Annotated in this window: 31 protein-coding genes (1 of these 31 running past the window's edge); 6 read left to right on the plus strand and 25 right to left on the minus strand. The window is 42.5% G+C overall.

Annotation, left to right across the window (positions count from 1 at the left end; translation table 11 throughout):
- Positions 1-168, minus strand: a 168-nt coding sequence (locus BN161_RS28555; protein WP_244436456.1) for a helix-turn-helix domain-containing protein, incomplete at its 3' end; no start/stop codon positions are given.
- A gap of 74 nt (positions 169-242) precedes the next feature.
- On the opposite strand from BN161_RS28555, the gene BN161_RS09050 reads away from it, so the two are divergent.
- A complete protein-coding gene (locus BN161_RS09050) occupies positions 243-1,313 on the plus strand; it encodes a M20 family metallo-hydrolase (RefSeq protein WP_044265120.1) in 1,071 nt (356 codons plus the stop codon).
- Between the two features lie 464 nt (positions 1,314-1,777).
- Here the strand turns inward: BN161_RS09050 and BN161_RS09055 are convergent, their stop codons facing one another.
- The 11 genes from BN161_RS09055 to dut form a co-directional block, all read right to left on the minus strand.
- Complete coding sequence (locus BN161_RS09055; RefSeq protein WP_044265121.1) at positions 1,778-3,220, minus strand: arylsulfatase; 1,443 nt, start codon at positions 3,218-3,220, stop codon at positions 1,778-1,780.
- 26 nt (positions 3,221-3,246) lie between these two features.
- Positions 3,247-4,845 carry a glycoside hydrolase family 28 protein gene (locus BN161_RS09060; protein ID WP_074435109.1) on the minus strand — a complete coding sequence of 533 codons (1,599 nt, stop codon included), beginning with the start codon at positions 4,843-4,845 and terminating at the stop codon, positions 3,247-3,249.
- A gap of 91 nt (positions 4,846-4,936) precedes the next feature.
- A complete protein-coding gene (locus tag BN161_RS09065) occupies positions 4,937-9,322 on the minus strand; it encodes a two-component regulator propeller domain-containing protein (RefSeq protein ID WP_044265123.1) in 4,386 nt (1,461 codons plus the stop codon).
- A gap of 31 nt (positions 9,323-9,353) precedes the next feature.
- Positions 9,354-10,349 (minus strand): pectinesterase family protein, encoded by a 996-nt coding sequence (locus tag BN161_RS09070; RefSeq protein WP_044265124.1) that lies wholly within the window; start codon positions 10,347-10,349, stop codon positions 9,354-9,356.
- A 6-nt stretch (positions 10,350-10,355) separates the two neighbouring features.
- Positions 10,356-11,939, minus strand: coding sequence for a glycoside hydrolase family 28 protein (locus tag BN161_RS09075; RefSeq protein ID WP_244436450.1), 1,584 nt, complete (start codon positions 11,937-11,939; stop codon positions 10,356-10,358).
- An 89-nt stretch (positions 11,940-12,028) separates the two neighbouring features.
- Positions 12,029-13,681, minus strand: coding sequence for a RagB/SusD family nutrient uptake outer membrane protein (locus tag BN161_RS09080; RefSeq protein ID WP_044265129.1), 1,653 nt, complete (start codon positions 13,679-13,681; stop codon positions 12,029-12,031).
- Positions 13,682-13,697: 16 nt separating this feature from the next.
- Positions 13,698-16,949, minus strand: a complete 3,252-nt coding sequence (locus BN161_RS09085) for a SusC/RagA family TonB-linked outer membrane protein (protein WP_007216931.1) — start codon at positions 16,947-16,949, stop codon at positions 13,698-13,700.
- Positions 16,950-17,249: 300 nt separating this feature from the next.
- Positions 17,250-18,563 carry a murein hydrolase activator EnvC family protein gene (locus BN161_RS09090; RefSeq protein ID WP_044265131.1) on the minus strand — a complete coding sequence of 438 codons (1,314 nt, stop codon included), beginning with the start codon at positions 18,561-18,563 and terminating at the stop codon, positions 17,250-17,252.
- Positions 18,560-19,156: a DUF4292 domain-containing protein gene (locus tag BN161_RS09095; RefSeq protein ID WP_044265133.1), complete on the minus strand. Its 597-nt coding sequence runs from the start codon at positions 19,154-19,156 to the stop codon at positions 18,560-18,562. The genes BN161_RS09090 and BN161_RS09095 overlap by 4 nt, the downstream gene beginning before the upstream one ends.
- Complete coding sequence (locus BN161_RS09100) at positions 19,153-20,904, minus strand: tetratricopeptide repeat protein (RefSeq protein ID WP_081743665.1); 1,752 nt, start codon at positions 20,902-20,904, stop codon at positions 19,153-19,155. The genes BN161_RS09095 and BN161_RS09100 overlap by 4 nt, the downstream gene beginning before the upstream one ends.
- A 63-nt stretch (positions 20,905-20,967) precedes the next feature.
- A complete protein-coding gene (gene dut, locus BN161_RS09105) occupies positions 20,968-21,402 on the minus strand; it encodes a dUTP diphosphatase (protein ID WP_044265137.1) in 435 nt (144 codons plus the stop codon).
- 202 nt (positions 21,403-21,604) lie between these two features.
- Here dut and BN161_RS09110 point away from each other — a divergent pair, with 202 nt between their 5' ends.
- On the plus strand, positions 21,605-22,930 hold the full coding sequence (locus BN161_RS09110) for a deoxyguanosinetriphosphate triphosphohydrolase (RefSeq protein ID WP_044265139.1): 1,326 nt from the start codon (positions 21,605-21,607) through the stop codon (positions 22,928-22,930).
- A gap of 21 nt (positions 22,931-22,951) precedes the next feature.
- Here the strand turns inward: BN161_RS09110 and BN161_RS09115 are convergent, their stop codons facing one another.
- Both BN161_RS09115 and BN161_RS09120 read right to left on the minus strand, forming a co-directional pair.
- The gene (locus BN161_RS09115) at positions 22,952-23,938 is read right to left on the minus strand and encodes a GNAT family N-acetyltransferase (RefSeq protein ID WP_007210815.1); all 987 of its coding nucleotides are present in this window, start codon (positions 23,936-23,938) and stop codon (positions 22,952-22,954) included.
- Positions 23,939-23,992: 54 nt separating this feature from the next.
- The gene (locus BN161_RS09120; RefSeq protein WP_044265142.1) at positions 23,993-24,811 is read right to left on the minus strand and encodes a 1-acyl-sn-glycerol-3-phosphate acyltransferase; all 819 of its coding nucleotides are present in this window, start codon (positions 24,809-24,811) and stop codon (positions 23,993-23,995) included.
- A 231-nt stretch (positions 24,812-25,042) separates the two neighbouring features.
- Here BN161_RS09120 and BN161_RS09125 point away from each other — a divergent pair, with 231 nt between their 5' ends.
- From BN161_RS09125 to BN161_RS29400, 3 genes are all read left to right on the plus strand, one after another.
- Positions 25,043-25,546 carry an RNA polymerase sigma factor gene (locus tag BN161_RS09125; RefSeq protein ID WP_044265144.1) on the plus strand — a complete coding sequence of 168 codons (504 nt, stop codon included), beginning with the start codon at positions 25,043-25,045 and terminating at the stop codon, positions 25,544-25,546.
- A 273-nt stretch (positions 25,547-25,819) separates the two neighbouring features.
- Entirely contained in the window at positions 25,820-26,326 is a 507-nt protein-coding gene (locus BN161_RS09130) for an RNA polymerase sigma factor (protein WP_044265240.1), read from the plus strand.
- A gap of 50 nt (positions 26,327-26,376) precedes the next feature.
- Complete coding sequence (locus BN161_RS29400; protein WP_125910785.1) at positions 26,377-26,559, plus strand: hypothetical protein; 183 nt, start codon at positions 26,377-26,379, stop codon at positions 26,557-26,559.
- A 12-nt stretch (positions 26,560-26,571) separates the two neighbouring features.
- Here BN161_RS29400 and BN161_RS09135 read toward each other — a convergent pair whose 3' ends face one another.
- The 7 genes from BN161_RS09135 to BN161_RS09165 form a co-directional block, all read right to left on the minus strand.
- On the minus strand, positions 26,572-28,992 hold the full coding sequence (locus BN161_RS09135) for a sulfatase-like hydrolase/transferase (RefSeq protein ID WP_044265146.1): 2,421 nt from the start codon (positions 28,990-28,992) through the stop codon (positions 26,572-26,574).
- A gap of 4 nt (positions 28,993-28,996) precedes the next feature.
- On the minus strand, positions 28,997-30,868 hold the full coding sequence (locus tag BN161_RS09140) for an alpha-L-fucosidase (RefSeq protein ID WP_044265148.1): 1,872 nt from the start codon (positions 30,866-30,868) through the stop codon (positions 28,997-28,999).
- A 25-nt stretch (positions 30,869-30,893) separates the two neighbouring features.
- Positions 30,894-33,956, minus strand: coding sequence for a glycoside hydrolase family 2 TIM barrel-domain containing protein (locus BN161_RS09145; protein ID WP_044265150.1), 3,063 nt, complete (start codon positions 33,954-33,956; stop codon positions 30,894-30,896).
- Between the two features lie 27 nt (positions 33,957-33,983).
- Positions 33,984-36,299 (minus strand): glycoside hydrolase family 20 protein, encoded by a 2,316-nt coding sequence (locus BN161_RS09150; protein WP_044265153.1) that lies wholly within the window; start codon positions 36,297-36,299, stop codon positions 33,984-33,986.
- Positions 36,300-36,325: 26 nt separating this feature from the next.
- Positions 36,326-37,909, minus strand: coding sequence for a sulfatase family protein (locus BN161_RS09155; RefSeq protein ID WP_044265154.1), 1,584 nt, complete (start codon positions 37,907-37,909; stop codon positions 36,326-36,328).
- A 238-nt stretch (positions 37,910-38,147) separates the two neighbouring features.
- Positions 38,148-39,959, minus strand: a complete 1,812-nt coding sequence (locus BN161_RS09160; protein ID WP_044265156.1) for a RagB/SusD family nutrient uptake outer membrane protein — start codon at positions 39,957-39,959, stop codon at positions 38,148-38,150.
- Between the two features lie 19 nt (positions 39,960-39,978).
- Entirely contained in the window at positions 39,979-43,197 is a 3,219-nt protein-coding gene (locus BN161_RS09165) for a SusC/RagA family TonB-linked outer membrane protein (RefSeq protein ID WP_044265158.1), read from the minus strand.
- Between the two features lie 270 nt (positions 43,198-43,467).
- On the opposite strand from BN161_RS09165, the gene BN161_RS09170 reads away from it, so the two are divergent.
- Positions 43,468-47,364, plus strand: coding sequence for a hybrid sensor histidine kinase/response regulator transcription factor (locus BN161_RS09170; RefSeq protein WP_044265160.1), 3,897 nt, complete (start codon positions 43,468-43,470; stop codon positions 47,362-47,364).
- A gap of 696 nt (positions 47,365-48,060) precedes the next feature.
- Here the strand turns inward: BN161_RS09170 and BN161_RS09175 are convergent.
- From BN161_RS09175 to BN161_RS09190, 4 genes are all read right to left on the minus strand, one after another.
- Positions 48,061-49,629: an arylsulfatase gene (locus BN161_RS09175; protein ID WP_044265242.1), complete on the minus strand. Its 1,569-nt coding sequence runs from the start codon at positions 49,627-49,629 to the stop codon at positions 48,061-48,063.
- 156 nt (positions 49,630-49,785) lie between these two features.
- A complete protein-coding gene (locus BN161_RS09180) occupies positions 49,786-52,464 on the minus strand; it encodes a glycoside hydrolase family 2 protein (protein WP_044265162.1) in 2,679 nt (892 codons plus the stop codon).
- A gap of 216 nt (positions 52,465-52,680) precedes the next feature.
- The gene (locus BN161_RS09185) at positions 52,681-53,523 is read right to left on the minus strand and encodes a hypothetical protein (protein WP_244436451.1); all 843 of its coding nucleotides are present in this window, start codon (positions 53,521-53,523) and stop codon (positions 52,681-52,683) included.
- A 10-nt stretch (positions 53,524-53,533) separates the two neighbouring features.
- Positions 53,534-57,671 carry the 3' portion of an RHS repeat-associated core domain-containing protein gene (locus BN161_RS09190; RefSeq protein ID WP_244436452.1) on the minus strand. Its footprint extends 2,186 nt past the window's final position, so the window shows 4,138 of its 6,324 coding nt (coding positions 2,187-6,324); the start codon falls outside the window, past its right edge — the gene reads right to left on this strand; the stop codon is at positions 53,534-53,536.

Here is a 57,671-nt window from a genome sequence, read left to right on the forward strand (position 1 = left end):
TAAATATTCGGAAAAAAGTCGGTGGAAATGTTGGCGCGAGTCGATGCCGCACATTTTGGCAATGGCATCCACAGAATAATCCGGCTGTTCCTGCAGAAGTTTGGCGGCATATTCCAGCTTCAGCTTGTTGATGTATTGAGGAAATTTCAGTCCGGTGTTCTGCTGCAAAATCCTGCAAATACGACCTTAAATTTCAGGATTTATCCGTAAGTTTGCATCCCAACAATTTAACTGATTGAGATATGACTTACGATATACCCACAATGGTTTCTGAAGCAACCGGAGTTCTTAAGTCTCTGATTGCTATCCCTTCTCTTAGCCGTGACGAAGAAAAAGCGGCAGATTATCTGCAGAATTACATCGAACTGCAAGGCATGACCACCGGCCGGAAAGGCAACAACGTGTGGTGCCTCAGTCCAATGTTCGATTTGAATAAGCCCACCCTGTTGCTGAACTCACACATTGATACCGTGAAAGCCGTAAACGGCTGGCGGAAAGATCCGTTTACACCCACCATGGAAAGTAACGGGAAATTATATGGATTAGGTAGTAATGATGCCGGTGCAAGCGTTGTCAGCCTATCGCAAGCCTTTCTGCATCTTTGCCGCACCACACAGAAGTACAATCTCATTTTTCTTGCTTCTTGTGAAGAAGAAGTTTCCGGAAAAGGTGGCATCGAGTGTGTATTACCGGAACTTCCCCCGATCCACTTTGCCATTGTAGGCGAACCTACCGAGATGCAGCCCGCCATTGCAGAAAAAGGATTAATGGTGCTGGATGTAACCGCTTACGGCAAAGCCGGACATGCCGCACGAAACGAAGGAGATAATGCCATATATAAGGTATTGGAAGATATCGCCTGGTTTCGCGACTATCGCTTTGAAAAAGTCTCTCCACTGTTAGGACCTGTAAAGATGAGTGTAACACAAATAAATGCAGGTACACAGCACAATGTCATTCCCGACCGCTGCACTTTTGTGGTAGATATCCGCAGTAACGAATGTTATAGCAATCAGGAACTATTTACCGAAATACAAAAACATATTTCTTGCGAAGCCAAAGCACGTTCGTTCCGCTTAAGTTCTTCCCACGTAGAAGAACAACATCCGATAGTACAGCGTGCCGTGGCAATGGGGCGCGTTCCTTTTGGTTCTCCTACCCTCTCCGACCAGGCACTGATGTCATTCCCTTCTCTGAAAATGGGACCGGGAAAGAGCAGCCGTTCCCATACGGCAGATGAGTTTATCTTCATTCAGGAAATAGAAGAAGCGATAGGGTTATATCTGGAACTACTGGATGGAACCACTTTATAGTCTTTAATCCACTGCATACTAACAGTTTTATTAGTTTACTAATAATCAACGCATTGCATTTACCGACTATTTACCAAATAATGTAAAAGCATTTACCGCCGCATGTAACAACCTTTACCACTTATCGTAAAGCTCTTTACCTCCTATTGTAACGACCTTTACCTCGGCATGTAAACAGAGTTACCGTGTGGGGTAAAAAGAGTTACCTTGTAGAGTAACGGAAGTTATGCTACAAGGTAATGTCTTTTCCTGATTTAGCTAGACGCTTTTTCTGTTTATAAACGATATCAGTAGACGGTTCTTTAGATTATTGTACTGTTTCAGTAGTCACTTCTTCCTGAGTCATGCTGATATAGTGGACACCTCTCACAGAGTTGTTCTGATTCTGTTGACAGTCGTCTTGCTGGACTTGCAGAGCCCGTGCTTGCTTGTTCGGCAAGACACAGTGTCATCAATACCATGACTTACATACGACTAAAATCAAACAATTCAGATTCTGTACGCGCACCTTGCATCAATGTTTCTATTTTCTTTGCCATCTCCGGATATTGCCCTGCAACATTATTATCCTCATGTACATCCTTGGATAAGTCATAAAGTTCAAATGTTGTTTTCTCCGGACAACCAACAAACAGTCGCACGCCTTTCCAATTGCCATAACGTAGAGCTTGTCTACCTCCTTTTTCATGAAACTCCCAATAAAGATATTCGTGTTCCTTCTGCTTACCTTTTCCTAACAAAGTCGGCAAGAACGAAATGCCGTCAGTTTGAATATCACGTGTAGTGCCTGTTAACTCGGCAAAAGTTGGCATCATATCCCAGAAAGCCATAATATGGTTATTCGTAACTCCACCCTCGATATGATTCGGGCAACGGATAATCATCGGCATACGAATGCCTCCCTCATAAAGATCACGCTTCACTCCGCGATAAGGTCCGTAACTTTTAAAATAATCAGGGTTTGCCCCGCCTTCTCTATGAGGTCCATTATCAGAAGTAAATACGACAATAGTGTTATCATCAATTCCCAATTCAGCTAACAGTTCCATTATCTCACCCACATATTTGTCCAGACGAGTTACCATTGAAGCAAATGCAGCCAAAGGACGTTCTGCCGCACCATAAGCTCCCCGGCGGTTCGGGTTTTGCTCTGCCCAAGCCTCATCATCTTTTGCCGGAATGAGATTACAATAAGATTGATATACCGAATCTTTCGGCAAAACCAACTCTGCATGGGGAAGAGTATATGATAAATAGGCAAAGAATTTTTCTCCCGCATGGCTGCGAATATACTGTAAAGCCCGATTATGGATTAAATCCGCTGAATACGTACCCTCAGCCTGATTGTAATTCTCGGGAAATTCTACACGTTTTGTACCGTCCCACAGATGATCGGGATAATAATCATGAGCCAATGTTTGGCAATTATACCCCAAGAACTCATCGAAGCCCACTTTGGTCGGATCTGATTCGGAACCCGGATATCCCAAGCCCCATTTTCCAAAACATCCGGTTGCATAGCCAGCCTCATGGAACAGTTCTGCAATAGTATATGTACCGGCAGGCATTGCTACTTGTCCTTCAGGATCCATACGCATGTTGCCGCGAATATATGTATGTCCCGTATGTTGCCCTGTCATCAGTGATGCACGCGAAGGCGCCGAAACGGAAGTACCGGAATAGCACTGCGTAAACCGCATACCTTCATCAGACATCCGTTGCAAATTAGGAGTCTTTATTAAATTCTGCCCATACGGTGAAATATCACCTATACCAAGGTCGTCTGCCAAAATATAAATGACATTGGGACTTTGTTTCCATTCCGCTTCCGGCTGCTGCGCACAGCTACAAGCAACCATAGCTCCTGCGATTCCACAAGAGATGCTAAATAATTTTTGTTTTTCCATCTGAAATCAATTTAGTATTAAATTTATCAATCTATCGTTATTGCCTTTTTAGCTTTCGGAGTAAATAATACATCGTCGATGCAAAGCTTTCCTCCCTTTATCTTAATATTCCGGTTACGGCTACCGGACACCCGAACTTTTTGCTCTCCGTTTCCGGCATAAACTAAATCTTTGACCTCAATGTCTTTTGAGTTATTGAATGAAAGTACCGGCCCTTCCGCAACATCCAAATGTATATTTTCCATCCGTAATCCACATGTTTCATCAACCTGCGCTCCGGTAACAGAATGTATCATACAGTCAGTAAGAGATACATTACTTACATTCATTTCCGGAAGGCCATTGAGAAACATCGCCCTACCAGCATCACGGCATGTGATGTTTGAAATATGTATGTCTTGGAAACACGGAGTGTCATCAGTTACCGGCATAAAGGGAACATCAGTCATTTCACCTCCTTCCGGAATACCATCCGGTTCAGGAGTTTTCTCTTGATAGTAAGAGTCAAACCAAATAGCATAGTTCGCTATATCATTCATCATGATATTGTCTACGTATACATTAGACACAACTCCACCACGACCTCGCTTGCTTTTGAATCGAAGTCCAGTATCAGTATCAATGAAACGGCAGTTCCTCACAGAGACCCTGTCGATACCGCCTCCCGTATCACTTCCGATGACAAATCCGCCATGCCCATGAAACACGGTACAATTATCTATAACAATGTTGGCACAAGGTCCTCTCCTACGTCCCACATCACCAATTCCACTTTTCAGACAGATGGCGTCATCTCCCGCGTCTACCGCACAATTCACTATCAGTGCATTTGTACATGAACTCAAATCAATGCCATCACCATTCTGAGCATTCCAGGGACAACGAACCATAATTCCATCAACCACAATATTATCGCTTAAAATAAAGTTTACATGAAAACTCGGAGAATTCTGGAACACGACACCTTGCAACAGTACTCTCTCGCAACGGACAAAGCGTACCATACGTGGACGTTTCTTGGCTAACTTCTCAGATGATGTTTCAGGATACCATATTGCTCCATCCTGTTGTACAGTCCCACCTGTTTTTATAAAACTATTCCATTCTGCATTGCTAACCTTAAAACGCTTGACCGGACGCCATAATTCTCCGTTACCATCAAATACACCTTCACCGGTAATTGAAAAATTACTTTCATGATAAGCACTGATAGGAGATTGGCAACGGCTTCCAGAAGTGCCCTCATCCGGTGATAATAAAGGATATTGCGTTTTATCAGGTGTAAATAAAACAATTGCATTTTTCAAAACATGCAAGTCGATATTACTTTTCAAAACGATAGGACCAGTAAGCCATATCCCCTCCGGAACAATTAAATGCCCTCCGCCACGTTCCGACAAGTCTGCTATAGCCGCCGCAAATGCCTGAGTATTCAATGTCATGCCATTACCGATACCACCATACTCAGCCAGAGAAACTTCCAGTTCAGGAATGGCAGGAGTAACCGCTTTTGGAATATCAAAAGGCAAACCTTGATAGTATTTACCGTATCCTTCCGCTTTACAGGGAAAAACAACAAACAATATTACGAACACAAGCATAATAAGTTTAACTAGCTTTCTCATATTACGTATTCTTTTAAAATTTGATGTTACAAAAGTAAGCAATCTATAAAGTGGAGATTTGTAAAAATCATCAGTTATCATTCACTTTTTATCAAATACTATTTATTTCATCTTCTTTATTCTTGAATTTATGCAGTTGAATATATTCCTTGGGCGACACCTTATATTGTTCCTTGAAACAACGACTAAAATAACCCGGATCTGAGAATCCCAACTGATAGGCAACTTCTGATATGGAGAACTGTCCGGTTCTGATAAGCAATTCGGCTTTTATCACACGATACTCTTTGATAAGCTCTATAGGAGATTTGCCGGTCAAAGATTTTATTTTATTATACATAGTAGTTCTTCCCAACTTGAGATGAACAGCCAGATCATTGACCGTCAATTCCGTATCATGTATATTAGTATCTATCCATTCCATAAGTTCCTTCATGAACTCTTGATCACGATTGGTCACCACCACATCCTCCTGTGACACAAACTCTTCAATGCGATGATTGGCAGACTGAGATGAGAAATGTTCAAAAAGCAATCTGCGCCGTGTAAGGAGATTGTCTATGCAAACCAGCAAAAATTCCACACTAAATGGTTTGGTAATATAGCTATCTGCCCCATACTTTATAGCTTTAAATTTATCTTCCGAAGTTTGTTTTGCCGTAAGCATAATAATAGGAACATGACTGGTCTCAAAGTTATGGCGAAGCTTATCCACCAATTCGATTCCATCCATCCGTGGCATGATTAAATCTGTCACAATAACGTCCGGCTGATGGACAGCGATTTTGTCCAATGCATCCACCCCATCCACAGCTTCAATCACTCTATAACTCTCCATCAAGTTATTAAAGATAAATTTACGTATCTCTGCATTATCGTCAACAAGCAAAATTGTTGGCGCATCCTTTGGAAGAGCCTGTTCTGAATAAGTCGCTGATATATTTTTCATGTCAGTCGACACCGAATAATTATTTTCATCCGCTACAGTATCAAAATCAATCTGCTCCATACTGAAATGTTGATTACCCTGCAAGAGTTTTATTGTGAAGGTACTGCCTTTTCCCACCGTACTTTCCACATTAATGGTACCATGATGTAATTCCACAATCTCCCGACACAAAGCTAAGCCTATTCCACTTCCATGTATATCTCTCCTTATCGCTTTCCGAAATTGTGAGAAACGGGCAAATATCTGTTTCTGGTGTTCTTTGGAGATTCCCACTCCGGAATCATCTACAGATATATAAACACAGTCCTTTTCATCTTCTGCCTCCTTACATGTTATAGACAGAGAAACCCTCCCATTATCCGGAGTAAATTTAAAAGCATTGGAAAGTAAATTGTATAACACACTCTCCATTCGCTCCGTATCAATCCATAACATAATACAACTATGAGAAACTGTCAATAAGAGAGTGATTTTTCGTTCATCAGCCATATCCCTGAAGTCTTTAAGTACATTCTGAGCTATGGGTATAATATCAGCATTCTGTACTTTAAGTTCCAATTTGTCTTTAACTATTTTACGGAAGTCGAGTAATTGGTTTATTAAAGATAGCATCCGTTTGGAATTCTTGTATGACATTCCTAAACTGTCTTGTCCTCTTTTTGACAATGTTTCCCGTTTTTGCAAATCCTCCAATCCTCCAATAATAAGGGTCAAAGGAGTGCGCAATTCATGTGAAATATTAGTAAAGAATCTTATCTTCATTTCCGACATGTGTTGTTCCATCCTTGTTTCTGCACGAAGCTTTGTCATTATATAAAGTGTGCGCATTACAAGCCATAATACAGCTAAAAACAGAATACTATATATACAATAAGCATACCAGCTGAGCCATGGAGGAGTAGCAATGTGAATCTTCATCGTAATCTCCGGACTGTTCATCAACTCATTGCCAACAAAAGCTTTGACATGAAAAGTATAATGCCCATGAGGAACTTTTGAATAATAGGCACTGTTTACTTTTCGCGAAATAGTCCAAGTATTATCATACCCTTCCAAATAATACATATAATTTACTTTGTCTTGCAATCGGAAATTAAGTGATGCAAACTCTACCCGGAAGAGTAAATAATTATATGGTAATTCTATCTCATTCTTTGTTATATCAGTCTCCCAAAAAGGATTTGCGATCTTCTGATCCTGTATTTCCAGATCCGTGAATGACAGACGATATTCATATTGAGAGAACTGCACTTTATGAGTATTTATCATCTGTAGTTTATTTAGCCCTCCAAAAAGGATAGTGCCTTTAGCGTCAGTGGCAACGGATGCTTCATTATAAGATATCGGAGTAGAGTTGCTCCATAGAGAATAATCAGTGAATATTTTCTGCTGAGGTTCAAAACGCATGATTCCTTTCTCGGTCGAAATCCAAATATTCTTGTCACTATCTTCGGCTGCAGCCAACACGATATTGTCAAGCAAGCCATTAACTGTCGTATAATTCACAAATATGGGTACCTCATTGTCGGAATATCCTTTTATTAAACTTAATCCTCCTCCATAAGTTGATAGCCATATCTGTCCGGAGGAATCTTTCAATATATGTATGACATCATTTCCTCCAATAGAATTCTTACTGCCCGGATAGCGTCTACATACAGTAAATTGCATTTCTTCGGGTGATTCTGAAGGATTACATATCATCAATCCCTCAGTCGTAGCTATAAACATTCTATCTAATGTATCACTAAGTATATATCTGACTCGCTTGCCCTCTCCCCTAGGATAATTGGGAAAATTATTATAAATATTTATAAAGCGATCAGAGTCGATATCAGACAACAGATTTATTCCTCCTTCAAAAGTCGCAATCCATATTCTGCCAAAACAATCCTGGTCAATAGCATAAACATGATTATCAGAAAGTGACCCAATATCTCCTTCTACATGAAGATAATGATTAAATTTATATTCCTTCCCGTCAGGGGTAAGACGCCACAACCCATTTCCTTTAGTCCCAACCCAAATATTTCGAAGTGAATCCTCAAAAATAGCATATATCTTGCCTAATGGATTTCCATTATCAGAATGAGAATAGAGATGTTTTAAATTGTATTGACTATCATAACAATATAATCTACCATTCTTTGTTCCGACCCATAGATTACTATCTCTATCCAATTGGAGAGCGCGTATATTATCTGGATAATTTGTGTCCTGTCCACTTGAAAGTTGGAAAATATCCGACCGGGCATCTTCTATAACAATTTTCACTAATCCTTTTTCATAATATGGCGAAAGCCACATGACATTATCATCATCTATTTCGAAAGCGGTAACTCCATTTGTCATTCTGAAATCGGTTGAAGGTACATTAAAGAAAGGTTCTACCAAGTCTTTCTCCCGGTTATAATAGCCAAAACCTGCTTGTTTCATTTTTATCCATACAACATCATTACATTCTTGTACTACGCTCAATGTATCGGAAAAATAATCAACAGTATTCAACTCTTGACTGAAGTGTTTATAATCACATCTTGAGGGATCAAAGCGTGTAATACCCGGGCACAAATCGGTTATCCACACAGTATTGTGAGAATCAACTGTCATGTGGCATATATGCTGTGGCACAATACCTGACGGCATTTTATCTTCCAAAGCATTCATCTTTTTCTTCAGCACTTTAACCCCACTGAAGGAAGTACCGATATATAGTTCACTTCCATCTGCTGCACTAGCCAGAGTCGTTATGCCATCTATTTTGATATCATCATAGCAAAGTAGAGAGTAGCCTTTCAAAAACCGAGAAATCAAGTGATATTTTGTAGCGAAAGCAATTCCTTCACCTACAACGGCTGCTGCAATAATCGGTTCATCACTTTTAATACGCATCTCAATCTGAAAATCGGGTGTTATAGTTATCACACGCCTCCCCCTATCGCAAACCAGCCAAACAGCACCATCAACTGTTTCACACATAAAAGAAACAGCGGAATCTATCTGTCTATTTCCAATAAAACTATGAGCCGTCAGAGGGGAGCTGTTTTTGGAACCAGAGAAACATACCACGCCATTATCTTGAAACTCAACCCATACAGTCCCTGTTTTATGGCAAAATAAGACTTTTCCTATACGATAAGATTTCCCAGCAAGTTGATCTACAAGTTGATCTATACTCTCGAATTGTTCTGTAAAACGATTAAAGCGATAGAGGTGCCCATCGTAAGTCTGAAACCATAAATGCCCGTTCGCATCCTCCATGACCTGAGTGAAACGATTATGCTGTACCGGAAGATTATCCGGATCATTGCAATAATTTTTAAAATGGTAACCGTCAAAACGGCTTATCCCATTCCAAGTACATATCCAGACAAAACCTCTTGAATCGGTATAAATATCTAAAATGTTATTATGCACGAGTCCATCTAACGATGTGTACGTTGAAAAAGTACCTCGTAAAGATTGTGCTGATATCGTCATTGGAGATATCCAAATGCAGAAAAACAATATATGTAGAAATTTCCTCATAAATAAAGGGTTTATTGGAACAAATATAAAACTATTCTTCTCCCCACACAGCCTTCAGCTTATATTTTTCAATTTCTTCCGATGTGAGTTGCCGACTCCATACTACTCTTTTACCAGTTCCAGCCCCAGGTCCCTTATTATTATATTCGGCATAAAATGCAGTTCCGCTCTGTACGATAGCTTTCTTCCAATCTGACCAACCTTCCGGACATATATGAGTACCCAAAAAACAATTTAAAAAGACAGTTTGAGCATGGATTCTCCAAGGGCGACCCAGAAAAACATGATCTACATTCTTCGCTGCAATCAAGGAACAGCTATCAAAAATAAATCCATATTGTTGTCCTTTACAAGTCGATGCAGCTGTTATATAAGAGTTCTTTTTACTCAAAATAGTGCATTCTTTAAAATAAGCTGTCGCACTTCCGAAAATGAAGTCCGTGGTTCCTTCAATCAGACAGTTTACAAACAAATAGCACTTGTTTCGACTACATAATTCATCTTCTTTCAGATTTCCGATACCATATAGGAACAACGTATCATGATTGCCTTTTATATGGCAATTTATGTAACGTTGCCTATCACCCATACAAAGTAATGCTACCGCTTGCCCTACAGCAGGTTCCGACGAATTCTCAATCGTAATGTTTTCTGCAACAAAAGAATCAGCAGCATTAATGATAGTTGCCGTTCCCGGAGTGCCAATGCGCACTCCGGTTTTTCCTGGTAATCTGGCAGAATCATGCCAAGTGATGACCGTTTGCCCTCCCGGCCTACCAATAATCCTGAGATTTTTCTTTGACGAAGGTATATTAACTTTCTCTTGATATATTCCTTCCTCTAAAAATACAACTGTTTCACGGTCGCAAAAATCAGGAACAGCCACTATTGCCTCACTTAAAGTTTTAAAATTACCACTTCCATCAGCAGATACGACAAAATCTGCCTGATAAAGTGAATCGCCTGCATTCGCTGTAATATCCGTTACTGATAAAATAACGAGAAAAAAATATACAAATATTTTCATCTTAGCTTATTTATATACAACGCTCCCTTCCGCCTTATTTGAAACAAAAGCGTTTCTCTCCGATATACAAGAAGAAGAAACTGAAATCAACCGATTGCGACTGCCCGTTACTATCAAAGCGTTCCCATCTATCCGGTGACATTGAAAACCTATAACAGTTAAATCTTTCACATTATTGAGCATCAATGCCGGACCACTTTTTGGAGTAACCATCACATTACGCAGGTTTACATTGGTAGTTTCGTGTATCTTTGCACCTTCGTCAGCGTATATGTGACAATCTTCTATAAATACATTCCGGACATTCATCTCCGGCAGTCCGTTGAAAAGCATTGCCCGTTTTGCTCCGTGACAGGTTACCTGCGATATATATATATCCTTGAATTGTGGCGTAGTCTCATCTGCATCAAAAGCAATCATGTCCTCGTCTTGTTCCGGTAGTTTCACGCTCACCCGTTTCCCATAGAACAAGTCAAATAGTAAAGCTTCCGAAACGATATCATTCATCATGATATTTTTAATGTAAATGTTCTCTACAACACCTCCACGTCCACGTTTACTCTTGAATCTCAGGCCTACATCCGTACCCGAAAAGCGACAATTGGATACGGCAATGTTCTTTACTCCTCCACTCATCTCGCTGCCCACAACAAAGCCTCCATGTCCATGATAGCAAACGCAGTTGTCCACAATAATATTAGAAGCCGGTATACCACGACGACGTCCCTCTTCATCTTTGCCACTTTTAATACAGATAGCATCATCACCTACATCAAACCAACTGTCGGTAAGAAGCAAATTGGTACATGACTCAATATCTATTCCATCACCATTCTTGGCATACCACGGACAACGCACAGCGATATTGTGAACAATAATATCACGGCTAAGAGAGAGGTGTACATTCCAACAAGGAGAATTTTGGAACACAATTCCTTCCAGCAAAACTCCATCACATTCTCTGAAATTCACCATTACAGGTCGTAAAAAGTCACGAACGCTTTCAAAATCCTCCATTGTCTTAGCCCAGGGAACAATGTTTTGAATGGCATCTTTGGCACCGCGATAGTAACTTTCCGTAGGATACCACAACTCACCATCCTCACTAAGTATTCCTCCACTTTGTATACATTCATTCCATACCATAGGTGGCATTTCATTCTTCTTTCCAAGGCGCCAAATATCACCTGCACCATCTATGATTCCCTTGCCAGTAACAGCTACATTGCTCTTTCTCACAGCCGAAAGCTGAGGCTTGCAACGGAACGTCTTACACCCCTCAAACACGGTTTCGACAATGGGATAGAGAGACTTGTCTTGGCTGAAAACCACTATCGAATTGTCTGACAGATGTAATTCCACATTGTTTTCCAATTCAATTGGTCCGGTCAGCCACACCCCTTGGGGCACAATCAAACGTCCCCCTCCCTTTGAAGCAAGATATTGAATGGCTTTCTCAAAAGCTTCACTATTGAGTGTCACTCCATCACCAGAACCGCCAAAATCTGTTAAGCAGATATTTAAATCAGGGATTACAGGCCGCTCAATAACAGGCATTTCAAACGGTAAATCACGATAAATGTCTTTCATATCCTTTGCTTGCAATTTCATACTTGAAAAGGACATAATTATAAATAGAAAAATTAATAACTGATTTTTCATTCTATATCGATTAAAAGTTAATCCCAACCTTCATTTTGATACCCCTTCAACGCTAAATTCAATTCTATTGCAGCCAAAGGTATAGGGCGCAGATAAAATTTGGTGGTAATCCTCCCCACAGGAATATCCGGATTGTGCGCTTCCACATATTCTGCTAATTTCCCCGTTCTAGTCAGGTCTGTCCAACGATGGTACTCCCCAGCCAATTCGCGGGCACGTTCATTCAAAATATAATCAATGTTCATCTCAGATGCGACCGCAGGTGTTGCTTTAGCACGATTACGTACAATATTAATATAAGAGACCGCTTCTTCCGGTTTATTCAACTTAATATAAGCTTCCGCAGCTATCAGATTTGTCTCTGCTAAACGAGCTAAATAGATGTCACGCATAGAAGAAGTAATCTTAAAATACTGTTTTCCATTCTCTATATCATCAAACTTACGAAATGGAGCTACTCCACAGATATCTGCAGACATTTTAGCTTGATAAGAAGTTTGTTCATTGCTAATATTATTTCCTTCCGGAAGCATTTCCACTATAATTGCATTTTTACGACTGTCAAGAGCCGAGCGCCAACTTGCTATGTTTGCAATCTCCCAAGAAGGACAATAATAATAAATCACTTCACTCGTATTTTTCTTTTTCTCATCATAATAGTCCCAATAACTTTGACGCAACTCAAGCATAAAAGTTCCTTCATATCGTTCATCTTGAGCCGGATTATCCGTATTTGTATTAAATACTTCATGCATCCATAATGTGGGAGTTAATGTAGAGGAGGTATATTTATGACCAGCTTCTGCACCTTTTAAATAAGGTCCGTAATCAGCTTGTTGTCTGTTTCCATCTTTCTGTACATCAGCTACAGTTGCTACATTGTAATCAATAAAAAATAGAATCTCCTCATTCCTTTCCCCTTGGTTACTGAACAAAGTTGTAAATGGAGTGGTCAAAGGAGCACCTGCTCCTGCACTTTTAGCTGATGTAACGGCTGCATTAAAATCTTTCTCATCATGAGTGAGGTATCCTTTGCATAAATAAGCTTTTGCCAAATAATGTTTAGCAGCGACTTTTGTAAAACGACCGTCGCTTGATTTCTCAGCAAGCACAGATGAAGAAGAAGCCAACTCTGTCAATTCATCAATAATAAATTGGAAAATAGATTCCGCACTCTCTCGCTGTACACTTGTAATAGGAGAAGTAGTACGTGTGGTCACTAAAGGAACTCCACCGAACTGCTGTACTAAATTCAAATAATAAAATGCACGTAAGCCACGTGCTTCAGCAACGCGCTCGGCACGGCTATCATCTTCACCTCCCCAATAAATCACTTCATTCGCTAAAGAAATAGCCTTGTAGTGTTCCTTATAAAATGTTGTCACATTTTCTTCGGCACTTGAATAGTTCTGACCATACAAGTTACAAACTTGCACAGAAGTACGTCCACTTGCAAAAAGATCAGTTCCTCCCTCAAACAGCCAAGGAGCATCACTATATATAGTTCTTAATGAGCCATAAGCAGCATTACACAAACTTTCAAACCCAGCTGATGTGTTATAGTAATCAGCTCCCGGTACATTCGATTTATTATCCTGTTCCAAGAAATCAGAACATCCAGCTAATATTGCAAATAAAAAGACTGTCACAACTGTATATAACTTTTTCATAATCATATTTCTACTATTAAAATTTAACATTTAATCCTAATTGATAAGTAACAGAACTCGGTCCTCCTGTTCCATCTGAAATTTTAGCATCAGCCCATTCCGGATCAAATCCTTTATAATCTGTGAAAGTGAAAGGATTTAATATATTAGCGTAAATACGCAAATTCTCAAGACCTATTTTCTTTATCAGTTTTTTAGAAAAAGTATATCCAACTGTTATATTTTTAATTTTCCAATAAGAAGCATCCACATAATTATTAGATTCAAATTCTTTATTCTTACTAGTATACCAACCATTTCCACCGCCATAATTATAAGCTGCCCCATCAAACGGATACGGATAAGAGCCTACGGTTGTATGGTCAGCCACTATATTAGGATTGGATGTAAGTGAGGTCGTTGTTTTTCCATCCCACGTATAATTGAATATTGGAGCACCCTCTGGAATATAAAAATCCATATTCAATTTAGTTCGTCCACGGTCACTATAATTTGTAAATTCTTCCATAAAAGGACTATATAACAAATGCCCTTGCTTCGTATTTATACTCATAGAAAAATCCCAATTCTTATATGACAAAGTGGTAGACAAGTTTCCAGTCCATTTCGGTAAAGCATGCCCCAATATCTGCCGATCATCATCATTCAGTTTCCCATCTTTATTTGCGTCTTCATAAGTCATACATCCTTCAAAATAGCCATACCATTCAGAATTGGTCTTTGTCACCCCATTAATCGTTACTAACTCATTCGCTTTTGCTTGAGTACATATTCCCAATTGTTTCAAATCATAAGCAACATCAATGGGTTGCCCGATAAACCAACGCTCGGCACGCATGTCTTCTTTCTTACCTTGTAGTTCAAGAATTTCATTTTTATTCTTAGCGAATGAGGCCGTTATATCCCAATAAAAATCCTTTGATTGAAATAATATTCCTTTCAACATCAATTCCACTCCGCTATTACGCACTTTACCTACATTCGCAGTCATACTTCCATTATAGGAACCTTGTTCTAATAATAATTTCATATCCATAAGCAGATCTTTGGATGTTTTTGTATACCAATCAAATGTACCAGAAACTCGTCCTCCCAAGAAAGCAAAATCCAGACCTGTATTAAATTCCGTGGTAGTTTCCCAACTTAATAATTCATTCATAATACCAGGACCAAATCCTTTACCGAAGCCAGAATAATAAAGCTGATTGGCAAGAAATGAAGTTTCATAATTTCCTACAGAAGCATTATTTCCCGTAGCACCATAGCTAACACGTAATTTCAGATTATTAATCCACGACATACTGTTTTTAACAAAATTCTCTTCACTAATACGCCACGCTAATGCCGCCGAAGGAAACATTCCCCAGCGATGACCTTCTTTGAATTTTGAAGAACCATCCCAACGAGTAGACAAAGTAGCCAGATATTTCCCTTTATAACCATAATTTACACGTAAAGCATATGAAAGCATTGTCGATTTCCCATAAGAACTCTTCACATCGCTATAGCCCGAAGCAGCCGAACCCAAATTATACCACAAAGTTTCAGAAGTAACATTATTTCCTGTTAACTCATATTTTTCAGCTTCTGTGCTATAAACACTCATCAAAGCCATAGCATTCAAAGTATGACTTTCACCGAATGTCTTAATGTAATTCACTTGTGTATCCCATGTATAAGAAAAATATTCATCTTTAGTTATAGTCGCTTTAGCATCACCGGTAGGATTGTCTTTAGCATTGTAAGTCCCTGCTTGTTCTTCAGAAAGCCCACCATAGTATTCTCCTCTTCGTTTAGTAGACATTGTTGGAGAGAATGTTGTTTTAACCAATATTTCTTCTATCGGCTGATATTGCAAATACATCGTTGTCAATACGCGATATCCTTTAGTTTTATCCTCAGAATTCATTGCATCAACTAAAGGCGAAACTGTAGAAGTAAACCCTGCCGGATACGCCTCACTTTTCTCTTGTCCAGCTACCAAATCTTTACCTGGCATATAATTCAGTTCTCCAGTTGCAGTATTGTAAGGAAGCCAAAAGCCATTAGAGCGAAAAGATGTCTGTACTGCTCTTCTCGAACCATAATTATACTCAAAAGCGACCAGATTAGCTGTTGCCCCCATGGCCAATTGCCTATTTATCTTACCATCAATTGCTAATTTCAGATTATAGCGTCTCAGTCCATCACCCATTACCCCATCCTCTTGTTGATAACCAGTACCTACACGATAGGAAACTTTTTTCCCAGCACCTGACACTTGGATGAAATGATTCTGCTGTGTACCATCTTTAAGCATTAGATCAGTCCAGTCTGTAAAATCATGGTTCAAAAACTGCTCTTGCATTTTAGGAGCATTTTTATTCCAACAAGCTTTCATATTTGTTGTTGTTATTTCAAGAGGTAACCGTCCATTAATAATCGCTGCATTCTCAACAGGTGTAGCATATCTCATATAACGGTAGTTAATCCATTCAATCGGGTCCATAAAGTCAGGCATCCGCGCAACAGTTTTATATCCAGCATAGCCATCATATGTGACAGACACTTTCATGTCTTCTCCTGCTTTGGCTTGCTTAGTAGTAACAATGACAACACCATTGGTAGCACGCGAACCATAAATAGCAGTGGAAGAGGCGTCTTTCAATATGTCTATTTTTTCAATATCTGAAGGATTGAGAAAATTAATATCATCACAAATAATACCATCTACTACAAATAAAGGTTGAGTACTACTTCCTAATGTACTTTTACCGCGAATGGAAATATTGAAACTCTCACCTACACGGCTGGATGATTGGCTAATATCCACCCCTGCAACTTGCCCCTGTAAAGACTCCATAACTGTAGTAGCTCCTTTGGATGTCAGTTTAGTATTATCCACACTGCCAATAGCACCTGTTAAATCTGATTTCTTCTGTACACCATAGCCAACTACCACAACCTCTTCCAGAGCCTGGGCATCTTCTTTCAAAGTAACTTTGATATAGGATTGTTCCCCAACTGTAACAACTTGAGTAATATACCCAATAAAAGAAATCTGCATTTTTGCATTTAAAGGTACATCTTGCAAAGTGAAATTACCTTCAAGGTCTGTAATAACCCCATTTGTTGTACCGACAATTAAAATATTTGCACCAATTATTGGTTCTCCGGCATTGTCAAGAACCGTTCCCTTTAATTGATGGCTCTGCGCAAAAGCAATTGAGCAGATTGTACTTAATAATAAAAGTACAAATACCCTTTGAGTAGTCTTTCTAAAATCCATAATGCTGTTTTTAATAGTTATTAAATTTAGATGAAACGTTTTATTTTGGGTGCAAGAATAGCGAATAACAACCATTTATACTTGGATTTTTTTTCATTTTTATAGGAGAATTTATCCAAATACAATCATAAAGAAAAAACAGCCATATATCAACGACAAGTATTGCAGCAAGCCCACCTTCACGGTATAGACGTGCAACATTTGCTGGGAAAGAATGGACTAGCTACCCTCTTGCAGAAGGAAGGATACAAGATGGAGCCTGTGAAGTGAAGCAATAATCTTTCAAAAGGAATTTCACAATCATCGATTCAGCCACGGCTCCGGATTCAGTTTCTCCTTCTCTTTCCTTAACTGGAAGTGCAGCACCGTGCGCCCATTGTCCGCACCATCCGAGAATACTTGTCCGAGGGCTTGCCGGGTAGTTACGGTATCCCCCGTCTTCACTGAAGCAGAAGCCAGGTTACAATAAACGGAAATGTAATTTCCATGGCGGATAAGAATGTTGAAAAGTCCGTTCAGTTGGAATACGGCAGCTACCTTTCCATCAAAGATAGCACGTGCCTGTGCACCGGGCTTACCTTGAATGTCTATCCCTTTATTATCCAGTTTCACATTGCGAAGCCCCTCTACGGAATACTGACCGTAGCGGCTGGTGATGATATACGGTCCGGTAATAGGTATTGGCAATTTACCACGGTTGCTTGCAAAGCTACCGGACAATTCCCGGTCTGCCTTATCCATTGTATAGGTTTCGAGAGGTGCCGCTTTCTTGGCGGTGATCGCTTCGGAAGAAGAAGTTGTAGCCGGTTTCGTTTCTTTTGCAGCAGCCTTCTTACGGGCAGCCGCTTCCTTACGTGCCTCTTCTGCAGCACGTTTACGGGCTTTCTCTATTTCTTCGGCTATCAGACGATCGATACGGGCATTCAGTTGATTGGCTTCCTTGCGTTTTTTGTTCAGCTCATTTTGCAGCCCACGCTGCTTCTTCTGTAAATTGGCAACCAAGGCTTTCTTCTCCTTCTCCTGGTCTTCTAACTTTTCTTTTTCCACTTCACGCTCTTTCAGCAAGCTGGCTTTGGCTTTCTTTACCTGTTGAAGTTCCGTCTTCTTTTGATTGACCTGCTCTTGTTTCTTCAGGATCTCTTCGCCTTGCAGGCGCTGATAGTCGGCATACTCACGCACATAGCGCAAACGGCGATAAGTTTGCGATAATGTCTTGGCGGAAAGAATAAACAAAAGTTTGTCTTGAACGGAACGGTTCTTATACAGATATTGAACAGAAGACTCATATTTCTTCTTCTTATCCTTCAGATCATTTTCGAGGCGGACTAACTGACGTTCCAGTTTGGAAAGTTCACGATCTATAGTCTCCATATCATTATTAATGGCGAGAATATACCGTTTTCGTTCCTCAATCTGCCCGGTAAGGGCGGCAAGACCATTCAACTGGCTACCGACATCTTTCTTTGTAGTGTTCAGAAGTGTTTCCGACTCGGCTATTTGTTTTTGCAAAGCACCCCGTTTACTTTCCAACTCCTTAATCATCTTGTTGGATTGGGCGCAAAGTGGCAGAGCCAGACAGAAACAACCTATGAAAATACAAAGAAACTGTCTCATAACTTGGCCAGCATCTCTAAAAGTTCAGTCCATTCAACCTTAGTATATCTGGAAGACACCTGAGTCGGAGTCAGCGATATCTCTTTGTCTGAAAAGTCGGTAAGAACGATTTTTCCTTTCTCCAAAGAAGGAATCCCCAACTCCTTACCTGTCAAAGAAGCTTTGCCACCGGGTTTGGCAGCCTCAAAAAGCATCTTCTCCAAATGGGCAAAGTCGGCCTTCTTGGGCAAAACGTCTTTCAATTCCTTACGGGTAGCCTGTACATAACGTTTTCCCATACGGTCCACTACCAACACATCGTCGGGAGTAATCTCCAATCGTGCCACTTCACTGCGGAGGATAGGCATCAGAAGGGAAAGCTGCATACGTTCACCGCTTACAAGCTTCATGGTACCGTTCACTGTAATCGTGCCTCCCTTGTTAGGAATGGTCAACTGTACTTTAGAAGATAAAAAGCGCGGTTCTCCCAACGAAGAAGTCACTTTCCGGGAAGTCTTACAACCGGAAAGACCTACTACCAGGGTCAGGAGAAGCAAGAGAGGCAGCATACGAATACTGCCTACCGTTCTGTATTTGCTGTGTAACGTTCTCATTCGGGTATATATTTCTTTTTCTCGATCTTCTTTTTCAATGTCTTAGACTCACTGCCCACTTCCTGAGCTTGCTTCCAATACTTCAAAGCACCATCCACATCACCGGTCATATAATAGATATCACCCCCATGTTCAAGAATGGTATCACTTTGGTCTTTATCATTCTTTATTGCATCGTCTATGTAGAGACGGGCTTCGGCATAGTTGCCTTTCTCAAACAGAATCCAGGCGTAGGTATCCAGATAAGTGGAGTTCTTCGGTTCGGATTTCACCGTTTTATAACTCATTTCCTCCGCTTTGTCTAAGTCACGGCGTTCCAGCGAGAGGTAATAGGCATAGTTATTCAATGCTCCCAGATTTGCCGAATTGTAAACCAATGCAGAGTCATAGGCTGCATAGGCTTCTGTATTCATTTTCTTGGTATGATAGATATCGCCCATGATGGCATAGAAGTTCGAAACAAATTCTTTATCACTCTTTTCCGGGATGTTTTCCAATCCTTTCTTGCAAATGGCAAGTGCATCATCAGTGCGGTCAGCCTGATTATAGGCTATGGAAAGATAGAAATAGAACTCCAGCATATCGGGATTAGACTCGATACCGGCCTCGCAAAGACGGATTACTTCTTTATAATCTTCTTTCCGTATTGCTTCACCGAGAAGTGTCATGCGGGCAGCCGTATTCGTCGGATCAATGTCCAGCACTCGTTCCAGTACGGGCATTGTCTCTTTATTCATTTTCTTAGCAAGAAGATATTGGGCATAAAGCATCGGCATCTGTGCATCATCCTGATCTTGTTCCATAATACGGTCGAAAAGGTTGATTACGCGGGTACTGTCTCTACCAGCTCGTTCATTTTCAACCACAAACTGACGCATCACGTTCAACTTTGTATCAGAGGGCACTTTCTTATTTAGTAAAAGAGTATCCAGTTGTTGCTCGTAGAGTTCTTTCTGTCCGGTTTGTTCGTAATAAGAAGCCAATGAATACATTGCCATGGCATTATCCGGTTCGGTGGCAAGCACTTTCTTATATATGTTATAGGCTTCGTCCTTCTTGTCGTTCTGCATATAGACATCACCCAGTATCACCTGATATCGCATATCCATCGGATACTCTTCCACCAGACTCTCTATCTCACGGAAAGCGCTCTGATTATCCTTCTTCTGTAAATAGATACGGAATTTCTCCATACTGAGTTGCTCGTTCTTTCCCATCTTTTCTTCCAAACGATTCAAGGTGGTAATCACGTTATCGTACTCTTCCAGACGGTTGTATATATCCAACAAGCTGTACAGAGGATCCATCCTATCCGAGAAACGGGTTGCCATGCTTTCCAGCAGATTCGTAACTTTCTGCATCTCATTCTGTTGCTGATATAAGCTGGCCAATCCCTGGCTATACCAATAATTATCCGGATCATTTTCCACAGCCTTTTCCAATGCTGCCTGTCCTTGCGGAACTTGTTTAAGGTACATATAGTACTGCGAAATCTCGTACAAAGCCGATGAAGCATTCGGATTAATGGTCAGACAATGCTGCAATAAGTCAAAGGCAGCACTATAATCGTCTTTCATCTTCAAGCGGGAAGCTTCCAGGAAGAAGTAATCGTATTTACGCTGTTGTTCGGGCGTAAGCACAACCTGCGCCTTGGTTCCTTTCCGCTGTTTTTTTCCTCCCTGACGGGAAGTACCACACGATATAAGTATCGCACACAGTACGAAAAGAGATACTATTTTAAATTTCATTTTCATTCAGTCAGTTAGTAGAACTCAGCCCCTTTTAGTTTTTAATTCTTTGATTTTAACTCCTCAACTCTTTCCCGTATGACCGAAGCCGCCTGCACCACGCTCCGTATCATCCAGCACTTCCACTTCCTGCCATGTAGCTTGTTCGTGGCGTGCTATTACCATCTGCGCAATGCGTTCTCCGTCTTCTATCACAAAAGTCTCCGACGAAAGATTTACAAGGATAATACAAACCTCTCCACGATAATCGGCATCAATCGTTCCCGGAGAATTCAGTACGGTGATACCTTTCTTGATAGCAAGACCACTGCGAGGGCGCACTTGTGCCTCAAACCCCGGTGGCAGGGCAATATATAATCCTGTAGGCACCAGGCAACGCTGCATCGGAGTTAAAGAAATAGGTTCTGAAAGATTAGCACGGATATCCATTCCTGCGGACAATTCGGTGGCATAAGCCGGAAGCGGATGTTTCGATTTATTAATGATTTGTACGTTCATGACAATAATTACAAATTACGAATTATAAATTACGAACTGCCGCTATTTCAGTATTTAATAGCAGTTCTTCTTTTTTAATTGGGCGAAAATACAGCTTTTAAAGCAAAATAGTGATACATTTGCAGTTAAATAATAACAAAGGGCAAATGTCCCCCCTCTTTTGCCATTTATAATTTGTAATTCATAATTCGTAATTATCGCCATGAATTGGAACACCCTCATATCTGCCAAACGTTTCGGGCTGGAAGAGTTTCACCAGGAGCGGCACGAAAACCGTTCGGAATTTCAGCGGGATTATGACCGTCTCGTCTTCTCCGCCCCCTTCCGCCGCTTGCAGAACAAAACACAAGTTTTTCCCTTGCCGGGTAGTATCTTCGTACACAACCGTCTGACGCATAGTCTGGAAGTTTCCTGCGTAGGCCGTTCGTTGGGAAATGATGTCGCTAAAGCCATTCTTACCCGTCAGCCTGAATTGAAAGATTCGTATTTACCCGAAATTGGTTCTATCGTATCGGCAGCCTGCCTGGCACACGACTTGGGGAATCCTCCCTTCGGTCACTCCGGAGAACGAGCCATCTCCACTTTCTTCTCCGAAGGAAAAGGTATGACTCTAAAAAGACAACTGTCCGCAGAGCAGTGGGAGGACCTGATACACTTCGAAGGAAATGCCAATGCTTTCAGATTGCTTACCCATCAGTTTGAAGGAAGACGCAAAGGAGGATTCGTATTAACCTATTCCACCCTGGCCAGCATCGTAAAATACCCCTTTTCATCGAGTTTAGCAGGTAAGAAATCAAAGTTCGGCTTCTTCACCACAGAGGAAGATAGTTTCCACCGGATAGCCGAAGAACTGGGTATGAAAAAGCAGAATGAAACTCCACTGAAATATGCCCGTCATCCGTTGGTTTACCTGGTAGAGGCGGCAGATGACATTTGCTATCAGATGATGGACATTGAAGATGCCCACAAACTGAAGATACTTACCACACAGGAAACACAAGATTTACTTCTTTCCTATTTCACCGAAGAACGTAAAACGCATATGCTCAAAACGCTGAAGCTTGTCAGCGATGTCAATGAGCAGATTGCCTATCTGCGTTCCTGCGTCATAGGACTGCTCATCCAAGAATGTACCCAGGCCTTTCTGAATAATGAGGAAAAGATATTAAAGGGGGAATTTGAAGGAAGCCTCATCAAGCATATTTCCGAATTGCCAGCCGGTGCTTATAAGCACAGTGCAGATATTTCGTTAAAGAAAATCTATCGCTCGCGTGATGTACTGGACATCGAACTTGCCGGTTTCCGTATCATCAGTACTTTGCTCGATCTGATGATCGATGCCGTCTGCTCACCGGAAAAAGCTTATTCACAGTTGCTCATCAACCGGGTATCCGGCCAATACAATATAAAAGCACCCGTACTCTACGAAAGAATACAGGCGGTATTGGATTATATCTCCGGCATGACAGACGTCTATGCACTTGATCTCTATAGAAAGATCAACGGAAACAGTTTGCCGGCAGTATAAGTTGTGCTTCAGGCACAATTATCATCTACTCGGAAAGAACACTTTATTAGCCCCGGAGGTAAGTTTGCAAGCCTCCGGCTCATTCTCGATGAATGACTGGATATGGCGGATACGCTTTTCTGCCAGAATCTCATCCACAGCAATCAGAATTCCCGTTTCTTCCACATCGCCGAAACCATAGTTAATGGCAGTACCGAACATACGCATCGTCGGACTCAAACTCATATAAGCATTTACCAACGGCGGAATATTGTAGCCTAACTTACGTATCTCGCAATTCAGTATTTTATAGTCCTCCTTAAATGTCTTCTTACAAAACAAAGCAGCCAAATCAGCCTCTTTAGCTTCCATTTCAAGCGGTTTCATCGGAGTAATCAGATTATCTTTATCCTCAAAGTGCTTCTTCAAAAAATAAAGAATCATGTCGCGTCCCTGACGATGATAGCTCGGATACATAGTCACTTTACCGAAAAAATACTTAACATTCGGCATAACTACCGTTAACGCACCCAAACCATCCCATAGGTTATCCAGCGCAAACAAGCCTTTGCTACCAGCACGGGTGGACTGATACTCTACCGTAACAAACGAACGTCCTAACTCAATTGTAGTGGGAAGGTACTCTTTCAGGAACTTTTCAGAGAAATTGAACATGTGGGCTGTAGCCAGAATAGGGGCACCCTGTTCATCGAACCGAACGTCCGTACCAAGGATATAACGATAACCACCTAATATTTCTTCTGCTTCAGGGTTCCAGACAATCAGCTGTTTGTAGGGATTATCCATGATATCGTATTCATCGATATCCAGCGGTTGTCCTGTACCTCCACCTGCCGCACGGAAAGCAATCTCGCGTAAACGCCCGATTTCTTTCATAATATTCGGAGAATCCTGAGCTGTAATGATATAAATCTGATTATGGCTCTTATTCGTCATACGCAGACGCTTCTCTTCGGTCAGTTCCGCTTTCAGAAGTTCCTTACTAATAGGTTCAATAATCTCTTCCATATTTTTATGTTAGTAGTTCTTTAATTCACTTTATCACCTTGTCACTTTACCACCTTATAACTTATAGACAATGTCTTTCACATAAGCCGCCCACTCGACAGGAGTCTTTGACTTATCAAAAGTCCGCCAGGAAATAGGTTTTCCGATGGTAACAGTAAACGTTTTATGACGGTTCTTCAGCATCTCATCGGCAAGGTAGAGCATGGCTATGTTAATTTTGATGCCCAAAAATTTGCAGACGTTAGCCAAATTATAAAAAAAGTTCGAATTCCGGCCTTCAAAATGAATGGGGACAACGTCGCGTTGTGCCTGCACACTCTTTACGATAAAGGTCTTCTTCCAATCCAGATCACGGATCACTCCATTCTGACGCCGGGAGCACAATCCGGCAGGGAACATAATCAACTGATCATTCGATGCAAAGCCCGCTTCCACCATTCTCGGAAAATCTTTCGCCTGTTTTCCGGTTTTATTAATAGGTATACAAAGAGGAGCTAATCCTTGCAGATTCATCAGCAGGTCATTCACCATATACTTCACCTTACCTTTATAGAAACTACCCAGCACATATCCCAAAGCCACACCATCCTGGCCTCCCAACGGATGATTGGAGACAAAGGTGTACAATCCTTCAGTCGGTAGATTCTCTTCTCCCTTCACCACAATATCGGCATCCAGAAATTCCAGGCAGGCTTTTAAGAAGTCCACACCTACCTTATCCTTCGATTCGCGCAGGAAAACATTCAGTTCTTCCTGATGAACGATTCTTTTCAGATAAGAAACCACGAATTTAGGGATATATTTATAGTACTTCGGAGCCTTTTCCCGGAGCACTTTATCAATATCAATCAAAAATAAAGAGTCGTCAGCCATTCTTTTTAAGATGAAATGATTGCGCAAAATTAACTCATCTTTTTAATTATACGCAATAAAATCGGTGAAAACTGCACCCAAAAACAAACAAAAGGCACCCAAAAACTATCAATTGATAGTTTTTGCCCTAAAGATTGCTCAAAATGCGTCCGTCAGAGTTAGGGAACTTTCGTAAAATTGCAACATCAAAAGTCAAACAAACGAATAATTATAATAAAAAAGGAGAACGATATGAACAGTATTACATTTCAAAAGGATTTGCTCGGAGTACAAGACGATTTATTACGTTTTGCATATAAACTAACCTCCGACCGTGAAGAACCTAACGACTTACTCCAGGAAACCTCTTTAAAGGCATTAGATAACGAAGATAAATACATGCCCGACACTAACTTCAAAGGATGGATGTACACCATCATGCGCAATATCTTTATAAACAACTATCGGAAGCTGGTTCGCGACCAGACCTTCGTAGATCAGACTGATAATCTTTATCACCTCAATCTGCCTCAAGAGTCCGGATTCCAAAGCACCGAAAGCGCTTACGACTTAAAAGAGATGCACCGTGTTGTAAATGCATTGCCACGCGAATATAAGATTCCATTCTCTATGCATGTATCCGGGTTCAAATACCGCGAGATTGCAGAAAAACTGGGATTACCCTTAGGTACAGTAAAGAGCCGCATATTCTTTACACGCCAGAAGTTGCAACAGGAACTGAAAGACTTCAGATAATCTGTGTTGCAGGACAAAAACAGCTATTGCCCCATATAACCTAAACCGATAACGTTCAGATATGAAAAAGTGTTCATGAAGAGGTCAGAGCCTACTTGCATGAGCACTTTCCGACCACCCGAAAACTATCAAAATACCACCTAAAAACTATCAATTGATAGTTTTCCCCCTAAATATTACCTGAAATCCGTCTATCGGAGTAAGGTAACTTTCGTAAAATTGCAAAGTCAAAAGGCAAAACAAAAGAATAACTATTGAAAAGGAGAAATGATTATGAACAACAGTATTACATTCCAGAAAGAATTGCTCGGAGTACAAGATGATCTATTACGCTTTGCATACAAATTAACCTCCGACCACGAAGAAGCAAATGACCTACTCCAGGAAACCTCTTTAAAGGCATTAGATAACGAAGATAAATATGCACCTGATACTAATTTCAAAGGATGGATGTATACCATCATGCGCAATATCTTTATCAACAACTACCGCAAGGTGGTTCGCGACCAGACTTTCGTAGATCAGACAGATAATCTCTATCATCTGAACTTACCGCAAGATTCCGGCTTTGAATGTACGGAAAGCGCATACGACTTGAAAGAGATGCACCGCATAGTAAATGCATTACCCCGCGAATACAAGATTCCATTCTCCATGCACGTATCCGGTTTCAAATACCGTGAAATCGCAGAGAAGCTGGGATTACCACTCGGAACAGTGAAAAGCCGTATCTTCTTCACCCGACAGAAGTTACAACAAGAACTGAAGGATTTTGTTTAAGAGAAAAGAAAAAAATCTGCAAAACCAATATATAGTATAAATTTTTAGTTGTGTTAGAGAGAATATGGGCAGACTGGAACAATATCCAGTCTGCCCTTTCTTTATATCCCCTCGCTCCATACCCGAACCGTATCCGAACCGTACTTGCTCCGTACATTCTTCGGTCAGAAGTACCTCTGTACGGAGAAACTACGGACTTGGTACGGAGCAAGTACGACTCGGGTACGGTGTAGGTAGATATTTGACTAATAATATTTCGGAGCAGGAGGATTTTCACCTTTATAATCTCGATTCGTATAAACGCGTATCCAATCGATGTACATGGCAGGTTTGGCATCTTTTTTCCATTCGGAAGGAATGATAGCACCAGGCCAGGCATTCGGGTTCGTAGAGATACCCGTACTGAAAATCAGGAAGAAGCCCAGCGGATCACTCCAAGGCCAGTCGGTATTACCATCAGCACCTTTGTGATGCTCAAAATAGGCTTGTCCGTTGACACCTCCTACAATGCGGTCGGGATACCACTCCAGCCAATAGATATTCCATTGAGACATATTGGCAAGATTGATGGAAGAAGTGACACTACCACCACCGCCTACGACACCGGCATAGTGGTTTTCGGAATGAAGCGTGAAATGAGCACAATCGTTCAATGTCTTCTTGGGATTCTCCAAAAGATCGATCTCACCATTCTTCGGCCAGGGACGGTTATTGTTTCCCATAAACCAGAGGGCATCATTGAAACCGACATAAGGGGTACGTTTGAAACGTATCTCAATACGCATATTTTCAGTAAAGTTACACCAGAACTCCTTACTGCCAGGAAGTGAGGTGCGATAGCAACCGTGGGAATACTTCACTTTCTTACCGAAGCGGTTGTCTATCGAGTCTTTCTCCTCTATACTCCAGATGCGCAAAACTCCATCCTCTACTTTTGAACATTTCCGGTTATCAACCTTTGCCGTACGTGACATATGCAAGCCTCTATGTTCTACAAATCCAAGCGGCAGTCCCTTTTTCGTATCTTTATCATTAAACTCATGTGCTGTATAAAAAGACCATCCTTTCATTTTAGGATGCATATCGCCCTTCTTCAAGTGCAGGACATCCTCCGGATTGTCATACACCAATGTTTCATCATCTTTCGGCAATATCCTCTCTACGTCTTCTCCATCGGGATAGGGAACAAACTTGCCAGTAGTTTTCAGAATAGGCATAGTGGCATGTTGAGCTCGCAAATAGTCACTCAAAACTTTGGTCAGCTCCTTCACTTTATCCGGATAGCGTGCAGACAAATCATGCTGTTCGGAAATATCATCGTTCAAGTTGTACAGGCAACCGCTGCCGGTTTCGTAATAATGAATTAATTTCCAGTCACCTTTCACAACGGCACTTTGCGGAGCACCAATCGTTTGTATTCTCTCACCCCAATTATTCGGATAATGGAAAAATAAAGCACGTTCTTTTTCTCCAGTCTGTCCCTTCATCTGCGCCATAAAGCTATGTCCGTCAATCTGCTGTGGTGTCTGATAATCATGTACTCCAGCTATTTCCAACAGAGTCGGAAAGAAATCTTCAATAATGACTGGTGTATCATTCATGGTTGAGGGGGATGTTACATTCGGATAATAGACGATCATCGGTTCGCGAATTCCTCCTTCTTTCAAGGAACCTTTTCCTTCACTCAATGGAGCGTTTTTATCGGCACGGCCTATTGTATAGCCACCATTATCCGACATGAAAATAATAACTGTATGATCTGCAATGCCTTTCCGGTCTACATAGTCCATCAAATCTCCTAAGCTCTTGTCCATGCCCTCCACCAAGGCAGCATACTGCGCCTCTTTATGCGGGAGCCCTTTATCCATATACTTCTGATAGAAACGTTTATCTGTCCCGAAAGGCGCATGCACGGCATAATGACTCATATAGAGGAAAAAAGGTTTAGACTGGTCAAGAGCCTTATCCATAAGCCCTTTTGCCTCCAACGTCAAAGCCTCAGTAAGAAAAGTATCTGTTCCATGATACTTTTCCAAATCGGGCACAGCCCATATCGTTGCCCATTCCGGTCTACCGGAAGCACCATATCCTTCTTCTCCCAAATAACTGCCCATAGCACCGGCTGCATGACCAGCTATGTTATAATCAAAACCGATTGCCAATGGATTGGCAGCAGGTGTATCTATCGAGCCGAAATGAGCTTTACCTACCATCATGGTAGTATATCCGTTTTCACGAAGCAATTGTGGCAGGCACTTTGCATAAAAAGAATGTTCCAACCCGGGTTCAGGACACAGACCATTATAATTCCATGCTTCAAAATCCAGCGTTTCATTTTTCCGGTCAGTCGGTGTATCTTTCTTCAACGTCCAGTTCGTTACTTTGTGCTGGGCAGCATTTGCTCCCGTAAATAAACTGACACGTGAAGGAGAACTGATGGAGCATGCATAAGCGTGTGTAAATCTGACACCTTTCTTTGCCAAACGCTCCATATTAGGGGTTTCATAAATATAATTCAGTTCGGTGGTATCATTCCAAAACGGTAAGGAAGTATCTTGCCATCCCATGTCATCCACCAGAAAAAGAATAATATTAGGTTTCTGCTGAGCTATGGCATTACCTGAAAGCAATGCCATAGCAGCTATAGAGAGTATCGAATTCTTCATAACACTACTTTGTCAGGATACCGACTTCACCGACCGTTACAACATTTTTATTATTTATCTCCGACAATGGTTCCAGCTTGAAATAACATGCAGGATATGTTTTGCCAAACCGTACAAAGTAAGGCACAGGATTGTGCATGATATTGCTGAACTCACCGCTTGCTTCACATTTAGTCCATGACTGACCATCAAGACTGACGTAGAAAACATACTTATAGATAGTTCCCGTTAAATCTTCTTCCAGAGAGGGAGCATAACTGAAACCATTCACACTCACTTCATGTCCCATATCGACTACCAATGGCGTAAGTGCGGAAGCACGCCAAACCGTTTTCCGGTCCCCATCAATAGCCTTACGGGAATCTGCATTGCCACCAACCACCTGCCATCCATCGACAGGTACATCGCCGAGTTGTACTTCTTCATTCTTATCTGCAAGAGGTTCTGCATAGAAAAGACCGACCGCATCAACATTAGCCACACCACGGGAAGAGCGAATGGTTACACGAATGCGCTCCGGACGAGTATCAGAGAAACGTACAAGACGTTTATATCCTACTGTTGTGCCTTCTGCCATATGAATCCAGGAACCATCTTTATACGCTTCTACAAGGAAACTTTCAATACGTTGCCCTTTGGATATATCTTCCTGAATCATGAAAGCATTTACCAACGCATCTTTCTGTATATCATATTGACGAACTGTACCGGAAGTTCCATGCCATGCCTCGTTTCCTTTCAGCACATAATTACGGGCAAAAGTTTTCTTTAAATAACTGGAAAATTCTTTCAGCCGCTGCACATCATTTTCATTGATCAACCCACGAAGGTCGGGCGGAATATTCAATAATAGAACGGAATTATAGCCTACTGATTTGAAATAAATATCCGTCAGATGATTTAAAGACTTCACTTGCTTGTCCTGATCGGCATGATAAAACCAACCCGGACGGATGGAAACATCTACCTCAGAAGGATACCAGAAAAGTTCGGTAGCGCGAGCCACTATATCACGTCCGCCTAAGTCCTTTGCCTTGCCGAAGATACCCAATTCTTTATTCTGTTCGCCGGAACGAGGATAAATACCCGGAGTCAGAGCTGTAGCACTCCATTCTGTTTCACGACCGATACCTTTTTCATTGCCTACCCAACGAACATCATCACCCATAATAGCAGTAACTGCTTTAGGTTGCAGGCGACGAATGGTTTTCAATATGGCATCCCAGTCATAGATTTGTTTTTTGCCGTTAGGACCTTCACCGTTGGCACCGTCAAACCACACTTCATGGACTTCACCGTAATTGGTAAGCAATTCGGTCAGTTGCTCGATGAAGAACTGGTTGTAGGCAGGAGAATCACCATAGCAAGAGGCATTACGATCCCACGGGGAGAGGTAAACTCCAAACTTGATGCCATACTTCTTGCAAGCATCCCGCAGTTCACGTACCACGTCTCCCTTTCCACCTTTCCAGGAAGAAGAGGCTACGGAGTGACGAGTAGTTTTGGTAGGCCAGAGACAGAAGCCATCATGATGTTTGGCGGTGATGATAGCCATCTTGAAACCGGATTCTTTAAGAGTCCGCACCCATTGTTCGCAGTCCAGCGAGGTAGGATTAAAGATGACAGGATCTTCAGTACCATCTCCCCACTCTCGTCCGGTGAAAGTATTTACACCGAAATGCAGGAAAGCGGTCAGTTCCATACGCTGCCACTCCAATTGTTGCGGAGTGGGTACAAGGCGTGAAGCCATTTCTATCTTTTCCGCAGCTGTAGCATCAGCGGGAAAAGCAACGTGCTTTTCATAATAAGTTTCTTGTGCCTGCAATCCGGAAAGGATTGTAAGACTGAAAACTGTAGTTAGAATCAGGTTTTTCATGCTATCTTATGTTATAGGTTTCGATCTATTTCAAAGGACGGATTGCAAACCGGAATGTGTAATCCCGCACAGGTACACGATACTGCGGCAATACTCCAGGGCCACAGGTAGCCGTACCGACTCCTGCCTGTGCTGCATCCAGATGAACAGTTATCACTCCTTCGTGCCGTAGTTGATTGATATGCGTTGCCGCATCCAGATTCTCATCCGTAAAAGGAATCACACTAAATTGGAACGAGGCATCGGAACGGAATGTCAGCCCCTCACCTGCCTCATCAGCAAGTTGCATCCAACGGACATCCGTACGATTACCCGTTGCTTGCGGACGAACATAATAGTGAAACATGCGCTCCACATCGGTATGATAAATACCTATTTTACCGGATTGATTACGATCCATATAAGTTTCATGCTCTCCACGCCCCAGATAAGACACCTGACTGTAAGCATCGGGCATTTCAAAAGTAAGCCCTACACGCGCCAGTGAGGTGATAACGGTAGTATCCGGCACGAAGTGTGTCTGTATATCCAATTCACCGTTTTTCTTTAATGTATAGATGAAAGAAGCGGTTCCCACTTTTTCACCACGGACATTCAATAATTCCACTTCGGCACGTCCACCGCGGGTAGAGGTCTTCACGGTAAGGGCACGCTGTGTCAACTGATCCAACCCGGCTTTCTTCCAGACTTTGGCCCCTCCTACTTTTTCACGGTTGTCATTATCCGTCACCGGACGATAGAGGCTCAATGTAACAGGGGAAACCAGTAATTCTTTCCCATTATAAATATAAGAGCGAAGCGCCCCTGTTGCCGGATCTATATTCATTTCCACCTTACCCGAAAGTTTAGTTTCCGGAGTCCGGTAGTTCTTATTACCCGAAAGAACAAACTGGTCATAGGCTACTTCGTAATCCGTATTAATAAACGGAGCAACATCCACAGGCGTCCAACTTAAGTTCAGATAAGCTTCACGAACATCAGCAGGTAAACGTACAGCCCCCAGCGTAACTTCAACGGTGGCGTGTGGAGCGGCATCTACCCGACGAGTACCGTCAGCAATCACTTTCCCATGATCACCTACCACCTGCCAGTGTAAGGTATAAGCATTGAGATTCGTAAAATCATACCAATTCTTTATATTTAAAGTCAGGTTACTCTTATCAACTAATGTAGCCTTTATATATTGATATGCTTTCTTCACTTCCAGCAAATGCGGATGAGGTTCGCGGACAGCATTCACCAGACCATTGCAGCAAAAGTTCCCGAAACTGGGTACATTCTTCGGACCATAATCGCCACCGTAAGTCCAATACCAACGACCATCGGCATCTATTTCACGGAAAGACTGATCTACCCAATCCCAGATACAACCGCCCTGCACTATAGGTTCTGTTTCGAAAACATCCATGTATTCTTTCAATCCACCTCCGCTATTGCCCATAGCATGCAGATATTCAGTCATGATGAAAGGACGATACACTTTCGGTTCTGTCTGGCGGGCATAGGCCAGCAATTCTTCCACACTGCGGTACATACGGCAGTAGATATCCGTATTATAATTCTGTTCGGCACGCTCGTATTGTATAGGGCGGGTGGTTTCAATGGACTTCATCCAATCATATGTTCGTTCAAAATTGATTCCGTTACCCGCTTCGTTGCCCAACGACCAGATCACGATCCCCGGATGGTTCTTGGCACGTTCGTACATACGTTGCGTACGGTCCATGTGTGCAGGCAGCCAAGTGCTATCCTTTGCCAATGAAGCCGGGCCATACCCCATACCATGCGATTCGATGTTTGCTTCATCTATCACATAAAGGCCGTAACGGTCGCAGAGTTGATACCAGTACGGATGTGTCGGATAATGCGAGTTGCGCACAGTATTCAGGTTATGTTGCTTCATCAGGCGAATGTCTTCTTCCATCAGTTCTTTGCTGACAGTACGTCCCAACTGTGAATGTTCATGCCGGTTAGCACCTTTTATCAATATAGGTACCCCGTTGATACAGAAACGGCTATCCTTGATTTCGGAAGTACGGAAACCAACTTTGCAACCGGTCAGGTGTGTTATATGTCCTGCATCATCTTTCAACGTCAATATTAACGTATAAAGATTCGGATGTTCTGCACTCCAACGTTTTACACCTGGAAGAGACTGTTCGTCAAAGGTAATAAAATTACTCAAACCACGGCTCTTGACCGGTATTTCATTTTGTAATATTGTCTTTCCGGCAGTATCTTCCAGACTATATGCCAAAGTAGACACACCAGCCGCACTTCCTTCAACTGTTACATCAAGGCCGAAAATTCCTTCCTTATACTCTTTCTTATCCAAAGAAGAAGTCACTTTATAATCAGCTATAAACTGGCGTGGAGTACTGTAAAGATAGACATCCCGTTCAATGCCACTCAACCGCCACATATCCTGACACTCCAGATAGGAACCTGCACTCCAGCGATATACTTCAAGTGCCACGGTATTTTCTCCTTCCTGTACATAGTCCGTGATATCCCATTCGGCAGGAGTCTTTGAACCTTGGTTATAACCCAGCATATGTCCGTTCACCCAGATATAATAGAAAGAGATCACACCTTCACAGCAAATCACGATGCGACGGTCTTTCCAGTCAGCAGGAACCGTGAACGTACGGCGATAAGAACCTACTTCGTTCTCTGCATAAGGTACCAGCGGTGGATTCTTCTTGAAGTTGAACAAAGGATCATCAAATTCATAAGTTTCGTTCACATAAATAGCCGTACCATATCCCTGACGCTCCCAGTTACCGGGTACATCGATATCTGCCCATCCGCCCGTATAGAACGAAGGTTTATAAAAGTCTTTCGGACGATGATCGGGATTCTTCACCCAATGGAATTTCCATTTACCGTTCAGACTCATATAGTAAGGTGATTGCTCATAATTGCCTTCACCCGCAGCATCAGCATTCGCATAAGGCCATATATAAGTATGTGGTGCCAGTTTGTTTTTTCCGATAGCATACTGGCTCTGCCATTCCGGCTGTACAGTCTGTGCTATAGCAGGGATGATAAGCAGGCAAGTCAGACACAAGCTCAACAGGGTTTTCATGGTACTATATCTCATTTTTCTAATTTTCTATTCTATTATTATCTCATCAAAGTATATCCTCGCTTCCTGTCCCGGACGTACATGCGTGAAAGGACAGTCTCCTGCTCCACGGGCTACTACACGAACATAACGTGCCTCTGTCCCTATTTCAAACGGGATATCTTCTCTAAATACACCTTCACGGAAGATTTCGTTCTTTGTGTAGCTGCACTCACCCACTTTGCGATACTCCTTGTCATCACCCGAAATCCAAACTTCTATTTCAGCTGGTTTATGCACTGCCATGCCATAATTCGTAATAGAGCCTAACGTTAGTTTATTCACTAATTCCGGTTTCTTCAGGTCGAGGGTGAAAGTAACCGTATCGCTTTTCATCCAGGAGCACCATTCCTGATCGGTATATTTCTGACTTCCCCGTATCCCGTTTGTCAGCATATAAATATCTCCTGTACCGGCACTCTTAACAGGCTTTGCCGTCGCTTTATTCCAGATGACAGGCAACTCCAGCATTTGTCCCAATTGCTCGTTTCCGGCAAAGGTTGCTGCCTTAATTGTTTTGGCCTCTGTAAGCATCAACGGTTTTATATAAAGGGGTGATTGCGCAGTCGGCACACTGCCATCCATTGTATAACGCACCTGTGCATCAGGGCGAATACAATCCAGTTCTACTTGCAGACGACCCTCTTTTGGAGTTACAGTCTGTTGTATATTATACATGGAACGGGCATAGACAATGCCTTTTGCAGCCAAGTGTTCATTAAAGTGATCCATAGCTTTCAGGTAAGTGGCCCAGTTCTTGCGTGCAGGCTTCGTCCAGGCAACTTCCGCCAATGCCGACAGGCGGGGGAAAAGCAGGTAGTCCACATCTGCCGGAGAGTTACAGAACTCTGTCCACATACACGCCTGAACCCCCATTAGCAGAGATGCAGCCTGCGGTGTCCAGTCTTTCTGCACAGGTTCATAGTCATAGACATCTTTCAGGGTGTTATTTCCAAAATATGTAATAGGTTCGAACCATTGGGGACCTTGATAGCGGATGAGGTACAATATCCGGGCAGGAGTCATGATAAAGCGGTGACCCAATTCGGCAGCTTTCAGTGCAGCCTGTCCGTAACCTTGCCATCCAAGGATAATGCTCCCTTCGGGGATTCTGGCATTCGTCAGTTCATCCCATCCTATCACTTCACGTCCCTTATTCTGCACATACCGTGCTACCCGTGCCATGAAATAGCCTTGCAATTCTTCCGTATTCTCCAAATTCTCCGCTTTCATCCGTGCCTGGCACAACGGACATTCTTCCCAATGTGTCTTTCTCGCCTCATCACCACCTAAATGGATATATTTTGAGGGAAACAATTCGAGTACTTCATCCAGAATATCTTGCAGGAAAGTAAATACACTGTCATTTCCTGCACAAAAGATAACATCCGCATGATTCCCGCCTAAACCGGGCAATACACCGATAAATTTATCCACTACCGGACAGGACAGCAAAGGGTAAGCCGCCAATGCAGCATTACTATGTGCCGGCATTTCTATTTCCGGGATCACTTCGATATGCCGTTCCTGAGCATAGCGCACAATCTCGCGGATTCCATCCTGCGTATAGAATCCTTTTTCCACAGTAGGTTCACCCTGACGGGGATTACGGCGTTCGGGGAATGTCTTGCCCGGACGGTCTACACGACATGATCCTATTTCTGTGAGCAAGGGGTATTTCTTGATCTCAATACGCCAGCCATTGTCATCTACCAGATGCAGATGTAACTTGTTCAACTTCAGCATCGCCATGCAATCAATAATACGCAACAAGTTTTCCTTGGGGGAGAAAAAACGTGCCACATCTACCAATAGTCCCCGATAACCGAAACGGGGCTGGTCGGTGATAGTCAATGCCGGAACAGTCCAATCGACGTTCTCCGTCACTTGTTCACTTTCAATCGCAGAGGGAAGTAATTGACGGATGCTTTGAAGGGCATAATAGAAACCTTGCAGATCAGAGGCACGGATGGTTATCTTCTTAGCCGTTATCTCCAGTTTGTAAGCTTCACTTTTTAAGGTAGCGTCCGTCACCAGACAGACATCACCTTTCCGGCTATCTACCTTTATGCGGGGAGTAAAACCTGCCGCACGGGTAAAAAGGCCGGTGAACTGGCGCACTTGCTCAGCTTGTTCTTCATTCTCTACTGCGAAACTCGTCTTAGCGGAGAAGTGGAAGTTACCCGTACCCGGTACTAAACTCACCGGGCAGGGAACTAATGAAAAAGGTTGTGTCAAGTTATCAGCCTGAATGTTTGTTACTGCCAGGAACAGACAAAGCAGTACTGTATATATATATTTCATAAGGTCATAGCGTTTGATAATATGAATTATTCTTTATCTCTCTCTGGGGAAAAGCGTACCGGATCATTGTATTGTTCCTGCAATGCCGTAAGTTCGGTTTTCAGTTCCTTCACAATGTCTTCCGTACCCGGCTGTCCATAGATATTACGCATTTCGGTCGGATCGGCCTGTAAATCGTACAATTCCCATTCATCGATGTCATTATAGAAATGGATCAGCTTGTAACGTTCTGTACGTATCCCGTAATGACGCTTCACCATGTGTTCAGCAGGATATTCATAGAAGTGATAGTACAGGGATTTCCGCCAGTTTTCAGGTTTTTCGCCTTTCAGTAATGGAACCAGGGAAAGTCCCTGAATATCTTCGGGCACCTTCACACCGGCCAGTTCCAGAAATGTGGGTGCATAGTCAATGTTCTGTACCAACTCTCCGATGTCTCCTTTACGGTCGAAACCTTTCGGCAAACGCATAATCAGCGGTGTATGCATGGATTCTTCATACATGAAACGCTTGTCGAACCATCCGTGCTCACCCATATAGAAACCTTGATCGGAAGTATAAACAACTAATGTGTTATCCAGCAATCCTTTCTCTTTCAGGTAATCCAACACACGGCCTACATTATCATCCAGAGATTTCACAGTCTTCATGTAGTCGCGGATATAGCGCTGGAACTTCCAATTAGCAAGTTCTTCACCCTGAGGATTCTTTTTATAGAAATCATCGATGATAGGACCATAGAATTCATCCCATGCGGCACGCTGCCTCTCATCCATCCGGCCGATATATTTCTCATAAAGAGACTTCAACCGGGTTTCTTTGTCCGGATGTAGCATTTTGAGGTCATAGATCATATCCATATCTTTCACAATGCTCATTTCCTGTGCGGCAGCGGCAGGACGTCCTTCGTAATCGTCAAAGAAATTGTCCGGCAGCGGGAAGGTCTTGTCTTCATAAAGTGCAAGGTTGCAGGTATCTGCCAACCAGTTACGATGAATCGCTTTATGATGAATTAAAATACAGAACGGCTTATTTGTATCCCGCTGATTTTCCATCCAGTCGATAGCATCATCGGTGATGATATTGGTCACATATCCGTGCTTCTGTATCGTATCATTGTCCTGAGTGATAAAATCAGGATTATAGTAATCGCCTTGTCCGGGCACGATTTCCCAGTAATCAAAACCAGTAGGCAAACTTTCCAGGTGCCATTTACCAACCAACGCAGTCTGATAACCGGCCTGTTGCAAAAGTTTAGGGAAAGTTTGCTGTGAAGCATCAAACACGCAAGTGGTGTTATCATAGAATTTATTGGCACAACTGTGTTTGCCCGTAATCATGCAGGCACGGCTGGGTCCGCTCAATGAGTTGGCAACAAAACTGTTGGTGAAGCGTACTCCATCGGCAGCAATACGGTCCAGGTTCGGTGTTTCCATATAACGGTGATCATAGCAGCTCATCATCTGGGCTGTGTGGTCATCCGTCATGATGTATACAATGTTGTATTGCTTCTGCTCTTCAGCCTTCTTTTGGGCAGAGCATGAGACCAAGGATGCCACAGCAGCGGCACCGGTCAGGGAATAGAGTAATCCTGATTGTAAGTTTTTCATGGTCGGAAATCTTTAGTAGTTTAATTGCCCAAAAGTACGCGTAATGGATAAGAGCAATGTTCAAGAATATCTTTATCATATCCAAAATTCGCCATTTCGGGTATATCTAAAGCAACAAAAAGACAAAATTAAAAGCAGCGAAGACAAAACCGGAAGCAGAACAGACAAGATGCGCTGTCTGCTTCCGAAATGTTAGGTTATATCAGCCTATTGAAAAAAGGTAGTCAACTGATAGCTATTAATAGCCGAAGTTATTATCGCTATTGGAAAGCCCCGGGTTCGCATCTATTTCACTGGTAGGAATCGGCAGAAGGAGATTCTTTCTCAGGAAATCATCTGTCAGGTTGCCATCGTTAATGAGGCGGTCGGCAAAGTTATTATTGCTGCCAGGATAATTGCTATCTCCCTTAATGGTCAGTTCATGATTGGCATTCAGCTCCAGCAGTTTCTTAAAATACTTTGTGCCACGAATACGTATCATGTCGTAGATAGCAGGTTCACCACAGAGTTCTATAACGCGTTCAAAATACAGTTTTTCCGTGACCTCATCCTTGGTAAGAGATGATGACCAATCTGCCGGCTGTGCCGAAGCTACGGCTCCGGACTTGCGTGCACGGGCAAGCACTTCGTTGGCCAGGCTGATAGCTTTCTGAGTATCACCCAGTTCATTATAAACGTCCGCCATCAACAGCAACATCTCAGCATAACGGTAAACCATCAGGTTCTTGTGAGCCATCGTACCTGTTTGTTTCTGGTCATAAAGCTTACCAAAATACGGCCATTTATTTCCGTTGCCCACCTTCACAAATTCTTCCGTTGCTTTAACGAGCGTTTCACCATATGGAGAGTTACCGTGCGTAGTTTCATAGTTCTCAATAAAACTGAGACTCGGATTCTTCGGGTCAGCAAACTCTGCATAAGGCAATTTGCCCACATTGTACAGTTTCACATCTGTTGTTCCCGGTACTATTTCATCATACGTATATCTCCAGTAAGGATACGTATACACGGAATCATTAGGGGTAGGAATTGAACCTACCTGCGGCTTCGGATTAGCCTGATTGTTACCATTACGGTCTCTCCATCTTGTCAAAAAATTAACTTCTATGCGGGGATCTCCCGGATAAGTGCCTTCGTGCATGTCATAAGCGAACTTGGCAACGCGATACGTGCTCCAATTGATACCACTCGTAGAGGCTTGCGGTGCAAAACGATTACTAGCACGGTTATAAACGCCACTGGCATTACCGGTTGAGTAGTTCATCATGACAATGGCTTCTTTGGAAGTAGCATACTCGCCAAACAGGTCTGCAAACTTAGGTTCCAATGAATAAACTTTGCTGGCATACACTGCATCAAACATTTCCTTTGCATTCTGCCAGTTGGCAGCAGCATTGATATCCAGGGCAGCCATCTTATAATATACTTTACCCAAGAGAGCCTTAGCGGTCCAGGAGTTAACGCGACCCACTGCCGATGTTTCGGAGATAGAAGTAGCGTCTTTCAAGTCAGCCACTACCTGGTTCAATACTTCTTCGCGAGGAGAACGAGCGATTGAGATACCTTCCGAAGAAGAAGCTATTGTTTTCAAAGGTACATCACCGAACAAAGAAACCAGGTTATAATAAGCCAGTGCTCTCAATATTTTAGCCTCTCCACCCTTCTGATTTTTGACACTCTCACTCAAAGAGCTCTTTTCAATACTTTCAAGGAAAGCATTGATTTCGGATATCGCTTTGTACATGCCATTCCAAGTGGGCGAAACCAAACTATTGGCAGCCAATGTATTCAGGGCATTCAAATCTTCGGGACGCTGTGACCAGGCAAGACCGGAAGCAACAATAGGAACTTCCTGCCACATCTGCCCGTAAGCGTTGGTGGAAGCCATATAGCCGTAGCATCCCAACAAAGCCAAATCTGCATTACTCTCGGATTGGAAGACAATATTACTGTTCTGAGAATACAGGGGATCTTCATCAAGTAGCGCATCGCAAGCCGAGAAGCTGCACAGTGCAACCAAAGACAGGATGTAATATTTATATTTTTTCATATTCGTAGAGTATTAATGATTAAAAAGTTAAGTTTAAGCCAAATATAAAAGAACGTGGAGATGGGTAAGAACTCATATCAACTCCCGGACGAAGTCCGTCGAATGTAAAAGAGCTCACTTCCGGGTCATAGCCACTATAGTTGGTAATAATAAATGCATTCTTAACAGAAGCATAAACAGATGCATTCTGGAAACCAATCTTGCTCAGCCATACTTTAGGCAACACATAGCTCAATGTGATATCAGCGCAACGCAGATAGCTGCCATCCTCTACATAGCGGTCCAGCACAGCATTCGGCACAGTGTATACAGAACTCGGATATAAGTTAGAGTGGTTGCTTTCTGTCCACATATTCTGGAAGGCCTTTCTGGTAATGTTATTAGAACGGATACCCGGAGTATTGATATAACGGTTGTTCGTATTCAGAATGTCTCTTCCTTGTACACCATTAAATATAGCAGACAAGCTAATGTCTTTCCATGAAACCGTTGTAGAGAAACCGTAAGTGAAGTCCGGATTCGGGTCACCGATGATGTCGCGGTCATTTACATTGATATCCCCATCCTTATCCTCATCACTATTTACATACTTAATATCACCCGCTACCGGAATAGCCCCGTTTACCGTCTTATAGTATCCGATCGAACCATCTTTCTTAGTATACTTCACACCTTGATCAGTGATATCTTCTGGCTGCACAATGCCTTGTGTTACGTAACCGAAGAACAAACCCGGAGCTTTGCCTTCCATGAAGACGTGAGCCACACCGAAGTGGTCACCCAAAGAGTTACCATAATAACCCACATTCTCTCCCAAATAACCGAAATCAGACGGCAGAAGTCCCAACTCGCTAATTTCACCCTTATTAAATCCGATGTTACCCATTACACTCCATTTCCATTCTTTGCCATCAATGATCTGTGCATTCAAAGAGATTTCAACACCTTTATTGGTCAAAGAGCCTTGATTGTAATAAGTAGAACTGAAACCAGCCGAACCGGGCAGTGATCTGGATATCAATAAGTCCGTAGTCTTCTTTTGATACACATCAACGGTACCGCTCAAGCGTGAATTAAATACTCCGAAGTCCACACCTGCATTCCAGGAAGCTGTCTTTTCCCATTTCAAACTATTGTTTGACAGATTGGTTACGGAGAAAGCTGTTAACGGATTACCTGAACCATCAGCATAATAAAGATTCGAATTAGAGCCATACATAGAGAATGTAGAATACGGATCGATAGACTGGTTACCGGTAACACCGTAGCTCACGCGAACTTTCAACTGACTCAGCCAAGTGAGATTTTTCATAAACTCCTCTTGTTCCATTCGCCATGCCAGTGATGCAGACGGGAAATATCCCCAACGACTGCCTTTGGCAAACTTACTGGAACCATCGGCACGGAAAGAAGCCGTAACCAAGTATTTATCTAAGAAGGACACATTGACACGTCCCAGGTAAGAAACCAACTGGTAGTCTTTCTGGATAGGTTGTGCATTGGTTACATTGCTTGCCATGTGAAGACCGTTCTCACGCATTTCAAAAAAAGTGAAGTTATTACCCGTCGTATTCTTATTCAGGAAATTATAATCTTCATAAGTAACACCGGCTGTAGCATCCAACGTTGCGATAGACTTGATCTTCGTATTATAGTTCAAAAGGTTTTCTACAGAAACATTACTCTTGTTCAGGTTAGACAGTGACAACAAGCCCTGATTATTCATACCTTGATAAAGTTGCAGACCATACCAACGTTTGCGGTCGTTAATATTCAGATTACCACCGGTACGAAGATTATAACGGAAAAACTTATTGATCTTCCAAGTCAAATCCATACTGGCTTTGAAACTCTTGTCATCCGTTACGTCCACATAGTCGTTCAACCAACTGAAAACAGTCGTCTTGTTCTCATTATTGAAATTCGGGTCATCTTCCGGCATTTCAAACGGAGCATAATCCAATGCAGTACGAGAAATAGCTCCGGTAGAACCACCCAATGTATTACCACCCGCCATCATGTCATTCTGACGAAGAGCACCGCTCAGGGACAAGTCTATCTTAACAGCCTTTGAAATCTCGGCACTCAAATTAGCACGCAAGTCACCCTGTTTCAAAGAAGTTTGTTTTACCGTACCGTTAATATCCTTGAAATTGGCAGATATATAGTAGGTAACCTTATCCGAACCACCATTCAAAGACAAAGAGTAGTTCTGCGAGAAGGCCGAAGAATAGATTTCTTTTTGCCAGTTCTTATAATTTACGACATTATACGTTTCAGGATCGTTCGGATTATACTTGTCATAAGAACCGTTGAATACATATCTCACCTCATCACCTACAAGATAAAAAGGATACAAATTATCTTTGATTCTGCTGTTTGCATAGCTTGCATACTCTTCCAGATTAATCATATCCATCAGTTTGGCAGTATTGGCTATTGTGAAAGTGACCGAAGCATTCACTTTGGTCTTTCCTTGCTTACCTTTCTTCGTTGTAATCAAGATTACACCGTTTGCACCACGAGAACCATAAATAGCTGTTGAAGAAGCATCTTTCAATACTGTGATATCCTCGATATCGGCAGGATTCAGAGAAGACAAGGGGTCCTGATTGATCTGGAAGTCACCACTGATACCTGAAGAAGCAAATTCACCCGTTGACGCCTGCGGTACATTATCAATAACGTAAAGCGGCTGGTTGTCTCCACGGAGTGAACTGGCACCACGAATAGTTACTGAAGAAGCAGAACCGACAGCCGAAGATGAGGAGTTAACCACAAGACCTGCAATTTTACCCGACAACAGGTTATCGATAGAAGTTGCTTTGGCCGCATCATTGGCATCCGGGCGTATACTGGTCAATGCTCCGGTAAGGTCGCCTTTACGAGCCGAACCGTAACCTACCACAACTACCTCGTCCAACAACTGCGTGTCATCCTTCAGCGTCACATTAATCACCGTCTTGTTACCTACCGCAATCTCTTGCGTCTCATAACCGATGAAAGAAAAAACTAATACTGATTTAGAGTTGGGGACATCAATCTTATAATTACCGTCAATATCGGTAATCGTCCCAAGCGATCCTCCTTTTACTTGTACATTGACACCCGGTACACCTTCATTGGTGCTGTCAATCACTTTACCTGTTACTTTGACGGATTGCTGTGCAAAAGCGGCAGCAGTAGTTGTCAAGCAGAGCAGACATGTTAGAAAAACATTAAATAACTTCTGTCTCATAGAATTAAATTTAAATTAGTAAAGACTATTGTTAACATTGATTTCGATGCAAATGTAAAGCGAAACAGAAGGAGCACCGGTACAATAATCACTATTACTAAATCCAAAATTGACTACCTACAGCCTTCCTGCAGGGGTATAGCCAAATTTGGAGCTAAAAATAGACAAAATTGGAGTTTCTTCCCATCAGATTCCTGTCTTTTGTTTTGTATGGTTCGATACAAAAGTTTATTTTTGTTCCAATCTTTGCACAATACCATGAGAAAAACCATGTTAACCACACTAGTATTGTTCCTATTATCGCTCTTTCCGGATAAAGCAGTCGGCAATAAACAATACGCTTTCCAGCAGATAAGTACGCAAAACGGCCTGTCCTCTTCGGTCCGCTGCCTGGTTGTGAGCCAAGAGAAGGGATACGTATGGATGGGAACGAGGCTGGGTATCGGACGTTTCGACGGCTACGAACTAAGGAAATATCTATTGGGAAATATCACCCATATTATTGAAGATAAAGAACATACCATCTGGACCATTACTCCCAAAGGTTTATTCTACTACGATTATCAGGAAGACAAATTCCTCCAGGCACGCGACGAAGACAACAACCCGGTGACCGTAACTTCCATCTGCCCGTGGACCGACGGCGTGTTGTTCGGTGGTAACGGAAGACTCTATAAATATGACTATGCCAACCGGAAAATCAAATTCTTATATCCTCTGACACCTAATAATAAATACAATATTACCAACTTACAAAAGTGGGACGACCACACCCTATTGTGCAGTAACCGCTGGAACCATGCACTGCTCATTGACGTTTCCACCGGACAGACACGCCCTGTTCCTTTTGAGAGCAACGAACTGATTTCCACCCTCATCGACAAGAACGGGAACATATGGATAGCCCCTTATTATCAGGGAGTGAAGTGTTACGACCGGAATGGCAAACTCCTACACTCCTACCACAGCGGGAACTCCCCTTTGCAAACCAACGTCGTGCTCTCACTGGCCGAAAATGACGGGAAAATCTGGATTGGAACAGATGGTGCAGGTATTTATATCTTAAATCCGGAAGACGACACAATGTCCGTCCTGTCCCATACCCCCGGTGATCCTTACTCTCTGCCGGTCAATTCCATTCTTTATCTGTACGCTGACGCTAACAATAGTATGTGGGCAGGCAGTGTACGCGGAGGACTAATCAGCATTAAGGAAGTAGGGATGAAGATTTACTCGGATGCCCTGCCCGGCACGGAATACGGATTAAGTGAGAAATCAATCTTATGCATCTATCAGGACGAAGATGACGAAATCTGGATCGGGACAGACGGCGGTGGAATCAACAGTCTTCATCCCGGCAACAAGAAATTCCATCACGTCATGTCTACATGGGGAGACAAAGTATCTTCTATCACAGGAGTGGACAAACAACGGTTATTAGTATCCCTGTTTAGCAAAGGATTGTTCTTCTTCGACAGGAAAACCGGAAATTACCAGCCGCTCATTATCGTAAATGACAGCATCAACGAACTGATGTGCAAGCGTGGAAAAACCGTAAACGTATTCCAAAACACACCCGAAACCATATTATTACTTGCTGAATCGCCTTATAGTTACCACATAAGTAAGAAAGAATTCACCCCTATTTCACTGGATAAATACACTAAAGAGATTATTGGTACCATGTTGCCGATAGAGAGCAAAGGCCCTGTCTCCTACCTGCACGATTTTAAACGCATCTACCGCATAGACTCCCGGAAGAATATGTTGGAAACTCTCTTCAGTTGTCAGGGAGACACCATATTCAATTCCATAGCTATCGATGAAAGCGGGGTTTTCTGGATAGGAAGCAATTACGGCCTCAGCCGTTACTCCATCGAGAAGCGAGAACACACCAACATTCCCAACAGCCTGATCCATGAAATCAATTCACTGATTTGTGATAAACGGGGGCGCGTATGGCTGGGGGCTGACGGAAAACTGTTTGCCCACCTCATTCACGAAGGAGAGTTCATCCTCTACGGAGAATCTGACGGAGTGATTCTGAATGAGTATCTGGAAAAGCCACGGTTGTTATCTGCCCAAGGCGATATCTACATGGGTGGTGTCAATGGCCTGCTCTGTGTCAACAAGCAACTCCCCGACGAGTCAACAACTCCGCCCATACTGGAATTGGCTGACGTATCGGTAGGCGGAGAACGTATGAACGCCCTGATTAACACCGGACAAAGCCTGAAAGTTCCGGAACAGAGCAAGCCCATATCCATCAAGATTATCGCCCACGACAAAGATATCTTCCGCAAACCCATGTATCGCTACACCCTGCGGGGAATGGAGGGGCAAGTCATCTACTCTTATCAACCGGAACTGACACTCAGCGGGTTGCCTGCAAGAACTTATCAAGTGATGGCTGCATGCAGCACCCGCAGTGGAGGATGGACGGAAGATTACCAAATACTGGAATTAATAGTGCTTCCGCCCTGGTATAAATCCGGCTGGTTCACAATCAGTTGCATCATAGTGGCATTCTCCGGCATTGTACTCGTATTCTTCTCCCTGCTGCGCCGCAAAGAAAACAAGCTGAAATGGGCCATGAAAGAGCATGAGCAACAGGTTTATGAAGAAAAAGTACGCTTCCTTATCAACATCAATCATGAATTGCGCACTCCGCTAACCCTGATACATGCCCCGCTAAAACAGCTATTGGCAACCTTATCACCGGAGGATGAAAAATACCCTATTATACAAAGCATCAGCAAGCAGTCCGGACGCATGAAAGAGCTTCTGAACATGGTGCTGAATGTACGGAAAATGGAAGTGGGACAAAGCACCTTGCATGTGGAGAACGTAGAGTTGAACCCGTGGGTGGAACAACTTATTGATGATTTCCGGCCGGAGGCAACAATGAAAGGAATTTCCATTGTTTACAATCCGGACAAGGAAGTGGACACCCTCTGTTTTGACAAGGAGAAATGCACCACCATCCTGACGAACCTGCTTATCAATGCACTGAAATACAGTTCTGAGAACGGACAAATCAGTGTATCCGTAAGTTTGTCCGAAGACCAGAGCAACGTGCGCATTTCTGTAGCCGACGAAGGTCCCGGTTTAAAGGACATAGATATAAACAATCTCTTTATCCGATTCTATCAAGGCAACAACAGCCGTCCGGGCACAGGCATCGGTCTTTCTTATTCCAAGATTCTGGCCGAACAGCATGGCGGGAGCATCGGTGCTTATGACCACGAAACCGCCCCCGGAGCAACCTTCTGGTTTGAGTTGCCCCGCAACGTGCAGCCCGGAAAAGTAACCCTGCAACCCCAACCTTATCTGAATGAGTTGTTAGCTCCTACCCAGGAAGTGGAAAGCATTCCGGAAGAAACAGCCGTAAAAGAGGAAACCACGAACAACACGCTGCTCATAGTAGATGACAACAAGGATTTGACTGACTATTTGTCCGAAGCACTGAAAGGCAAATTCAAGAAGATATGGGTGGCTTATGACGGTGAAGAAGCGCTGCGCATTTGTCGGGAATCATATCCGGATATAGTTGTCAGTGACATACAAATGCCCCGCATGAATGGGTATGAGTTGTGCAAGCACATCAAGGAAGACCTGGAAATCAGCCATATCCCTATTATTCTGCTGACCGCCCGCAATGATGAGGAAAGCCAGATTTTCGGTTACAAGAACGGAGCCGATGCTTATCTGACGAAGCCTTTTGAGGTCAGCATACTTCATACCATCATCCAAAGCCAACTGAAGAACCGTGAGCGGATGCGGACGCGCTATGCAGAAGCGGGACCATTGCCTCAGCCACAGGAAAGTACGTTCAGCCCGGCAGACGAGAAGTTCCTGAAACGGTTGAATAAGTCAATCACCGAGAATCTGGACAATCCACAGATGGGGGTGCCTTTCCTGTGTACGGAACTGGGAATCAGCCGCGCTTCTCTCTATAATAAACTAAAGGTGGTGACAGGTATGGGAGCCAATGATTACATAACCAAGCTCCGGGTGGAGCGGGCGGTCTGGTTACTTACCCATAGCACCCTCAACATTAATGAGATAGCGGATCAGACGGGGTTCTCCACATCACGCTATTTTAGTACGGTATTCAAACAGTATATGGGGTGTTCGCCGACGCAATACAAGGAGGAACATGCGTAAAAAGGCTGTTATGTAGTGTAAACACGGCTGTATCATTGCTTTCACATAGGCAGTTCATTGCTTTCGCATAGGCAGTTGCTTATTTCAGAGTGCTTCATTTTGCAACGGCCACAAATGTAGTTCAGCTGCCTCACAGTTATGAGGCTCGTGCTCCACAATCGTGAAGCACAAGCGCCACAGACGTAAACACTATTAAAACACTGGATATCAACAAAATAAACATGCAGAGTTTTCCCAATGAACATAGGAGATTGACATATACAATCCCTATTTAGAATGAATAAAAGTAGGTAAGAAACGGAGTGCTATCTAATGAAAAGCAGGTAATCCGGTATCTTTTATATCAAAAAAAGCAGGAAAAGAGAAAATAGGGAATCAAAGGTTTTATACGAATATGAAAGATAACAAAAAGATAATCAAAAACATACATCTAATTAAGAGTAGTGTAGGCAAATTTGCCTACACTCTGTTTTTTATTTGCTTACACCATGCTATATCACCGATGAATAGGGCGATACAGAGCATGAGTGTAAGCGTGTAGGTAAAAGTGAGGATAAACTCTGTGTAGATAGAATTGAATTTATAATTGCACCTCTATGTTGTATTCATTTCTTTTTCTCCTTTTCTTTTTCATTATAATACTCACTTTTTAAACGAACAGCTTTATTAATTTCATCCTGAGGTGTCTTTTGAGTTTTATAAGGTTTCTATGTTAGAAAGTAAAGGATAATTCGAAGCGGACTCCGGCAATGTCACCGGGAACATATCGTTTTCTCTGTGCTCCCGACGGATAACTTCGAGCATCTGTTTCACGATTTCCGGATGTTGCGCCGCTATATCGTTATCTTCGTGGATATCCTTTGCAAGGTCGTACAGATGGGGCTTTCCTTTCTTAACTATCAGTTTCCAATCGCCCATACGAACGCCGAACTGGTCGGTTTCATGGAATTCCCAATAGAGGAAATCATGTTTCTGCTGTTCACCAGCGTTGCCTAACAAGGTCGGGGCAAAAGAGATGCCATCGAAACAGTCACCTTCTAACTTCTTGTTGATATACTTTTTCGGGAATCCTTTGTCGCCCGCCAGTTCGCAGAAAGTAGGCATGATGTCGTAAAATGCCAGCTGGTGGTCGTTTACCGAACCGGCGGAGATGCGTTCCGGCCAGCGCACAATGAAAGGAATCCGGATGCCGCCTTCATGACACTGCCGTTTCAAACCACGCAGTTTCCCATCCCGTCCGAAGAACTCCGGGTCCGCTCCTCCTTCTTCGTGAGGGCCGTTGTCGCTACTGAAGATGACGATGGTGTTCTCGTCCAGTCCCTTTTCTTTCAACTTCTTCAAGACTTCGCCCACGTAATAGTCCAGACGGGTAATCATACCGGCAAACTGGGCATGGGTATGCTCCGAAACATTATAACGTCCTTTCTCATACCCGCCCCAGGTTTTATCTCTAAAAAACTTCTTCTTGTAGCTTTTCAGGATAGAATCATTCGGCTGCGCAAGTTCCGCATGCGGCAAGGTGTAGGTGAAAAAGCCATAGAAAGGCTGCTCTCCGTCCTGTTTGTCCAGCCATTCCAGCGCCTTACCGTGAATCAGGTCTGCCGAATATTGAGTGCGTTTCTTGTAATCATCGCCAAACATCGGGTAGTTGATATTATCTTCCAGCAGAATACGTATAACGCCTGTATCGCCTGCCTGTGTGCTGTACCTGTTCAGAAAGTTAGGGTAGTATAAATGAGCCTGAAACTGGCATATATAACCATAGAATTCATCGATACCCCGCTTATCCGGTGTGGAACAAGAGCCTTCATAACCACCTGCCCACTTGCCGAAGACTCCCGTTGTATAACCGTTCTTTTTCATTATCTCAGGAAGAATGATATGATTTTCATCGTATGGTTCCTGACCGACAACGGTAAATTCGTCATTAATCCCGTATTTCACGGTTGGAACTCCCTGCCAATACTCTTTATTTCCGCGCACATGGGTGTGTCCTGTATGTTGTCCCGTCATCAGCGAAGCACGGGAAGGGGCGCTCACCGGACTACCGGCATAGGCTTGGGTAAACAGCATGCCTTCGGCTGCCATACGGTCTATGTTAGGCGTTTCAATGTATTTCTGTCCGTAACATCCTAAATCCCCGTATCCCATGTCGTCGCAGAGGATAAAGATAATGTTAGGTTTGGAATTCTTGTTTGCCGCATTGGCACACAAAGCAACAGTAGCCAGCAGGCCTGTTCCTAAAGTTATAACTGTCTGTTTCATACTGAATTGTATATTCAAATTAAATATCGATGTATTCCGGGCGAATGATTATTCGCCCCTACAAGCGTTGTCACAATACGTGTAGGGGCGAAAAATCTTTCGCCCGCCAACACAGCGTAGCCACTTGTAGCCCGTAGCTTGTAGCTCGTCACTTACTCACTTGTTCTTCTCCCCGAAGTCTTCCTGTTGCTGCTCCACTTCCTTCAGCCTCTGAGCATTTTGCTCTTTCAAAAGCTGTTCCTGTTCCAACTCCGCAGCCGATTTTGCAGACGTTCCGGCAGCTTGCAAAGAAGATGAACCGGCGATCAACGCAGCATCTTTCCCCGAATAAACCAACGGATGGGCGGCAGAATAGCTTTCTAATTCTAATACAGCACTTACAGGCATCTGCGAACCTTCGAATAACACACTTGCCGTTATTTTTATCTTACCCGGCCTCAAAGTGGACTGTATCAGCACCGGAGCCGTCCCCCACTTCACCGGAGCGGGATTTGCCAATATTCCGGCATCACCCAGAATACGTCCTTCGCCTTCTACATGAAACTTCACATAGTAGTTGTTCAAACGTTTGATATTCCCGTTCTTATCGGCTATGGCAGCTACTACAGTGACAAAATCGGAACCATCGGCTTTCAGGTTCACATTCTCATCATCCACCCAAAGCAGCACTTTTTCCGGACGACGGGCGGGATGCACTTCGTGCGTAGCAACCACTTTACCGTCTATCAAGCCTTCTGCCCGCAGGAATACTTCATCCTGCTTTTTCTTACGTGACATTGCTTTATCAGTCATGAAATCGTAGACATCGGGGAAAGTGATAACCGGCGAAGGCATGCCTTCTTTAACTACCGGTTTATTATAAGTATAAGTCTTTCCATCTTTCAGGAAGGTGAGGCGCACTTCATCGCAATTGGAATAAACAGTCACATCCTTGCCGGAGAACGGCGTCATCTCGTGAGCAATATAAACCATCGGGCCGGTTTCAAAAAGACGTTCCTGCTTCTGGGGTGAGCGTTGTGCCTTGAACATATAATAAGAATACTTGGGCTGGCGGAATACATCCATCAATCCGCCATAGAACGGATCGGGATGATAACCGCGCTGATGGTCGAACGAGTGCCACAGACAGCCGCCCACATGTTGGCGGGGAGTGCGGTAAAGGGCATCGTAACAGGTATATGTATAGGTGGGGTTGGCATAATGTTGCGCTTGGATAAGCATAGGCTGTTCTCCCCAGTTGCGGGCTACACGGCTGGGAGAGTTATGTGAACTCCAGTCATCCACATTATCACCCCATTCACGGGTAAAGTAGGTTATCTTTGGGTCAGCATCCTTATCGCCCCACGACTTGCCATCGTAAGAGGGATGTGTAAAGAGTATCGGGAAATGCTCACGTCCACGTGCACCGCTATCACAACCGGAATAACAATATGGGTAAGGATACTCCTGGTCTACAATATCACGGGTGTTCTTGGCGAAGTCTTCCGGATACCAGGTTTCATTGAGGATAGGTTCCCACATCCACACACAAGCATGGTTGCGGTCGCGCCGCACAAGATTACGGATATCGCTATATACACGTTGCGCAAATTCGGGAGCATCATTCCAGAACTGCCAGCCGGGGGTATTGACAATGACAAACAGCCCAAGCTCGTCGCATGCATCCATGAATGCCGGGTCTTGCGGACAATGGGCGTTACGGATTACTTTCATTCCGGCATCACGCAGTTTCTTTGCATCACGCCAATGAATACTGTTAGCAACGGCATTGCCTACCACCGCAAAGTCCTGATGACGGTTAGCACCAATCAACGGGCTTTCATAAGGTTTGCCATTCAGCCAGAAACCGTCCTTGCCCTTAAACTCTACACTACGGATACCGATACGGCGACGATAACCGTCCACCACATTGCCTTCGCGGTCGCGGATACGTACTATCAGATTATATAAGGTGGGAGTTTCCGGACTCCACAGCATCGGGGTCTTTACTATGAGCTTATCTTTCGAGGTAATAGCCTTCCCTGGCCGTATCTGAATCTCATCATTCAAGAAAGCAACCTGTGTACCATCCGGTTGCTGCAACTCATATTCTACAACGCCCGTAAAGGCTTTACGGCTGTCATTGCGCACATGCGCCTTCAGTAACACTTCGGCTGAGGCATCCGACACCTTATCATAAGCCACAAACAGACCGCTGCCTGCTACTTCGTTCTCAAAGTTCGGGTCAGTGATAAAGACCGGATTATGGGCTATCAGCCAGCAATCACGATAAATGCCGCCGAAATAGGTAAAGTCGAGTACATCCTGCGCCTTTCCGGGGGGATAGGTCTTATCATCGCTGTTATCCGTCCACACGGCTATCACATTATCCTCTCCCCAGTTCAATACGTCAGAGATATCGACCACCACAGGCAGATAACCGCCAAAATGTTCGGTCAGCAACTTCCCGTTGACGAATACCTTACTCTTTCCCATGATGGCTTCGAAGTGCAGGAACAGTTTCTTCCCTTTCAAAGCATCCGCAGGGGTGAAGTGCTTGCGATACCAGACTTCTCCCTGATAATTGATGCAACCACTGGCTTCCGTCGGCAAATATTCAATGCCATTGGGAAGGGAGACTACCGTCCATTCCGCATCATCAAAGTTCGTGGCCTCAGCACCCTCAACCGCTCCTTTGTGGAAGCGCCAGGCGGGATTCATTGAAAACACTTCACGCCCGGAATTGGGTAACTCGAAGAAACCGGCAGTGGAAAACTCTGGTTGGTGAGACGCCTGCAATGCGCTGCAGGGAACTAACAATAAAACAATTAGAATTAAATGAATGATTTTTCTCATGAAAATAGTATTATTTTAGGTGTACATAACTTGATGTAATAGCCATTTACAACATCCGATGCAAAAATAGGGCAAAACAGAAAACCACTGTTACAATAATCGCTATTTTTAATCCAATTTTGTCTAACTATCCATTTATACAACATGGCTCCCTAAATACAGAATGCTATGAGAAACTTTCAGTGAATCATTATCAACTATTAATATAAGAATATTTCATTTAATTCCAAACAAAGCCCTATACTTATCTAATTCCATATCAGAAAAATCATTTCTGAGCCATCCATTTCTATCTATCTTATACATTTCATATTCCCACTCCTCTTCAAATCGCTCACCTGTATGAGCCATTTCATTCAAGATTTCAGGAGGGAAGGGCTCCCAAACATCACCTCTTAAGCGTTTTATAGAAAAAAGGTCCTCCTTCTTTTCTGTCCAAACGGCTACAAATTCAGTCTGTTCTCTCATCAAAGAAGCTATCCGTATCAGAGAACGCACCTTATTATCTTTACAAACCACACGAACAATATCATTCATCAGAAAAAAAGATGAATCCATTCCGTCTTCTTCACTATTATATTTGATAAGAAGCAGAAAACTTTTATATGGGGTATCCTCTTCAAGACAACCAAGATATAAAATCTCAGATACTTTCCTGAAGAGTTTTACCGCTGCTTCTTTTCCCTCCCACTGCATATTTTTGTGCAATGATACTATACTGTCATGCCTAGTTCTATTTATGACACTTTGATTAACCAACCATTCATAAAAACGTCCTCCCACCTTAGGGTAAACCATAGAGTAATCCTCTCGGTCACAAAGTCCCGATATAGAGTTCTGAACAAAAGAAATACTATCATTTTTAAAAGGAACAAAAACGAGTAACGAATTCATTAAAGTATCTGACACATCGAATGTATTCCCATCTTCATAGTTTTGATACTCTAGCAAAAGACTATCATTACGTATCCAACTGATATCTGTTAGTTCCCTCCTCGTGATAGTCGATGAGCAGCTTAAAAGCATAAGTAGAACCCAACTTACTACTACTATTTTCATATCCAATATTTTAATAACCTAATATTTTCGCTGCTTTCAGATATCTAGTCGGAATAGTAGAAGTCATATTATTCAGATTTCGATAATATCCCACTTTATAGTTCCATTTCAATGCATGCTGATACTCCCACTCTCTTATATAAGCATGATGTGAGGTTGGATTATTTAATCCCATGCCATAAAAACCTGCATGATAATATTCATGTCCCATAGTCAAAAAAAGTTGTTCTTTGCATATAAATGCTGACTTATACAAGAAAACATTATATCCTTTACCAACTCCGTTGGATACAGTTGTTCCATTTACATACTGACCTCTGTATTTAACTAAATCACCCAATTTTATATGCCCTCTAGGAATAGTCCCATCCGCATACAAATTATCTACATTTTGTACATTTTCAAAATTTTCTAATGAAAATTCAGCCGCATACTCATTTGAATACTCCATACCCTCACCAATCTGAACCGTGTTTCCATCAGCCATATTCACTCCATTAGTATAATCAAAATATTGAGCTCCCTTTCCCGTAAAGAAATTTCCATGATTCTTCATTGCTGAGACACCACCCAGCACTCCTCCAATAACACCACCAATAGCACCACTTATCCCTCCAGCAGCTAAACCTGCATTCAGCCCCTGCTTAAAATTTGCTCCATTCAACCAAGCATTTCCAGCTCCTCCGACAAAACCGCCAGCAAAACCTCCACTAAACCCAGTAACCGCCCCACCGATAAAACTAGTCGTTCCTAATAATCCGGCCATTGCTCCGCCTGCAAAATACCCGGCAGCACCAGATGCTCCACCTATGAATAGCCCTTTCAACATATCACCAGCCAAAGCCCAACCAGAATTATCACTCATCACCATAGCAGTTCCCATCCCAATCCAAGCCCCCACAATAACAGCAGCTAACCAAACAGATTTTCCACTTTTATCTACATACATCAACGGATTATTTAGCACATAACTATATCGATTAAAGTTTTGCGTGAAATCCATCATCTGCACATATGGATCCGGACTCAAGAATCGTCCCAATGCGGAATCATATAAACGCGCATTCATATTAACCAAGCCAAAGGCAGACAGATGTTCATGCCCCGTATACCCCCTGCCTAAAAGCAATGCCGGTTCTAAACCAGGAGCATAAAGTACATGGTTAATAGGATTACGTAAACGCCCCCAAGCATCATAACTCAATTCCTGTTGGACAATACCCGCAGAATTTGTAATATGCGTGATACTACCCAAGTAATCACGACAAATATAATAAATTCCCCATGATCCATTCTTCTTCATATAAACAATTGGCGAAGAATAATAATCACCAGCCAAATAAAGGCGAGTTTCCGCATTATTTGTCTCATAACAATTACCGAGATAATAAGTCGCATTTTGTACAGCCCCCTTATGAGTTAAAAGCATTTTAGCACGTTCACCAGAAGAATCATACGTAAAAGTAGCTGTATAACCATTTTCTACAATAGTAGCCGGACGCTGAAAAGAAGTATAAGTAACATCTTGATTCCGTATAGGTATTTGATTTCCATTTAATTCCACATTAGTCACTGCATAAGGCTTCGTATCATGACTATAAAACATGGTGCCAATACCACTCATTGAGGTAATATTTCCTTTCGAATCATACCCTACCGTCTTACCTGCATAATTAGCTAAACGATTCAGATTATCATAACTAAAAGATTCCGTCAGATTGCGCTTCTTATCTACACGACTTGTCAGGTTTCCTTTCTGAATATCGAATGTATAAGCAAAATGTTGGATCACTCCAGCTTTTCTTTCTGTCAGTATACCATAGCTATTATATCCATACGTACGCGTTAATGGTCCAGTTACAGCGTTCGTAGGTTGCCCCAATCCATTCTCGGCTGTCAACTTCCATATAGAAGTTGTCCCCAACTTTACTTCTGTTAATTGTCCATTAACATAGGTCATATTCTCCGTTCCAATCACCGCCTCTTTAGAGGAACTATATGTAACAGAAGACACATTGCCATTTGCATAAGCGAAAACACGTTTCAACCAGATATCATCCGAAACCTTATCCGTCCGTGAGTTCAATCGGGCATATTCATCATAAGTATAGACTTTAGAAACGCCATTGGTCGAAGTCTCATTATCAATCTGTTTTGTTACCGGATCATATTTATAAGTAGTAGTAAACTCTGGTTGAACTTTACTTTTAGGACGACCATATTTATCATATACAATAGCTACAGTTTTATTATTTGCATCAGTTTGTGTTACCGTACGTATATTACCCGAGTAACCCTCCGTAAAAGTCATTGTCCCAGCACTAGGATCTACAATTTTAGTTCGGTGTCCATAATCAGGATCATAGTCAAACTCTGTTATAACCCCTCCTGGTGCAATAACCTTTTTCAACTGTTTGTCTGGACGATAAGAATAAGTAATTGTTCCTCCTGGATCTGTTGCGGAAGCCAACAGTCCACTCTTATCGTATGTTCGGGTAATTGTAATACCTTCTTTTACTATTGTTTCACTTTTCCCAATATAACTGTAAGATGTTGTTTTGCCATATGGCTCTGAAAACGAAACTATTCGATCAAAATCATCATAACTATATACATTCCATAACGAAGCTGTATTTCCTTTATAAGGCAGAGAGACCTTCCATAAGCGTCCCCAGTTATCATATTGTTTATCTATATACAGCCAAGTTCCATCAAAGCGTTTATTACCAATACGAATATCACGCCCTAGAGCATCATAATATGTACGCTGTTCCGGCATCCCCGTTACTGATTTCTCAATATAATATACCCCTGTACTCAAATCCCATCTATAATTTATATTCTCTATTGTACCATCATCATAAGTGGTTGTATTAACTCTCCCCAAATCATCATAATTATACAAAGCAATCTTACCCAAATTATTTACCACTTTTTCTGGTAGGCCATATTTATTATAATTAGAATATACCGTCATACGTCCTAAAGCATCAGTACGAGTGTTTACATAGCAATTATTCAAATAAGTACAAGTGTCTCCTAAATATTCCACCGATGTACGGGGGGCACTTACTTCTGTTAAAACATTGCCGTAAACATCATAAGTGCATCGCGTTTCTCCAACTTTATTACCATTAATTTTAATTATTTTCTTTTCTGGAAGATTTGTTCCTGTTTTATAAACCAATTCTTCTGAAGTTACCCACGAACTCCCATCACGCGATTCTGTTATTGTTTTCAAACAGGGAAGACCTATCAGCCACTTCGCGGTTGTGTTTGTATTACTATAAGTTTGATTCGTAACTGTTTTGATCACATTGTTAGATGTATAATCCGTATAAGTAACTGTTTCACGCGTAGGATTACTGTAAGTATCATAAAGATAATCTTTAGTCACTGTGGTACTTTTCAAAAGATCCTTTTCTACTGAGTTGTTCAGTCGTACCGTGGCTTTCTTATTAGAAGCAACAGCTGAATAATAAGTATAATTTCCTTCTGCTTCAGGAGTAATGACCCTAACCAAATTATTAAAGTTCAAAGGATCGTATATCGTTGTTATGGTTTTGTTACGTAATACATCCTCTGCTATTATTTTAGTAAAGCCACAAAAGCCACGGCCCTGCCGATGTACAACCCCTCCTTGATAGCGATACTCTTCCGAGGTTAAAATGCTACCATTTAAAGCAGTTTCTTTAGCAGCGAGCCCCCACAAAGGCCCTTGAAAGCGTTCATAAGGGAATGAAACAATTGCATTGGAACTATAAAAATCAATATAATCTCCGTTCTTTGCATTGAGAAGTTGATAGGAGTTTTTATCTATCACCCCGAAGCTATTAATTACTCCTGTTAGCAAATATTGTTTACGCTCATTCCTTGTAAAGCTCACCTTGTAAACATTTTCATCAATAACAGCTATAAGGGAACTATAAAAATTCGGTTGAGAAATAGAAGAAGGAAGTAAAGTAATACCACCACCAAGTGACGTTCCAAACCTATCCTCTTCTTTAAACCCACCATTACGATTGAAATACCCCCATGTACTGGTATTCTGCCTAAGTACCAAGTCTACATACCCATCTTGATCTATATCCTGTAGCATACAGGCAGCTTCATGTTCCACATATTCCGTTAAATTAAACGATCTACGT

It is taken from the genome of Bacteroides timonensis (assembly GCF_000513195.1).
Lineage (GTDB): Bacteria > Bacteroidota > Bacteroidia > Bacteroidales > Bacteroidaceae > Bacteroides > Bacteroides timonensis.

Coding starts and splice junctions, on each gene's coding strand:
- BN161_RS09050 (WP_044265120.1), top strand. CDS start 243: ATGACTTACGATATACCCACAATGGTTTCTGAAGCAACCGGAGTTCTT.
- BN161_RS09055 (WP_044265121.1), bottom strand. CDS start 3,220: ATGGAAAAACAAAAATTATTTAGCATCTCTTGTGGAATCGCAGGAGCT.
- BN161_RS09060 (WP_074435109.1), bottom strand. CDS start 4,845: ATGAGAAAGCTAGTTAAACTTATTATGCTTGTGTTCGTAATATTGTTT.
- BN161_RS09065 (WP_044265123.1), bottom strand. CDS start 9,322: ATGAGGAAATTTCTACATATATTGTTTTTCTGCATTTGGATATCTCCA.
- BN161_RS09070 (WP_044265124.1), bottom strand. CDS start 10,349: ATGAAAATATTTGTATATTTTTTTCTCGTTATTTTATCAGTAACGGAT.
- BN161_RS09075 (WP_244436450.1), bottom strand. CDS start 11,939: ATGAAAGACATTTATCGTGATTTACCGTTTGAAATGCCTGTTATTGAG.
- BN161_RS09080 (WP_044265129.1), bottom strand. CDS start 13,681: ATGAAAAAGTTATATACAGTTGTGACAGTCTTTTTATTTGCAATATTA.
- BN161_RS09085 (WP_007216931.1), bottom strand. CDS start 16,949: ATGGATTTTAGAAAGACTACTCAAAGGGTATTTGTACTTTTATTATTA.
- BN161_RS09090 (WP_044265131.1), bottom strand. CDS start 18,563: ATGAGACAGTTTCTTTGTATTTTCATAGGTTGTTTCTGTCTGGCTCTG.
- BN161_RS09095 (WP_044265133.1), bottom strand. CDS start 19,156: ATGAGAACGTTACACAGCAAATACAGAACGGTAGGCAGTATTCGTATG.
- BN161_RS09100 (WP_081743665.1), bottom strand. CDS start 20,904: ATGAAATTTAAAATAGTATCTCTTTTCGTACTGTGTGCGATACTTATA.
- dut (WP_044265137.1), bottom strand. CDS start 21,402: ATGAACGTACAAATCATTAATAAATCGAAACATCCGCTTCCGGCTTAT.
- BN161_RS09110 (WP_044265139.1), top strand. CDS start 21,605: ATGAATTGGAACACCCTCATATCTGCCAAACGTTTCGGGCTGGAAGAG.
- BN161_RS09115 (WP_007210815.1), bottom strand. CDS start 23,938: ATGGAAGAGATTATTGAACCTATTAGTAAGGAACTTCTGAAAGCGGAA.
- BN161_RS09120 (WP_044265142.1), bottom strand. CDS start 24,811: ATGGCTGACGACTCTTTATTTTTGATTGATATTGATAAAGTGCTCCGG.
- BN161_RS09125 (WP_044265144.1), top strand. CDS start 25,043: ATGAACAGTATTACATTTCAAAAGGATTTGCTCGGAGTACAAGACGAT.
- BN161_RS09130 (WP_044265240.1), top strand. CDS start 25,820: ATGAACAACAGTATTACATTCCAGAAAGAATTGCTCGGAGTACAAGAT.
- BN161_RS09135 (WP_044265146.1), bottom strand. CDS start 28,992: ATGAAGAATTCGATACTCTCTATAGCTGCTATGGCATTGCTTTCAGGT.
- BN161_RS09140 (WP_044265148.1), bottom strand. CDS start 30,868: ATGAAAAACCTGATTCTAACTACAGTTTTCAGTCTTACAATCCTTTCC.
- BN161_RS09145 (WP_044265150.1), bottom strand. CDS start 33,956: ATGAAAACCCTGTTGAGCTTGTGTCTGACTTGCCTGCTTATCATCCCT.
- BN161_RS09150 (WP_044265153.1), bottom strand. CDS start 36,299: ATGAAATATATATATACAGTACTGCTTTGTCTGTTCCTGGCAGTAACA.
- BN161_RS09155 (WP_044265154.1), bottom strand. CDS start 37,909: ATGAAAAACTTACAATCAGGATTACTCTATTCCCTGACCGGTGCCGCT.
- BN161_RS09160 (WP_044265156.1), bottom strand. CDS start 39,959: ATGAAAAAATATAAATATTACATCCTGTCTTTGGTTGCACTGTGCAGC.
- BN161_RS09165 (WP_044265158.1), bottom strand. CDS start 43,197: ATGAGACAGAAGTTATTTAATGTTTTTCTAACATGTCTGCTCTGCTTG.
- BN161_RS09170 (WP_044265160.1), top strand. CDS start 43,468: ATGTTAACCACACTAGTATTGTTCCTATTATCGCTCTTTCCGGATAAA.
- BN161_RS09175 (WP_044265242.1), bottom strand. CDS start 49,629: ATGAAACAGACAGTTATAACTTTAGGAACAGGCCTGCTGGCTACTGTT.
- BN161_RS09180 (WP_044265162.1), bottom strand. CDS start 52,464: ATGAGAAAAATCATTCATTTAATTCTAATTGTTTTATTGTTAGTTCCC.
- BN161_RS09185 (WP_244436451.1), bottom strand. CDS start 53,523: ATGAAAATAGTAGTAGTAAGTTGGGTTCTACTTATGCTTTTAAGCTGC.